We start from the raw sequence: 57,671 nt of genomic DNA on the forward strand, positions 1-57,671 counted from the left end.
GCGTGGCTCGGCGCCGACGTGGTGAAACTGGAGGCCCCCAGTGGTGACATCACCCGCAAGCAACTGCGGGACCTCCCCGACGTCGACTCGCTGTACTTCACGATGCTCAACTGCAACAAGCGGTCCATCACACTGAACACCAAGACGGAGCGCGGCAAGGAGATCCTGACCGAACTGATCCGCCGCTCTGATGTGATGGTGGAGAACTTCGGCCCGGGTGCGGTGGACCGGATGGGCTTCACCTGGGAGCGCATCAGGGAGATCAACCCGAGGATCATCTACGCCTCGATCAAGGGTTTCGGCGAGGGCCCGTACACGAACTTCAAGGCCTACGAGGTCGTCGCACAGGCGATGGGCGGCTCGATGGCCACCACCGGTTTCGCGGACGGTCCGCCCACCGCGACGGGCGCGCAGATCGGCGACTCGGGCACCGGTGTGCACGCGGTGGCCGGCATTCTCGCGGCGCTGTACCAGCGCGAGTCCACCGGCCGCGGCCAGCGGGTGAACGTCGCCATGCAACACGCCGTCCTCAATCTGTGCCGGGTCAAACTCCGTGACCAGCAGCGCCTCGCGCACGGCGCCCTGCGGGAGTACCCAAACCGGGACTTCGGCGACGAGGTGCCCCGCAGTGGCAACGCGAGCGGCGGTGGGCAGCCCGGCTGGGCGGTGCGGTGTGCGCCCGGCGGACCGAACGACTACGTGTACGTGATCGTGCAGCCGGTGGGGTGGGCGCCGATCACCGAACTCATCGGCAGGCCCGAGCTGGCGAACGACCCCGACTGGGCGACCCCCGAGGTGCGGCTGCCCAAGCTGGACAAGATGTTCCAGCTGATCGAGGAGTGGTCCGCGGGGCTGCCCAAGTGGGAGGTGCTGGAGAAGCTCAACGCCCACAACATCCCGTGCGGCCCGATCCTGTCCACGAAGGAGATCATCGAGGACGCCTCGCTGGCCGCGAACGACATGGTCGTGCGGGTCGAGCACCCCACCAGGGGCAGCTTCACCACCGTGGGCAACCCGCTCAAACTGTCGGACTCTCCCGTCACCGTCACGACGTCGCCCCTGCTGGGCGAGCACAACACCGAGGTCTACGGCGAACTCGGCCTCGACGACGAGGAACTGGGCGCCCTGAAGACGAACGGAGTCATCTAGTGTCCGCAAACGGGACCGCCCGGTCGGCCGTACGGGCCGTACTGGACACGGCGCTGGCCGAGGGCCGCACCGCGCTGACCGCCCCCGAGGGGAAGGCGATCAGCGACGCCTACGGCATACCGACGCCGGCCGAGGCACTCGCCGAGTGCTCCGACGACGCGGTCCGGCTCGCGGACCGGATCGGCTTCCCCGTGGCGATGAAGATCGTCTCACCCGACATCCTGCACAAGACCGACGCGGGCGGCGTACGGATCGGCCTGAAGTCGGCGGCCGAGGTGCGCGGCGCGTTCACCTCGATCGTCTCCAACGCCAGGGCGTACGCGCCGGACGCCCGGATCCTCGGGGTGCAGGTCCAGCAGATGGTGCCGGAGGGCACCGAGGTGCTCGTGGGCACGGTCACCGACCCGACGTTCGGCAAGATCGTGGCGTTCGGGCTCGGCGGTGTGCTGGTCGAGGTCCTGGGGGACGTGACCTTCCGGCTCGCACCCGCCACCGAGGACGACGCGCTCTCCATGCTCGACGGCATCCGCGCCGCGGAGGTCCTGCGCGGGGTGCGCGGCGGCAAGGCCGTGGACCGGGACGCGCTGGCCGGCCTGATCGTACGGGTCTCGACGCTCGCGGCGGACTTCCCGGAGATCGCCGAGATCGACCTCAATCCGGTCTTCGCGACCGAGTCGGGCGTGATGGCCGCCGACGTGCGGGTCATCCTCACCACGGAAGCGCCCGCGGCACGCAGGACGTTCACCCGGGAGGAGATCCTCAACTCGATGGGCCGGCTGATGAAGCCGGACTCGGTCGCGGTGATCGGCGCCTCCAACGAGCCGGGCAAGATCGGCAATTCGGTCATGCGGAACCTGATCGACGGCGGTTTCCACGGTGAGATCCACCCGGTGAACCCGAAGGCCGACGACATCCTCGGCCGCAAGGCGTACCGGAGTGTCACGGACGTACCGGGCGAGGTGGACGTCGCGGTGTTCGCCATCCCGGCCGCGTTCGTGCCGGCCGCGCTGGAGGAGGTGGGCCGCAAGGGCATACCCAACGCGGTGCTGATCCCGTCCGGGTTCGCCGAGACCGGCGAGCACGAACTCCAGGACAGGATCGTGCGGATCGCCGAGGAGCAGGGGATCCGGCTGCTCGGGCCGAACATCTACGGCTACTACTCGACGTGGCACGACCTGTGTGCCACGTTCTGCACCCCGTACGACGTGAAGGGCGGTGTGGCCCTCACCTCGCAGTCGGGTGGCATCGGCATGGCGATCCTCGGCTTCGCGCGCACGACGAAGACCGGTGTGTCCGCGATCGTCGGGCTCGGCAACAAGTCGGACCTGGACGAGGACGACCTCCTGACCTGGTTCGGCGAGGACCCGCACACCGAGTGCATCGCGATGCACCTGGAGGATCTCAAGGACGGCCGCGCGTTCGTCGAGGCGGCCCGGGCGACCGTGCCGAAGAAACCGGTGGTGGTGCTGAAGGCGGGGCGCACGGCGGCGGGTGCGAAGGCGGCCGGCTCGCACACCGGGGCGCTCGCGGGCGACGACGCGGTCTACGACGACATCCTGCGGCAGGCCGGCGTGATCAGGGCCCCGGGACTGGCCGACATGCTGGAGTACGCGCGGGCGCTGCCCGTGCTGCCCACCCCGAAGGGCGACAACGTCGTGATCATCACCGGGGCCGGCGGGTCGGGGGTGCTGCTGTCCGACGCGATCGTCGACAACGGCCTGCGGCTGATGGAGATCCCCGACGACCTGGACGCGGCCTTCCGGAAGTTCATCCCGCCGTTCGGCGCGGCGGGCAACCCCGTGGACATCACGGGCGGCGAGCCCCCGTCCACGTACGAGAAGACGATCCGCCTGGGCCTTGAGGACCCGCGCATCCACGCGCTGGTGCTGGGCTACTGGCACACGATCGTCACTCCCCCGATGGTCTTCGCCGAGCTGACGGCACGTGTCGTCGCGGAGTTCAGGGAGCGGGGCATCGAGAAGCCCGTCGTCGCGTCGCTGGCGGGTGACACCGAGGTGGAGGAGGCCTGCGCCTACCTCTACGCACGCGGCGTGGTCGCGTACCCGTACACCACCGAGAAGCCGGTGGAGGCGCTCGGCGCCAAGTACCGGTGGGCCCGGGCCGCGGGGCTGCTCACCACATAAACCGGCTCCTGAAGCGCGAAGAGTCCGGACAGGGGGCGCTGGCCAGGTTCTTTGGAAGCCGAAGGAGACGATGCGCAATGAGTAGCGACGTAGGGCGGGAGCCGGCGCCGGCCGCTTACCGCGAGGTCACGGACAGCAGGGGCCGGATCTATCGGGTGGGTGAGACCGACCGCGAGATACTCGGCCATTCGCGCAGGTTGATGATGTGGCTGCCGTGGGCCGCCATGTTCTCGATCAGTGTGTTCGAGTACGCCTACGGTTCGGCCGAGGACGTGCTCTCGGACGCCCACGGCTGGAGCCAGAGCAACACCTTCTGGATCCTCAGCGTGTGGACGTTCTTCCAAGCGGGCGTGTCGTTCCCGACCGGATGGCTGCGGGAGAAGGGCTATCTCAAGCCGAAGGCCGCGATCCTGCTGGGCTCGGTACTGGCCCTGCTGGGATTCCTCGCGATCTCCCACTTCCACAACGTGTTCCTGGCCGTCCTCGGGTTCGGTGTTTTCGGTGGAGTGGGCTCCGGTCTGGTGTACTCCACGTGCATCAACATGACCGGCAAGTGGTTCCCGGAGCGGCGGGGCAGCACGACCGGATTCGTCAACGGCGGGTTCGCGTACGGCGCGGTGCCGTTCATCTTCATCTTCAACTTCGCCTTCGACACCAGCAACTACCACGTGGTTCTCGACCTCGTCGGTGTCTACGTGATGGTCGTGCTGTTCGCCGTCGCCTGGTTCTTCAAGGACCCGCCGAAGAACTGGTGGCCGGCGCACGTGGACCCGCTCAGGCGGGGACAGGGCAACGCGAAGACCGCCCGGGCCCTGGCGAAGAACCCGCCCGCCATCAAGCAGTACACGCCGATGGAGGCGCTTCGGACCGGTCAGCTGCCGCTCATCTGGGTGCTGCTGGTGATCACCGCGGGAGTCTCCATATTCGGTGTGTCCTTCCAGGTCCCGTTCGCCAAGGAGGTCGGGTTCGGTCCGCTCGTCGCGGCCAACTCGGCGGGCGTCCTCTCCGTCGTCAACGGCGTCGGACGGGCGATCGTCGGCTGGATGTCCGACGTGGTGGGCCGCAAGGCGGCCCTGATCCTGGTGATCCTCGTACTGGGGCTCTCGCAGTTCGGCGTGATGTGGGCGGGCAACATCCACAGTGAGTGGCTGTTCCTGGTGTTCGCGTTCTTCTCCGGGTTCGGCGGCGGCGCGTTCTACCCGATGTTCGCCACCCTGGTGCCGGACTACTTCGGCGAGAACAACAACGCCACGAACTACGGGATCGCCTACAGCGGCAAGGTGATCAGCGGCCTGTTCGGCTCGGGCCTCGGGTCGATGGTCATCGACAAGTGGGGCTACAACGGCGCCTACACCACGGCCGGTGTGATCTCACTGGTGGCGGCGGGGCTCGCCCTGCTGCTGCGGCATCCCGGGGCGCCACGCCGAGGGGAGTCGCCCAATCCCCGGCCCGTCAGCCGCGAGGCGGCGTGAGCGTCATCTGACGGGCGCGGCAGCGGGTCCCCGGCGGCCTCTCTGCGGTGACCGACGGGCCCGGCGAACCCGACAGACACGGCCGGTTCGACAACCAGCGGCGGGCGATGCCTTCTCGGCACCGCCCGCCGTGGTGTGTGCGGCCGGGGAACGGCCGGCCGCCGGGGTCAGCCCTTCGTCTTCTCCGTCAGGGCGTGCAGGTGGTCCGCCGACTTGCGGGCGAACTCCAGTGAGTCCACGGGCTGGTCGTGCTCCACCTGCCAGTGGTGCGACGTGCGGCCCTTGTTGGTGGCGTTGACCTTCTGGATGAACGTCTTGTAGTCGATGTCCCCGTCACCGACGTCGACCATGTCGTATCCGTCGCCCGCTTCGGGGTCGTGGACGCCGTCCTTGACGTGGAAGAGCGGATAGCGGTGGGGCTGCTCGACCACGTAGTCGATCGGCTCGAAGGGCCGCGGCTTGCCCTGGGGCGTGACACTGAAGCGGAACTGCGCCGTGAAGGCCCAGTAGATATCCATCTCCAGGAACACGAACTTCGGGTCGGTCTCCGCCAGCAGCACGTCGTACAGGCGCACGTCCGGGTTGTCGGACGCGAAGGCGAACTCGTCGCCGTGGTTGTGCTGGTAGAACTTCATGCCCCGCGCCTTGGCGGCCTCCCCGTACGTGTTGAACTCAGCGGCGGCCCGCTTCCACGCGTCGACCGTGTTGCCGTACCGGTTGGGGCTGGAGGCGGTTCCGATGTGTTCGAGGCCGAGGGTCTCGGCGTCGTCCAGCACCTTGCCGAGGCTGGTGGCGAAGCTGTAGCCGTTCGGGTCGCTGGTGAAGTAGCCGACGTGGCTGCCGATGCCGTTGAGACCGTAGCTCGTGGCGAGCCGCGCCACCTGCTTCACCGAGATGGACCCGATGCCCTGGGTGTATCCGGCGTACTCGATCTCGTCGTAACCGAACTCCGAGAGCTCCTTGAAGACGGAGGCGAAGCCGATCTGCTGGACCTTGTCGCGCAGCGAGTACAGCTGGATGCCGAGACGTCCCGGCGGCAGTACGGGCCGGGTCGGCGCGGGCTTCTTGCCGGCGGCGGCCGTCGGGGCGGCGCCCGCGGTGCCCGCCGTCAGGCCGAGCAGCGCGGCGGCCCCCGCGCCCGCGGTGACACCGAGCATGCCGCGTCTGCTCAGCCGGTGGGCGAGCTCGGCGTCGACGGTCTTGTTGCGGATCATGAGCGGGACTCCTTGTGTGGTCGGTGCGGGTCTGCCAGCCCGAGGAGCAGGGATTTCACATCGGTCGCCGCGACGCGGCCACCGACGACTCCGGGGGTGGAGCACAACAGGACGGGGCCCTCCTCGTCGCTCGCCGGAAGGCGGCCGTGGCTGCCGCGGATCGGCGAGGCGTCCAGCGGGACGACCGCCATCCGGTAGCGCAGGCCCGCCTTCTTGCGGGCGAGCGCCGCGGCGGCCCTGAGCCGGACATAGGGGTCGTGCGGATCCATGAACAGCTCGACCGGGTCGTAGCCGGGCTTGCGGTGGATCTCGACCAGCTGCGCGAAGTCGGGGGCGCGCGCGTCGTCCAGCCAGTAGTAGTACGTGAACCAGGCGTCCGGCTCCGCGACGGCGACCAGTTCGCCCGCGCGCGGGTGGTCGAGGCCGTGGCGCTTCTTGCCCGCGTCATCGAGCAGTTCGGCGATGCCGTCGAGTCCGGCCAGTGCTTCCCGGACGGCCGCTGTCTCGCCGGGCCTCTCAGGTTTCGCGATGTAGACGTGGGCGATCTGGTGGTCGGCGACGGCGAAGGCGCGGGAGGCCATCGGGTCGAGGTACTCCATGCCGTCCTGGGTGTGCACCTCCAACAGCCCGGCCCTGCGCAGGGCCCGGTTGATGTCGACGGACCGGGAGACCTTCGTGATGCCGTACTCGGAGAGCGCGACGACAGTGCGCCCGGCCGCCCGCGCGTCGTCGAGCAGTGGCGCGAGGGCCGTGTCGAGGTCGGCGGCGGCGCGCAGGGAGCGCGGGTCGTCGGGGCCGTAGCGCTGGAGGTCGTAGTCGAGGTGCGGCACATAGCACAGCGCGAGGTCAGGGGCGCGGGTGCGCAGGATGTGCCGGGTCGCATCGATGATCCACTGCGAGGAGACCAGGTCAGCGCCGGGGCCCCAGAAGTGGAACAGCGGGAACGTGCCCAGTTTCGCGGTGAGTTCGTCGTGCAGGGCGGGCGGCCGGGTGTAGCAGTCCGGCTCCTTGCGGCCGTCGGCGTAGTAGACGGGGCGTGGTGTGACGGTCCAGTCGGTGTCGGCACCCATCGCGTACCACCAGCAGATGTTGGCGACGCTGTAGCCGGGGAACGTGCGCCGGGCGGCGTCCCACAACCGGTCGCCCCGCACGAGGCCGTTGTGCTGGCGCCACAGCAGGACGTCACCGAGTTCGCGGAAGTACCAGCCGTTGCCGACGATGCCGTGCTCGGCGGGAAGGGTGCCGGTGAGGAACGTGGACTGGGCGCTGCAGGTCACGGCGGGCAGGACCGTCTCCAGAGTGGCCCGCGACCCGCCCCGCGCCATCCGTTCCAGGTGCGGCATGTGCTCCAGCAGACGCGGGGTGAGGCCGACGACGTCGAGGACCAGGAGCGGCACGGGGCGGTCGGGAGACGGTTCGGTCATGGCAGCTCCTTGAGGCCGAGGTCGGTCAGCAGGTCCCGGGCGAGGACGAGTTCGGCGGCGATGCCGTCGGCTAGCCGGCCCCGGGTGCGCGGTCGCAGCTCGGCGGGGAGCGCCTGCCAGGTGTAGGTCTCGACCTCCAGGTGGCGGGTGCGCGGCTCGGCGACGCCGACCAGCCCGGCGAGCACGACGCGCAGCACATCGAGCGTCGAGGAGAGCGGCGGCGCGGGCGGCGCGTGCAGCGGTACGTGGAAGTGGGCGCGCCAGGGCGACCCGTCGGGCAGCGCGTCACCGACCAGGGCTTCGTCCAGGTCGTCGGTGCCGCGCAGGCCCGCCGCCGTTCGCGTGCGGGTCTGGTGCAGGAAGCGGGGTTCCGCGAACGCCCCGAGCGCGGCGCGGACCTCCGGCAGGTGCGGGTGTTCGGCGTGCAGGGCCGCGGACAGCTGCGTCTTGGGGACGGTGACGCCGGCGGCGGCCAGCGCGGCGAGGGCGGCGAGCGGGTCCTCGAAGGAGGTGGCCAGATGGCAGGTGTCGACGCACACCCCGATCCGGTCGGAGGCGACGGCGACGACCGGCGCGATGGCGTCCGCGGTGGTTTCCACGGTGCAGCCGGGCTCGGGCTCCAGGGCGATCCGGATGGACTTGCCGGTCAGTTCCTCCAGCGCGTCGAGCCGCCGGGCGAGGGTGACGAGCGCGCGGTGCGCGGTGCGGGCCGCCTCCGCGTCGTAGGCGGTGCGCCAGGCGAGCGGCAGGGTGGAGATGGTGCCCTCGGTGACATCGTCCGGCAGGAGCGCGGCGAGGAGCCTGGCGAGGTCGGTGGTGTACGCCAGGCGTTCCGGGTCCGCCCAGTCGGGCTTGTACACGCGGTACTTGACCTGGTCCGAGCCGAAACCGTCGTAGGGGAAGCCGTTCAGGGTCACGACCTCCAGACCGCGCCGGTCGAGTTCGGAACGCAGAGCGCGCAGCCGCGCGGGGTCGTCCACGAGGGTGCGGGCGGCGGGCCTCGCGAGCCAGAGGCCGATACCGAGGCGGTCGCGGCCGAGGCGCCTGCGGACGGGTTCGCAGTGGTCGCGCAGCTGGGCGAGCACTCCGTCGAGGCTCTCGGCCGGGTGGACGTTCGTGCAGTACGCGAGGTGGACGGTGGAGCCGTCGGGGTGGCGGAAGCGCATGGCCTCACTCCCCGCCGCGCAGGATGGAGTTGCCCTCGTGCTGCGCCCCCCGCTCGCCGGCCGGGGCCGGGACGTCGAGCTGGAGCCGGCCGCTCTGGCCGTAGAACGCCACGGGGTTGGCCCACAGCACCTGTTCGACGTCGTCGTCGGTGAACCCGGCGGCGAGCATGGCGTCGGCGACCTTGCGGGTCTTGAGCGGATCACTCCTGCCCCAGTCCGCGGCGGAGTTGACGAGGACCCTCTCGGTCCCGTGGTCCTTGAGGACGGCGACCATGCGGTCCTCGTCCATCTTGGTGTCGGGGTAGATGGAGAAGCCGAGCCAGCAGCCGCTGTCGGCGGCGTCCTTGACGGTGGTCTCGTTGAGGTGGTCGAGCAGTACCCGTTCGGGTGCGAGTGCCGACTCGCGTACGGCGTCGACGGTGCGGCGCAGCCCGGTGAGCTTGTCGCGGTGCGGGGTGTGCACCAGGGCGGGCAGGCCGTGGTCGGCGGCGAGTTGGAGCTGTGCGGCGAGGGCGTGGTCCTCGGCCGGGGTCATCGAGTCGTAGCCGATCTCGCCGACGGCGACCACACCGTCCTTGACGAGGTAGCGCGGCAGCGCGTCGAGGACGGGGGCGCAGCGCGGGTCGCCCGCCTCCTTCGGGTTGAGGGCGAGGGTGCAGTGGTGGGCTATGCCGTACTGGGCCGCGCGGAACGGCTCCCAGCCGAGCAGCGCGTCGAAGTAGTCGTAGAAGCTGGCCGGCGAGGTGCGGGGCTGGCCGAGCCAGAACGACGGCTCCACGAGGGCGCGCACACCGCTGTCGTACATGGCCCGGTAGTCGTCCGTGGTGCGGGAGGTCATGTGGATGTGGGGGTCGAAGATGCGCATCAGGACTCCAGTCCCGTGAGGGCGAGTACGCGGTGGAGGCCGGCCGGCACGGTGCGGCCGGCGGCGCTGCGTTCAGCGGCGAAGTCGGCGAGCATGCGGGCGAGTTCGCTGTCACCCGCGGCGCGCCGGGCCAGTGCGGCGACGTGCTCGACCGGAACCCCGGTGAACAGGCACTTCAGTACGGCGTGCCGCCATGCATGCGGGTCCAGGTGGTCGGCCGCGTAGGGCCCCACGGCGGCGGCCACGAGCCGTGTGTCGTTGGCACGCAGGGCGTCCTCGATGAGCGGCACGGCCCCCGGACCCGGTACGCGTGCGGGCAGGGCGAGCAGTACGGCCCGCCGCTCGGCGCCGCTGCCCTGCCGGTAGAGGCGGGTCAGTGTCGCGAGGTCCGCGCCGGCACGGTCGAGGAGCAGGACGCGGACGTCGTCGGCGTTGTCCTGTCCGCAGTACCGACCGGCGGCGGCGAACCTGAGTTCCCAGGCGCCCTCCCCCGGTGCGGCGGCCTCGGTGAGCGCGGCGTCGAGCCAGGCCAGGCCCGCGCCGTCGAGGCGGGGGACGAGCGCGGCGCGGGTGGGGGTCATGCGGCAGCTCCCTTCGCACGGTCGGTGGCTGATCGCAGGAATTCGAGGGAGCGACGGGCGAGTTCGGGGCCCGCGTGGGAGTGGCGGGGCAGTTCCACGACGGTGAGTCCCTGGTAGCCGGCGGCGTCGAGGGCGTCGAGTACGGGCGGGAAGTCGATCTCGCCGTCGCCGAACGGCAGGTGTTCGTGGATACCGCGCCGCATGTCCTCGATCTGCACATGGCGCAGCCATGGAGCGGCGTCGCGTACGCAGGCGGCGGGCGTCGCCGCCTCCAGGCACTGGCAGTGGCCGATGTCGAGCGTGAGGCCGAGGGAGGGGGGATCGCCGAGGCGGCGCCGCAGTTCGTGGAAGGCCGCGAGGTCGCCGACGAGGTGCCCGGGCTCGGGTTCGACGGCGAGCGGGACCCCGGCGCGGTCCGCCGCGTCGAGCAGGGGTGCGAAGCCCTCTTCGAGCCGTGCCCAGCCGAGGGCCGGGTCCTCGCCCCCGGCGGGCACGCCGCTGAAACAGTGGACCGCGTGTGCGCCGAGGTCGGCGGCGACGCGTACGGCACTCAGCAGGAGCGCCACCCGAGCGGCGCGCGCCTCGGGGTCGGGGTCGAGGAGTGTGGGCCCGTGCTTGCGGCGGGAGTCGAGGACGTAGCGCGCGCCGGTCTCCACGGTGACGCCGAGCCCGAGCGCCGCCAGCCGTGCGGCGACGGCGCGGGTGCGGGCCCCGAGGTCCGGGGCGAGCGGGTCGAGGTGCATGTGGTCGAGGGTCAGGCCGACGCCGTCGTAGCCGAGGTCGGCGAGCAGCGCGAGGGCGTCGGTCAGGCGCAGGTCGGTGAGGCCGTTGGTGCCGTAGCCGAGGCGGAGGCTCATGTGGGGCTCACCTTCCGGGCGAGCAGCCGGGCGAGGGGGGCCAGCGCGGCGACGGCGAGGGCGGTCAGCGGGTCACCGGCGCGGGCGGCGAGGGCGGACTGGAGGGGGATCATGGCGCGGATGCCGCCGCCGACGGCACGCTGGGTGAGTGGCGGCGAAGGATTGAGCAGAGCATGCCAAGCAGGACGCCCGGTGGTGGCGAGGTACGCGGCGGCGAGCCCCGCGACGACCAGGCGCCCGGCCGGATCCACCCGACCGCTCCCGGTACGGGCCTGCGTCAGGTCCCCGGACCCACCGCAGACAGGTGCGATGAGCTCCGCGGCGCGCACTCCGGCGGGGCCGGCTGCGGATCGCGTCGGGACCCGTACTCCGGGCCGCGGCGGGGCACCCGGGCGGTGCGGTGGGCGGATCAACGCCGCCGACAGCGTTGTCGCGGTCGCCAGCGCCGCCAGGGGCGCGGCCAGGGCACCGCCCTGGGTCTCCCCGCGCGAGACGGTGGTGACGGCAGCGGTGTGCGCTCCGAGCGCGAGGGCGGCGGGCAGCACGGCGCCCGGCCCCCGGGCCTCCGGGGTCGCCGACGCGCCCAGCAGGACATCCAGCGAACGGGCCGCGCCCATGGCGACCGGACCCGCGACGGTGTGCTTCAGCCTCAGGTCGTACGCCCACACGGTGGCGGCGATCGCCGCCGACACCGCCAGCGGGCGGCGTCCCGCCACAGCCGCCAGGGCCAGACCGGCCGCCGTCAGGGCGCCCGCCGCCGCGAGCGCGGCGCGCGGTGCGATCCGGCCGGAGGGGATCGGCCGGTGCGGCCGGTCCACCGCGTCCTCCGCCCGGTCCGCCCAGTCGTTGAGCGCCATGCCTGCCTCGTACAGGCACAGCGAGGAACCGATCACCAGGGCCGTGCCGCGCCCGGGCCGGGCACCGGCCGCCGCGACACCGGCGAGGGCGTCGCCGGGAACGGTGAACAGAGCCGAGACACGCAGTAGTTCGGCCCAGTCGCGGGCCCGTCGCAGCAGGCTCACGCGCCCGCCCCCAGCCGGCCCGCGAAGGCCAGCAGTTCCTCGAACTGCTCGGCGAGGGCGACGGACCGTCCGTCCGGATCCTTGAAGTAGAAGCCCAGTTGCGGCAGCGCCCCGCCGATCCCCGCCTCGTGTGCGCGGGCGACGAGCCGGGCGAGGTCGAGCACGAGGGGCGCGGCCAGCGCCGAGTCGCACCCCTGCCAGGTGGTCTGGAGGATCATCCGCGAGCCGAGGAAACCGTCGAAGGCGATGTGGTCCCAGGCCGTCTTCCAGTCGCCGAGTGCCGGCACGTCGTCGATGTGCACCTCGCCCTCGGGAGCGGCGCCGAGCGCGTCGGCGAGGACGCGCTCCTTGCCCGCGTTCTTGGCCGCCGCCGCGGCCGGGTCCGCGAGGGCGGCGCCGTCGCCGCCGCCGAGCAGGTTCGTACCGGACCAGGCCCGTACGTTCAGCGCGCGCTGCACGAACATCGGGGCGAGCACGGACCGCAGCAGGGTCTGGCCCGTCTTGCCGTCGCGGCCAGCGTGGGGAAGCCCGCTCGCGGCGACGGCGGCGGCCAGGACGGGGGTGCGCAGGCCGGTGGACGGGGTGAAGTTGACGTATCCGCACCCCGCGCGGACCGCCGCGGCCGCGTACAGGGAACTCGCGGGCAGCCGGGGATCACCGGGCGCGGGCAGCGGCTCCGTGGACGACACGTTGACGACGACCGTACGGGCGACCCCCATGCGGCGGGTGAAGCCCGCGATGTCGGCGGCGAAGCCCGCGATGATCTCCTCGTCGTCGCGGGTGTCGCCGGGTCCCGGGCCGCCGGTCCTGATCTCCGCGTCGGCGGCGGCCAGTTCCGCCGTGATCGCGCCGACGAGCCCATGGGGCAGCACGCCCGCCTCGGTGAGCGCCTCGGCACGTTTGGGCAGCGGGCAGCTCGCGGTGTCGTGCCCGCCGAACACGAGCGAGGACAGCGCGGGCAGTCCGGCCCCCGCGAAGGGCGGCGTCTCCGTGACCATCCCGGTCGGGGCGTGCAGGCCCGCGGTCACCGCCGCGCACCCCGCGACCGCGGTGGTCGCGACGGAGCCGCGTGCCCCGACGAACCAGACTCCGGTGCGCGCTGTGGCCGATTCGCTGCTGGTCGTCGTCACGGTCTGCCTCCTGCCGCCGATGTGCCGGTGTGCTGTGTGCGGATGTGTTCGAGTGCTGAGTGCGAGGGTGTGCGGTGTGTGCGTGCGCGGAGCGGATGCGCCTGGCCGGCCCTACGAGTGACGCGGTGCGGGTGCGGGTGCGCGCGGTCTTACGGGTGACGCGGTACGGGTGCGGGTGTGTTCCGGTGCGGATCGGGTGTCTTCCGGTGCGGAGGCCGCATGTTCCGCTCCCTGTGCAGGCGTTCGGTCATTCCGGTGCGCCGTTCCGTGTGCGGAGGTACCGATGGATCGGTACGCCGGATCCGCTGCCCCGGGGCCGGGCCGGTGCGGCACCGGGCGCCCAGGGTGGGCCCGGCGCGCGGCCGGGCGGCCCGCAGGGACTACGGGCCGTACGGCCGGCGCCGGTCCGAGGCGGTGGGCGGGGGGTACGGCGCCTCCCCGCCCACCGCCGGCTCGGTGGGACCGGTATCGGGACCTCAGCCGGTCGGCGCGGGCAGTTCCTTGATCTGGATGTTGCGGAACGCCGCCTGATCGTCGGGCCCGTGGTTCTGGATCCCGATGTAGCCGTCCTTCAGGCTGCGCGCGGGGTCCTTGTTGGTGAAGTCGTTGATCTTCACGCCGTTCAGGAAGACCTGGAGACGTTCGCCCTGGACCTTGATCTCGTAGCTGTTCCACTGGCCGGGCGGGCGCAGCACGCGGTCGCGCGCCTTGATGTCCGCCGCTTTGAAGGTGTAGATCGAGCCGGTGGTGCGGTCCGGCGCGTCGGTCGCGTCGATCTGCACCTCGTACCCGTTGTCGACCGCCGACCAGGGGTCGTCCGACTCGGGGAAGCCCACGAATACGCCGGAGTTGTCGTCGCCGTCGAGCTTCCAGTCCAGCTTCAGCGAGTAGTCCGAGAACTGCTTCGCCTGGTACCACAGGAGGCCGAGGCCGCCCGCCGAGTGCAGTTCGCCGCCGCCGATGTCGAACGCTCCGGGACCCGCGTGCTTCCAGCCCTCCAGCGTCTGGCCGTTGAAGAGGTCCCGGTATCCGCTCTGGGGCTTGCAGTCGGCCTTGACCTGGCCCGTCGTGTACTTCAGGCCGCCGAGCAGCATGCCGCGGAAGTCCGCGTCCGCGTAGGACTCCTTGGTGTGTCCGAGACCGGTGTAGAAGGACCGGCCGCCCTGGTAGTCCTGGCACCAGCTGATCGGGTGGTCGCCGCGCATCGTGCCGCCCTGGTAGGTGGTCTCGTCCAGGGTGGCGAGGACGTGAACGCTGCCGCGCGGGTTGGTGCGGTAGTTGTACAGCTCGTCGTTCCAGCTCCAGGCCTTCGGCAGGTGCGCCGTCGCCGGGTTCTTCTGGTCCTCGACCCGTACGGTCACGGGCTGGGGCGTCGGGTGGCCCTGGAAGTAGGCGCCGACCAGGCCGCCGTAGAAGGACCAGTCGTACTCGGTGTCGGCCGCCGCGTGGACGCCCATGTAGCCGCCGCCGGTGGAGATGAAGTACTCGAACGCCTTCTGCTGCTCGGGGTTGAGCACGTCACCGGTGGTGGAGAGGAAGACGACCGCGTCGTACCGGGCGAGGTTGTTCGTGGTGAACTGGGCGGCCGTCTCCGTGGTGTCGACGGTGATGTTGTTCTGCGCGCCGAGTTCCTTCAGCGCGGCGATGCCCTCGGGGATGGCGTCGTGCCGGAACGCGGCGGTCTTGGAGAAGACGAGGATCCGCTTCTCGGTCTTCCCTGGCGCCTGGTCGCTGATGCGGAAGTCGTCGATGTCGTAGAGCGCACCCTCGCCGCCCTTGAAGACGAGGAACAGCTTCGTGGACTTCGTGGGCACACCGCGCAGGGGCACGTCGATGTCCTGGAAGGTGTCCCAGCTGCCGGTGACGGGGATCGGTGCGGAGCCGAGGATCTTCCCGTCCGCCGAGCCGGTGCGCACTTCGAGGAAACCGCCCGCGCCGGCGGAGGAGATCCGCGCGGTCAGGGTCTTCGCGCCGGTCAGGTTGTAGGGCGTGAAGGAGATCCAGTCGCCGTCGTTGATGTCGCCGACGGTCTTGCCGCCGTTCGCGCTGGTCTTGGCCTGCTGGGTGATGCCCGAGGAGTCGGTGTAGTGCTCGGCCTGCCGGTGGCGGGGCTGGAGCTGCACCTCGTCGTGGGTGGTCAGCGGGGCCTGACCGCCGCCACCGCCGTCAGTGTATTCGGCGTCCAGTACACCGAAGATGTTGGCGTTGGGGTCGTGGTCGGCGTCGGCCGGCGCCGTGATGGTGCCCTCGCAGCCGTTGGCGGAGGTGAGCGGATGGCCGTGGTTGTCGTGCCCGAGCACGTAGTGGACGGTCACCTTCGCGCAGTCGACCGGTCCGTCCTCCGGATCGGTGACGGTGACCTTGAAGGGCAGTGTGTCACCGAAGTCGAACAGGGCGCCGTCGGACGGCACGGTCAGTTCGACCTTCGGCGCGGTGTTGCCGACGACCACCTGGACGGAGGCGGTGGCGGTGTGGCCGTCGGGGTCGGAGGCGGTGAGCGTCGCCGTGTAGGTGCCGTTCTTCTTGTACGGGTGCGTCGGGTCCGCCTCGGTCGAGCGGGCCCCGTCGCCGAAGTCCCACGCGTAGGAGACGGTGTCGCCGTCGGGGTCCGTGGTGCCCGCGGAGGAGAACGCGACCCGCAGCGGGGCGGCGCCCGACGTCTTGTTGGCGACAGCCTTGGCGACGGGCGCCCGCCCGCCGGTGACGTTCTCGATGCGGTAGACGCCCGAGTTGTCGTCCCCGCCGAACCAGGAGAGCCCGTAGTCGAGGACGTAGAGGGCGCCGTCGGGGCCGAACTCCATGTCCATGACCTGGGTGCCGGTCCACGGGAAGTCGTTGATCTTCTGGACGGTGCCATCGCCGTCCTGCTCGATCCGCTTGATCCACTGACGGCCGAACTCACCGGCGAAGAAGTTCCCGTCGTACTCCTCGGGGAACTTCACGGGCGAGGTGGAGGTGGGGTCGTAGCGGTAGACGGGGCCGCCCATCGGCGACTCGGAGCCGCTGCCGAACTCGGGGACGCTGCCACCGTCGTACGGGATCCAGGCCGGCTGTGCGGGCGGCAGATCGACCAGGCCGGTGTTGTGCGGCGAGTCGTTCTTCGGCGCGGCGCAGTCGAAGGCCGCGCCCGACGTCCCGGTCGCGAAGTCGTAGTCGATGAACGGGTCGTTGTTCCCCGTGCAGAACGGCCAGCCGAAGTTGCCCGCCCGGGTGACCCTGGCGAACTCCACTTGGCCGCCTGGGCCCCGGGTCGGGGACGCGGCGCCCGCGTCGGGGCCGTAGTCGCCCACGTAGACGATGCCGGTCTTCTTGTCGACGGACATCCGGAACGGATTGCGGAAGCCCATCGCGTAGATCTCGGGACGCGTCTTCGCGGTGCCGGGGGCGAAGAGGTTGCCGTCGGGCACGGTGTACGACCCGTCGGCGGCGACCTTGACGCGCAGGATCTTGCCGCGCAGGTCGTTGGTGTTGCCCGCGCTGCGCCGGGCGTCGAACGCCGGGTTGCGGTCGGGGCGTTCGTCGATGGGTGCGTAGCCGTCGGAGGCGAACGGGTTGGAGTCGTCGCCGGTCGACAGGTAGAGGTTGCCCTCGCCGTCGAAGGCGATGTCACCGCCGACGTGGCAGCAGATGCCGCGCGAGGTCGCGACGTCGAGGACCTTCTTCTCGCTGGCCTTGTCGAGGGTGCCGTCCGCTTCGAGGGTGAACCGGGAGAGCCGGTTGTAGCCGTCGAAGGGAGCGAAGTCGGCGGCCGAGCCGGTCTCGGGCGCGTCGGTGGCCGGGGTGTCGAGCTTCGGCGCGTAGTAGAGGTAGATCGCCCTGTTGTGCGCGAAGTCCGGGTCCACGCCGACGCCTTGCAGGCCCTCCTCGTCGTGGTTGTACACGTCGAGGGTGCCGGCGACCTTGGTGGTGCCGTTCGCATCGGTGATCCGCAGGACCCCGTCGCGCGAGGTGTGCAGCACCTCGCGGTCCGGCAGGACGGCCAGCGACATGGGCTCGCCGACCTCGGCTGCGCCCTTGGCGAGCGTCACCTGCTGGAAGACCGGGTCGGCGGCCGCGGGTGCGGCTGCCACCACGGCGGCGGACGCGGTGTTCGCCGCGGCGGTGGGTACGGCGCCGAGGCTCGCGCCGGCGAGCAGGACGCCTGTCAGCGCGGCGAGGAGCGATCTTGCTCCGGGACGTTTTCTGTGCACGAAAGTCCTCCGGGGAGTGGGCTGTTCGTACGCTTCCGGTGCTCGTCCGGCACCGGATCGTGAAAGGGCGGCAGTGGTGTGCGCCGTCACACCTGCCCCGCCAGGGCCTGTGCGGCCCGCTGTCCTGTGCAACCTCTGTGGACGGTAGCGGGGTTCGTCCCGTACCGAAAGACCTTGCGCACGGATGCGCCGCAACTTTTCCCCGCATCAGGACAAAGCCGCCTTCGGGCATGCCGGGCCGCCCGGTGGCGCACTCGCCACCGGGCGGCCCGGTCCCCGGCGGCCTCGCCCGCCGCGTGCCGGGACCGGGTCCCGGGCTGCCGCAGCCGCTACCGGCCGCCGCCGAAGGCCGCGTCGAACGACGCGCTCGGCGGGTCGAAGTCGAACCTCTTCAGGTCGCGCAGCGCCTCGGGCGCCCCGGCGAGCCGGTCCATACCCGCGTCCTCCCACTCCACCGAAACGGGGCCCTCGTAGCCGATGGAGCGCAGCATCCGGAAGACGTCCTCCCACGGCACGTCGCCGTGGCCGGCCGAGACGAAGTCCCAGCCGCGCCGCGGGTCGCCCCACGGCAGGTGGGAGCCGAGCCGGCCGTTGCGCCCGTCGAGCCGCTTGCGGGCCTCCTTGCAGTCGACGTGGTAGATCCGGTCCCGGAAGTCGTAGAGGAAGGCGACCGGGTCCAGGTCCTGCCACACGAAGTGGCTCGGGTCGAAGTTCAGCCCGAACGCGGGGCGGTGGCCGACCGCTTCGAGCGCACGGTGCGTGGTCCAGTAGTCGTACGCGATCTCGCCCGGGTGCACCTCGTGGGCGAAGCGGACACCCTCCGCGTCGAACACGTCGAGGATCGGGTTCCACCGCTCGGCGAAGTCCTCGTACCCGCGCTCGATCATGCGGGGCGGGACCGGCGGGAACATCGCCACCAGGTGCCAGATCGCCGAGCCGGTGAAGCCGATGACGGTGTCCACACCGAAGGCCGCCGCGGCCCGCGCGGTGTCCTTGATCTCGGCCGCGGCGCGCTGCCGGACCCCCTCCGGGTCCCCGTCCCCCCAGACGCGGCCGGGCAGGATGTCCTGGTGGCGTTCGTCGATGATCGCGTCGCAGACGGCCTGCCCGACGAGGTGGTTGGAGACCGCCCAGCACTTCAGGCCGTACTTCTCCAGCAGCTGGTGCCTGCCGGCCAGGTAACCCGGGTCGGCGAGGGCCTTGTCGACCTCGAAGTGGTCGCCCCAGCAGGCGAGTTCGAGACCGTCGTAACCGAAGTCCCGGGCGAGCCGGCACACCTCCTCCAGCGGCAGGTCGGCCCACTGCCCGGTGAACAGGGCGAACGGACGTGACATGCGGGCTTCCTCCTAGGCTTGGCCGGTCGTGGCGGCCACGGCCGCGCCGACGGGCGCGGCGGGCGCGGGCGCGGGCGGGGCCGGTACGGGCGTGTAGAGCGCGTTGTTCGCGGCGCTCCGCTCGACGGCCGCGAGCACGCGCTGGACCTGGAGGCCGTCGGCGAACGACGGGGCCGGGTCGGTCCCGTTCGCGACGGCCTCCACCAGGTCGCGCACCTGGTGGATGAACGTGTGCTCGTAGCCGAGGGCGTGCCCCGGTGGCCACCAGGCCTCCAGGTACGGGTGCTGCGGCTCGGTGACGAGGATGCGGCGGAAGCCCGCGGTGGTGGCCGGCTCTGTGTGGTCGTGGAAGGACAGCTCGTTGAGCCGCTCCAGGTCGAAGGCGAGCGACCCGGCGGAGCCGTTGATCTCCAGCTTCAGCGCGTTCTTGCGGCCGGCCGCGAACCGGGTGGCCTCGAAGGAGGCCAGTGCCCCCGAGGCCAGCCGGCCCGTGAACACCGCCGCGTCGTCGACGGTCACCGGTCCCAGGGTGGCGCCCCCGCCCCCGGTCAGTCCCGAGGAGGCCCCGCTGAGCACGGGACGCTCCTTGACGAAGGTCTCCGACAGTGCGGAGACGCCCGCGATCGGCTCGCCCGCCAGGTACTGCACCAGGTCGACGATGTGGGCTCCGAGGTCGCCGAGGGCGCCGGAGCCCGCGTACTCGCGGCTGAGCCGCCAGGTCAGCGGGAAGTCCGGGTCGACCAGCCAGTCCTGGAGATAGGTGACCCGCACGTGCCGCAGCAGGCCGAGCCTGCCCTGCCCGATCAGGGTCCGGGCGTACGCCACCGCGGGCACCCTGCGGTAGTTGAAGCCGACCATCGCCAACTGACCGCGCGCACGTGCCTCTTCGGCGGCCCTGGTCATCTCCTCAGCCTCGGCCACCGAGTTGGCGAGCGGCTTCTCGCACAGCACGTGCTTGCCCGCCTCCAGCGCCGCGATCGCGATCTCGGCGTGGCTGTCCCCCGGTGTACACACGTCCACCAACTGGACGTCGTCACGGGCGATCAGCGCGCGCCAGTCGGTCTCCACCGCCGCCCAGCCGAGCCGCGCCGCCGCGTCGCGCACGGCGGCCTCGTCCCGGCCGCACACCGCGGCGAGCCGGGGCCGCAGCGGCAGGTCGAACACATGGCCCGCGGTGCGCCACCCCTGGGAGTGGGCGGCGCCCATGAACGCGTATCCGACCATGCCGACGCCCAGTGTCGGCGGCGCACCGGCCTGTGACTCCGGTGCTCGTGTGCGGGCCATAGGGGACACTCCTCGTCTGTATCGGTCAGCGGTGGTACAGCAGTCCCGGCGGGTACGTCCCACCCGCCTGTGCGGGTCAGTTGAAGCCGGTGGGCAGGTACTGGTCAATGTTGGTCTTGTCGACGACGGCCGAGAAGACCGCGACCTGCGTGGGGATCTCCGCCTCGGAGATGCCGCTGATGCCCTTCGCCTGGCCGAGCGCCCTCGCCAGGTCGATGGCGGAGGCCGCCATGCTCGGCGGGTAGAGGACCGTCGCCTTCAGGACGCCGTCGTCCGCCTTGATGTGGTCCATGGCCGACTTGGCGCCGGCGCCGCCCACCATCAAGAAGCCGTCACGGCCCGCCTGGTCGATGGCCCGCAGGGCGCCCACGCCCTGGTCGTCGTCGTGGTTCCACACCGCGTCGAACTGCTTCTGCGCCTGCAGCAGCTGGGCCATCTTGGCCTGCCCGGACTCGACGGTGAAGTCGGCCGCCTGGCGGGCCACCTTCCTGATGTTGGGGTACGTCTTCAGCGCGTCGTCGAACCCCTGGGTGCGCTGCCTGGTCAGTTCCAGGTTGTCGATGCCGGCCAGCTCGATGACCTTGGCGTCCGGCTTGCCCTTCAGCTTCTCGCCGATGTAGTGGCCGGCGTTGAGGCCCATGCCGTAGTTGTCGCCGCCGATCCAGCACCGGTACGCCTGCGGGGTGTCGAAGACGCGGTCCAGGTTGATCACCGGGATGCCGGCGCGCATCGCCTTCAGACCCGCCTGGGTGAGCGCCTTGCCGTCGCCCGGCAGGACCACGAGGACGTCGACCTTCTTGTTGATCAGTGTGTCGATCTGGCCGATCTGCACGGCCGTGTCGTTGGAGCCCTCCGTCGGCACGAAGGTGACGTCGGAGTAGGACTGCGCGCGCTGCTTGGCCTGCACGTTGATGGCGTTGAGCCAGCCGTGGTCGGCCTGCGGCCCGGCGAATCCGATGGTGACGTGCTTGCCGGGCTTGTCGTCGGCGGCGGGCTGCTTCGCCGTCGTCGACGCCTTCGCCTCGGGCTCGTTGCTGGTGCATGCGGTGAGGAGGGCACCCGCGCCGATCGCTGCGGTGCCGAACAGCAGTCCTCTGCGGCTCGTCTCAGACATGAGGGTAATGGCCTTTCGGATAGGGGAACGGCGGGTGTGGGGGTCGGCGGGTGTACTGCGGTGCGGTGGTGTCGCGGTAGGGCGGGAGATGCGGATACGGGGGCGTGCGGCAGGCAGCGGTGCGCTACGGGTGCGTGCCGTACGCGGAGGTGCGCTGCGGGGCCCGCGGTGCCGGGGACGGGCCGTCATGCCTCGCCTGGGCGCGCGCTCCTGCGCTGGACCAGTACGGCGGCGACGATGATCACACCCTTGGCGATCTGCTGCACGTCCGTCTGGAGGTTGTTCAGGGCGAAGATGTTGGTGATGGTGGTGAACACCAGCACCCCGAGGACGGAGCCGACGATGGTGCCGCGTCCCCCGCTGAGCAGGGTGCCGCCGATGATGGCCGCGGCGATCGAGTCGAGTTCGTACAGGTTGCCGTTGGTGTTCTGGCCCGATCCGGAGAGCACGACCAGCAGGAAGGCCGCGATGCCGCAGCACAGCCCGGACAGCAGGTAGAGGTAGAGCCGCTGCCTGCGCACGTCGAGGCCGGCGAGCCGCGCCGCCTCGGGGTTCCCGCCGACCGCGACGCTGCGCCGCCCGAAGGTGGTCCGGTTCAGGACCAGCCACCCCACGACGGTGACGCCCGCGAAGACCAGCACGAGCGGCGGGACGCCGAGCACGTAGGAGTCCCGGGAGCCGAGGTCCAGTACGGACTGGACGTTCACCACCTGGGTCTTGCCGTCGGTCAGCTGGAGGGCGAGGCCGCGTGCGGAGGCGAGCATCGCCAGGGTGGCGATGAACGGCACCATCCGGCCGTACGCGATGAGCACACCGTTGACGAGGCCGCAGCCGAGTCCCACCAGCAGGGCGGTGAAGGCGATCCCGGCGAAGCCGTAGCTCTGGGTGGCGACGGTGGTCGCCCAGACCGACGAGAGCGCGACGATCGCGCCGACGGACAGGTCGATGCCCCCGCTGGTGATGACGAAGGTGGCACCGACGGTCACCACTCCGATCACCGATGCCTGCGTGAGGACGAGTTGGAGGTTGCTGACGGCGAGGAACTCGTCCGGCTTGGTGATGCCGCCGACCACGACGAGCGCGGCGAGCACACCGAGCAGGGACAGGCTGCGCGCGTCGAAGCGCAGGCCGAGCGCCCGCGGACCGCCCCCCGCGCCGCCACCCCTGCCGGGCGGCCGTGGTGCGGTGGCCACCCGCGCGGGCGGCGGATCGGTGGCGGGTACGGCGTCGGCCCCGCCCTGCTGTGCCTCGGAGGCAGGCTGTGTCATGGCGTCGGGCTCCCTTCCATCACAAGGTCGAGTACGCGGTGCTCGTCCAGCTCTCCGGCCGGCGCCCGGTGCACGACGCGGCCCTCGCGCAGCACCAGCACCCGGTCCGCGAGACCCAGCACTTCCGGCACCTCGCTGGAGACGAGCAGAACGGCGAGGCCCTCGTCGGCCAGCCGGCGGATCACGGCGTAGAGCTCGGCACGCGCGCCGACGTCCACGCCACGGGTCGGTTCGTCGAGCAGCAGGACGCGGCAGCCGCGCAGCAGCCAGCGGGCGAGGACCGCCTTTTGCTGGTTGCCCCCGGAAAGGGTGCGCACCGCCGCGTCGGGATTGTCGGGGCGCAGGGACAGTTCCCTGGTGGCGGTGTGTGCCGCGGCGCGTTCGGCGGACCGGTCGAGCCAGCCGCCCCGCGAGAAGCGGGACAGCGTCGACACCGTCACGTTGCCGGTGACGGATTCGAGCATCAGCAGGCCCTGTGCCTTGCGCTCCTCGGGCGCGAGGCCGAGCCCGGCGCGCACGGCGGAGCGCACACTCCCGGGGCGCAGCGGCTTCCCGTCCACGAGGACGCGGCCCGTGGTGGGTCTGCGCGCCCCGTAGACCGTCTCCAGGATCTCCGAGCGTCCCGAGCCGACCAGACCGGCCAGCCCCACGATCTCCCCGGTCCGCAGTTCGAGATCCAGCGGTGCGAACTCGCCCTGCCTGCTGAGGCCTTCGACCCGCAGCAGCGGCTCGGCGTGGACCGGCCGGGCGGCCGTCGGCCGGTCGGGGAAGGTGTTCTCCACGGCGCGGCCGGTCATCAGGGTGACGACCTCGGCGGTGGGCGTCCGCTTGGCGGGCAGGCCCACGGCGACGGTCCTGCCGTCCTTGAGGACGGTGACACGGTCGCCGATGCGCCGGATCTCCTCCAGGCGGTGGGAGATGTACACGACGGCGACGCCGTCCGCCACGAGGGTCGCCACGACCCGGAAGAGGTTGTCGACCTCGTCGGGGTCGAGCGCGGCGGACGGCTCGTCCATGACGATCAGCCGGACGTCGTGGGAGAGCGCGCGGGCCATGGAGACGATCTGACGCTGCGCCGCCGACAGGTCGCCCACCGGCCGGCCCGGCGGGATCTCCGGATGGCCGAGCCGCTTCAGCAGGGCGGTGGCCCGGCGCCGGGCCTCGCGTCCCCTGACCACGAAGCCGGCGGTGGTGGGTTCATGGCCGAGGAAGACGTTCTCGGCCACCGACAGGCCCTCGACCAGGTCGAGTTCCTGGTAGATGGTCGCGATGCCGAGGCGCATGGCCGCGGTCGGCGACTTGAGGGTGACCTGCTCGCCCTGCCAGGTGATCACACCGTCGTCCGGCTGGTGGGCCCCGGCCAGGACCTTGATCAGGGTGGATTTCCCGGCGCCGTTCTGGCCGAGGAGGCAGTGGACCTCGCCCGGGAGGACGGAGAGTTCCACACCGTCCAGGGCGCGGACACCGGGGAAGGTCTTGGTGATACCGGACATCGTGAGCAGAGCTGGGTCGGGTGGCGCTGGCGCCATGGCATGTCCCCTCGGCAGATGCGGTCGGGTCGGAGCCGCGGGACGGCCGCGGTGCGGCCGGCGGTGTCGATACGGGTGTGACGGGGTGTGCGTCCTGCGGGTCGTGCCCGGTGAGCCGGTGTCGCGTGTGCCGCGCGCGTGCGGTGAAGCGTCGTGTGCGCAAGGCCCGAAGCGGCGGTGCGGCGGTGCGGTCGAGACCGTGAGGACCCTGCCCGTACGCACGGTGCCCGCACAGGCGGACCGGTACGGACAGGGCTGGTACGGAATGCGCTCGTTCAGTACGTGACCGGGCAGTCGGGAGCGGCGGCTCGGTGGTGCGGCAGTGGTGCGGCGAGCGGCGCCGGATGACGCCGGTCGTACGGTGGTGCCGGTGGTGCGCGTGCTGCCGTGGCGCGGGCGATGCCGGTGGTACGTGGTGCGGGGTCGCGCCCGTCGTACGTGGTGCCGGTCGTGCCGGTGGAGATCACACGGTGCGGTGGGACTCGGGTGGCGTCGTACGCGGTGTCGCGCCGGTGCCGCGGGACACGGCGTCCGGCCCGTGCTCCGGTCCGTCGGTGTGTCCGGGCCGCCGGGAGGGCGGCCGCGGGCTCACGCCGGCGAGAACAGGTGGTCGCTGATCAGCCGGGCCGCGCCGGTGACTCCGGCGTTCTGGCCCAACTCGCCCAGGACGATGGGGAGATTTCCGGTGGCCAGCGGCAGGGACTGCCGGTAGACCTGAGTACGGATCGAGGCGAGCAGGGTGTGCCCGAGGCCGGTCACACCGCCGCCGATCACCACGAGGCCCGGGTTGAAGAAACTGACGAGCCCGGCGATGACCTGGCCGACGCGGTTGCCGCCCTCGCGGATCAGGTCGAGCGCGGTCGGGTCACCGGCAGCCGCGGCGGCGGCCACGTCGACGGCGCTCAGCGCGCCCCCGGCGGCCAGCCGGGCGGCCAGTTCGGGGGAGGCGCCGGTGCGGGCCGCCTCCTCGGCGTCGCGGGCGAGCGCCGCCCCGCTGAAGTGCGCCTCCAGGCAGCCCTTGTTGCCGCACGCGCAGGCCCGGCCCTCGGGCTCCACCTGGATGTGGCCGATGTCGCCCGCGCTGCCCGTCGTCCCGCGGTAGACCTCACCGCCGACGACGATCCCGCAGCCGATGCCCGTACCGATCTTGACGCAGAGGAAGTCGTCCACGGAGCGGGCGACACCCGCGTGCTGCTCCCCCATAGCCATCAGGTTCACGTCGTTGTCGACCATGACCGGGCAGCCGAGTTCCTGGCTGAGGGCCTCGCGGACGGGGAACCCGTCCCAGCCCGGCATGATCGGCGGCGCGACCGGCACGCCCTCGGGGAAGCGGACCGGGCCCGGCACGCCGATACCCGCACCGTCGAACCCGTCCGCGAGGCCGGATTCCCTGAGCTTGGCCGCCATCGCGAGCACCTGCTCGAAGACGGCGACCGGGCCCTCCCGGACGTCCATCGGATGGTTGAGGTGGCCGAGTACCTCCAGTTCGGCGTTGGTGACGGCGACGTCGACGGACGTGGCGCCGATGTCGACCCCGAGGAAGCGGAGGCCCGGCGTGAGCCGGATGTTGTGCGACCGCCGGCCGCCGCGGGAGGCGGCGAGGCCGTCGGCGACGACAAGGCCGGTCTCCAGCAGCCGGTCGACCTCGACCGCCAGCTTGGAACGGGACAGGTCGACCTGATCGCCCAGTTGTGCGCGTGAGTTGGGCCCACCGTCCCGCAACAGCCTGAGCAGTCGCGCCTGATGGGCGTTCGCGGGTCGTGCCGTCATCCGTCTCACGCGCCCCTCCCCGCCATGTCGGCCGTATGACCCGTCGCTTCGGGTGCTTTCGAGTGGAACGTAGCAGCGGTTGCCCGCAGGGGGAAGAAGTTGCGCGTAAATCAGTAGCAACTTTCTCCACAGTGAAGACAAAGCGAGGGGCGGCCGGGACGCGCCCGGCGGCGCGGAACGCCCGTTCCCGGGCAGCGCACGGGAGTTCGGCGCACCACGAGGGTCAGCTCACGCGGCCGTTCGGCACACGCGGCCGTTCGGCACGGGCGGGCGTTCGGCACGGGCGGCCGTTCGGCACGGGCGGGCGGTCAGCACGGGCGGGCGGTCAGCACGGGCGGGCGGGCGGTCAGCCAGCGCGGGCGTGCCGCATACCCGGGCGCTCCGCGCACGCGGAAGTCCGGGCACCCGGACGGCCGGCACACGTGGCCGCGCCACACACCCCGGGCGCTCCGCGCACGCGGAAGTCCGCGCACCCGGACGGACGGCCCCGAAACAGCCGGCGGCGGCTGCCAGACCCGTGGTGCCGCCCGGCGCCGGCACGATCCGGTCCGGCGGGGCGGACCGACCGGCGGACGGGGTCAGTCGTGGTCGCGGTGGTGGTACGTCGACCGGGTGTGCTCGGTGTGGGCGCGCATCACGGCCGCGGCGGCACTCTCGTCGCCGGACGCGATCGCGTCGATCAGCTCGCGGTGCTCGATCCACGACTGCTTGCCGCGCTGCCGGGCGACCGGCGTGTAGTACCAGCGGACCCTGCGGTCCACCTGCCCGGCCAGTTCGGCGAGGACGACGTTGCTCGCCATCGCCATCACCCGCGCGTGGAAGGCCGCGTTGGTCGTGACGGCCAGCTCGACGTCGTCGTCCTTCACCGCCCGCTCCCCCTGCGCGCACAGCCTCTCCAGGTCCGCGATCCCGGCCGGGTCGGAGTCGGCCGCCGCGAGCCGGGCCGCCTCGGCCTCCAGCAGCGTGCGGACGGAGAGGAGCTGATCGGCCTCGTCCTCGGTCGGCTCGTGGACGAACGCGCCCTGCGCGGGGCGCAGATCGACCCATCCCTCGGTGTTCAGCCGCTGGAGCGCCTCGCGTACGGGCTGCCGCGACACGCCGAGGTGGCCGGCGAGCTCGCTCTCCACGAGGTGCTGACCCGGGGTCAGGGCACGGGTGGTGATGAGTTCGAGCAGTGCCTCGTACACCCGCTCGCGCAGCGGCCCCGGCCGCTCCAGCTTCGGTACCGTGCCGTGCGGCAGTCCTGCGGACAACATGGGATCTCCCTCTCCGGCCGACCGTGACAGATTGGCTATCGTCTACAGTCTACTGACTGGCCGGAGCGTCACGGGCAGCGGATCACCTGGCCCGCGTACGACAGGTTGCCGCCGAAGCCGAACAGCAGGGCCGGCGCACCCGAGGCCACCTCGCCCTTGGCGACGAGTTTGGACAGCGCCATCGGGATCGAGGCGGCGGAGGTGTTGCCGGATTCGACGACGTCCCGCGCGATGACCGCGTTGACCGCGCCGATCTTCCGGGCGACCGGCTCGATGATCCGCAGGTTCGCCTGGTGCAGGACGACCGCGCCCAGTTCCTCCGGCGCGACACCGGCGCGCTCGCACACCCGGCGGGCAATGGGCGGCAGTTCGGTGACGGCCCACCGGTAGACGGACTGGCCGTCCTGGGCGAACCGGGACGGCACGCCCTCGATCCGTACGGCGGTGCTCATCTCGGGGACGGACCCCCACAGGACCGGGCCGATGCCGGGGCTCTCGCCGGGAGCGACGGCCTCCACCACGGCCGCGCCCGCGCCGTCGCCCATCAGGACGCAGGTGGAGCGGTCCGTCCAGTCGGCGATGGCCGTCATCTCGTCGGCGCCGATCACCAGGGCGCGGGACGCCGCCCCCGCCCGGACGGTGTGGTCGGCCATGGCGAGCGCGTGGGTGAAGCCCGCACACACGACGTTGATGTCGAGGACGGCCGGCGACGCCATGGAGAGCCGGGCCGCCACTCGGGCCGCCATGTTCGGCGACCTGTCGACAGCGGTGGACGTGGCGACGAGGACCAGGTCGATGTCCGCCGGGACGAGGCCGGCCGCCGCCAGCGCCTTGGCGCCGGCGTGTGCGGCCAGCTCGTCCACGGGTTCGTCGGGCCCCGCGATGGCCCGGGTCTTGATGCCGACACGACTGGTGATCCACTCGTCGCTGGTGTCGACCATGCCCGCCAGGTCGTCGTTGGTGAGCATCTTGGCGGGCTGATAGTGCCCGAGCGCGGCGATACGCGTGCCTGTCACGCGGGACCCCCTTAGCTGTCGAGGCTGGATCTTCCAGTCTCGTCAGCGACTCACCAGTACGAAGACAGGTGAATCGACAGGATTCCTCCTCGCCGCTTGGAGAGACCGCATCATCCTTGGCACAACCGGGATCAACCCGTGAACAGCTGTTTGGCTTTGAGTACGAGTTCGTACAATCCGTACGCGAGGGGCGCGCCCACCCACACGTAGGCGAGAGCGATCAGTCCGCCGCGCCTCGGCCCGGCCTCAGACTCCGGGTTCCGCGGTGACGTGGTCATCGGACTCCCCCTTGTGTGTCGCGATGTGGTGGCGCGGATGCACCGGCCGGACGAACTCGTTGGCGACGAGGCCGACGACGAGCAGGCAGATCATGATGACGAAGGAGAGGCCGTACAGCTGCGGCCCGGACTTGCCGGTGTCCGCCTGAGCGTCCGCGACCCGGTTCACGATGAGCGGCCCGAGGACGCCCGCGACGGACCAGGCGGTCAGCAGACGGCCGTGGATGGCACCGACCTGGTAGGTGCCGAAGAGGTCCTTGAGGTAGGCGGGGAGCGTCGCGAACCCGCCGCCGTAGAACGACAGGATCACCATCGCGCACACGACGAACAGCGGTTTGGCCGAGTCCCCGGCCAGGAAGATCACCAGGTACATGGCGATGCCGACCACCAGGTACATCCGGTAGATGTTCTTCCTGCCGATCACGTCGGACAGCGACGACCAGCCGATCCGGCCGGCCATGTTGGCGGCCGACAGGAGCGCCACGAATCCGGCGGCCGCGGACGCGGACACGGCGGCCGAGGTGTTCGCGAAGAAGTCGGTGATCATCGGCGCGGCCCGCTCCAGGATGCCGATGCCGGCCGTGACGTTCATGCACAGCACGATCCACAGACACCAGAACTGCGGCGTCCTCAGGGCCGACTTGGCCGACACCTGGACGGACCCGATGAGCACGACCGTGCCGGGCTCCGCGCCCGCGACGGTCGGCGCGCCGGGCTTCGGGCGCGGGACCCGGATGAGGAACACGCCGAGCGACATGAACAGCGCGTAGACCAGGCCGTGCACGAGGAAGGCCGCGGCGATGCCGCCGCTGTCGCTGCCGAAGTGGTCCAGCATCGCCTGGGACCAGGGGGACGCGATGAGGGCGCCGCCGCCGAAGCCCATGATGGCGATGCCCGTGGCGGTCCCGGGCCGGTCGGGGAACCACTTGATGAGCGTCGAGACCGGCGAGATGTAGCCGATGCCGAGGCCGATGCCGCCGACGAATCCGTAGCCGAAGACGATCAGCCAGTACTGCCGGGTCTCCGCGCCGAGGGCGGACAGCAGGAACCCGGAGGAGAAGAAGATCAGGGCGACGGTCATCGCCCAGCGCGGGCCCTTGCGCTCCACGAGCGTTCCGCCGAAGGCGGCGGAGAGGCCGAGCATCACGATGCCGAGTTGGAACGGGAGCGCGCTCTGCGTTCCCGAGAGGTTGAGCGCGGATTCGAGTGGCGGCTTGAACACGCTCCAGGCATAGGCCTGGCCGATGGAGAGGTGCACGGCCAGTGCCGCGGGCGGCACCAGCCATCGGCTCCAGCCCGCCGGCGCGATGGGGGGTTTCATGGCAGCGAACTCTAAGAAGCGGAACGGGAATTGGGAAGATCTTTTCCACGGCGTGTTCATGACGTTCCGGGGACGGTGCCGCCACGCCCCGGTCACGGCGGCCCCGCGGGCACGCGCGGCGCGCGGCCGGCCCGGCGGACCCTTCCGCGGTCAACAGCGCGCAAACAACGGGCGCGGGGACGGATCGGGTCTTCCCGGAGGCTTGTCGAGGTCAAGTCCATACTGTAGACAATATATCGTCGACGCTTTGTCGACGTGGACTCGGAGTGACGCTTCCCTCGGTCTCCCTCACCGAATGGAGAGCCCCACGTGAAAGTCGCCATTGTGGGCGCCGGAGCCATCGGCGCCTACGTCGGAGCCGCGCTCGACAGAGCCGGTGCCGACGTCCATCTGATCGCCCGTGGACCGCACCTCGCGGCCATGAGGCAGCACGGAGTGCGCGTGCTCAGCCCGCGCGGTGACTTCACCGCGCACGTCCACGCCACCGACACGCCCGCGGACGTGGGCCCCGTCGACCATGTGTTCCTCGGGCTGAAGGCGAACTCCTACGCGGCGTGCGGGCCGCTGGTCACGCCGTTGCTCAAGGACTCGACGGCGGTGGTCGCCGCCCAGAACGGCATCCCCTGGTGGTACTTCCACGGGCACGGCGGTCCGCACGACGGCCTGCGGATCGAGAGTGTCGACCCCCGGGGCGCGGTCAGCGCCGTCCTCCCACCGGAGCGCGCCGTCGGGTGCGTCGTCTACGCCGCGACGGAACTCGCGGCGCCCGGCGTCGTGCGGCACCTGGAGGGAACGAGGTTCTCGATCGGCGAACCGGACCGGACGACGTCACGGCGCTGCCTCGACTTCAGCGACGCCATGCGGGCGGGCGGGCTCAAGTGCCCGGTCGAGCGCGAGTTGCGTGACGATATCTGGATCAAGCTCCTCGGCAACATCTCCTTCAACCCGATCAGCGCCCTGACCCGCGCGACCATGCGGGAGATGTGCCGGCACAGCTCCACGCGCGGGGTCATCGAACTGATGATGACCGAGACGCTGGCGGTCGCGGAGTCGCTGGGCTGCCGCCCCGACATCTCCGTCGAACGCCGGCTCGCGGGGGCGGAACGCGTCGGCGACCACCGCACCTCCACCCTGCAGGACCTGGAGAAGGGAAAGCCGCTCGAACTCGACGTGCTGCTCGCCGCCGTGGTGGAACTCGCCGGGGTGAGAGGGGTCGCGGTGCCGACGCTGCGTACGGTCGCCGCCATCTCCGATCTGCTCGCCCGCGGTACGGCGCTCCCCACCGCCGCCTGATCCGAGGATCCACCCCGATCGATGGCCGACGGCCGCCACCGCGTACGAGAGAAAGCCGTCACGAATCCGGTCCACAGGGTTCCGCCGGGAGACCACCCGGCGAATACTGTATGCAATGGGGCGGACCGTCGGCCATCGTTCCAGAAACCCGCGACGACGGGCGCGCCCTCCCCGGCCGGCGACACGGGGGCGAGGGGCCCGCGCGGACGGGGAAGCGGACGGAGAAGGCGGCCGACTGCGCCTACTGTGGGGTGAGGTGCGACCTCACGCCGTGCGTACGGGGCGACGCGAGGGCGGGACCCCGCGTTCGCGGGCCGCGCTCCCGCAGCCGAGCGGGTCCCCCACCGGGGCCGGCGCGGTTGTCCCCGGGTACGGCGGCGCTGACAGAACTCTGGCGGCGCGGGACGGATACGAGTAGGACTGATCACATGGGACGGGTCACCGAACGGCGGCGGACGATACGCATCCGGGACGGCGCGGTCAGCGCGCGCCCCGACACCCTGGTGGCGGAGGAGCCGCTGGAAATCCGGCTGAACGGCAAGGCGCTCGCCATCACCATGCGCACGCCCGGCGACGACTTCGCGCTGGCCGCGGGCTTCCTGGTGAGCGAGGGCGTGCTGGCCTCGGCGGCGGACGTGCAGTCCATCGTCTACTGCGCGGGCGCCAAGGACGACGGACAGAACACGTACAACGTCGTCGACGTGCGGCTCGCCCCCGGGGTCCCGGTCCCGGACATCACGCTGGAGCGGAACGTCTACACGACGTCGTCCTGCGGACTGTGCGGCAAGGCCAGTCTGGACGCCGTCCGCACGACCGCTCGCTTCAAGATCGCCGATACTCCCCCGGTCCTCGTCGAGCCGGAACTGCTCACCGTCCTCCCCGACCGGTTGCGCGCGGCACAGCAGGTCTTCGACAAGACCGGTGGTCTGCACGCGGCGGCGCTCTTCTCGGAGTCCGGCGAACTGCTGGACGTACGGGAGGACGTCGGCCGGCACAACGCCGTGGACAAGCTCGTCGGGCGGGCCCTGCGCCAGGATCTGCTGCCGCTGTCGCGGGCGATCCTGCTGGTGTCGGGGCGCGCGTCGTTCGAACTGGCGCAGAAGGCCGTCATGGCGGGCATCCCGGTGCTCGCGGCGGTCTCGGCGCCGTCGTCGCTCGCCGTGGACCTGGCCGCGGAGGCGGGCCTGACGCTGGTGGGATTCCTGCGCGGCGCCTCCATGAACGTGTACGCGGGCGACGAACGGATCGCCCTGCACACCGGGGTGTGACGCGCCTCGCGTCACGGGATGAGGCCCGGCCGGCGGGGAGCGCCCCCTGCGCCGGCCGGGCCGGTCCGTGCCTCTTCAGGCCGTCCCCTTCAGGCCGCAGCCCCGGCCCGCGGCCCGCCGCTGATGCCACACCGCCGGCCGGTACGTGCACACCGGCGGGACGTACGCCCGCGCCTCGACGCGAGCGCGTCCACACCCGGAGAGCCCGGCGTGAACCACGACGAACCGGACCCACGGACCTCCCGTCCGTGCGCCCGGTCGTCCCGACGGAGGCGGTCGTCCCGGCGGAAGGGCTTGTCCCGGCGGAGGGGCTCGTCCCGGCGGGGCCGCCTTCGCTCAGCCCGCCTCGACGGCGTCCTTGATGCGGTGCGCGAAGGCGTCGGCGTCCTTACGGGCGGCGCTCAGCGCGATTCCGGCGAGGAGCTTGCCGACGCCGTGGCCCTCCAGGCTGTTGTGGAGGCGCAGGTGCGTCGTGCCGTCCGCGGCGGCTTCCAGGTCGTAACCGCCCTCCGGGGCCGTCACGAGGTTCTTGGAGGTCTCCGTCCACCGGATCCGGCGCGGCGGGTCGAACTCGCTGATACGGAAGACGCGGCGGGTGGTCATCCCCGCGTCCTTGACCGTGCTCGCATAGACCGTGCCCACCTCGGTGGGCCCCGGCGTGGTCCGCTGCATCTCGACGACGCGCGGACTGAACTTGGGATCGTTCTCCCCGTCCGCGAGGAAGGCGAAGACCTCCTCGACGGGGCGGTCGATGTCAACGGTGGCCTCGAACTGACCGGCCATGTTTCCTCCCGTGCTCGCTCTCCCCCCAGGCTGGCACACCGGTACATCATCCCAAAGGACCCGCCGGCACGCAGCGCGGAACGGCCCCGGGCGGAGCGCGACGCACCGGGGTCACCCACCGTCCGCTTCCCGCGTACGTCGGCCGCCTCAGCCCCCCGCCCGTGACGTCTCCGGCTCGGTCGCGGCCCGCGCGGACCCGCCGACCACCAGGGTGTGCTGCTCCGGCTCCCGTGCTTCGGCGTCCCGCGAGCGGCGCTTCGCGATCACGGCGCACACCATGAGCTGCATCTGGTGGAAGAGCATCAGCGGCAGCACGGCGAGGCTCGCCTGCGGCCCGAAGAGCACGCTCGCCATCGGCAGCCCCGAGGTCAGGCTCTTCTTCGACCCGGCGAACTGGATCGCGATCCGGTCGTCCCTGCCGAAGCCGAGGCGCCGGGCGCCCTGCCAGGTGAAGGCGAGCATCACGGCGAGGATGACCGCCTCGACGGCCAGCAGCTCCAGCAGGCGTACGACCGTCACCTGGTGCCAGATGCCGGCGACCATGCCCTCGCTGAACGCGGTGTAGACGACCAGCAGGATGGAGCCCCGGTCGACGAACTTCAGCACCTTCTTGTGCCGGCCCATGAACCCGGAGATCCAGCGCCGCACCAACTGGCCCGCGACGAAGGGGGCGAGGAGCTGGAGCAGGATCTGGATCAGCGAGTCCGTGGAGAAGCCGACCGAGCCGCCGCCGAGCAGTCCGGCCGCGAGCAGGGGCGTGATGACGATGCCGGCGAGGCTGGAGAAGGACCCGGCGACGATCGCGGCGGGGACGTTGCCCCGGGCGATGGAGGTGAAGGCGATGGAGGACTGGATGGTCGACGGCACGAGGCACAGGAACAGCAGGCCGTTGTAGAGCTGCGGCGTCAAAAGGAACGGCACGAGGAATCTGGCCGCCAGGCCGAGCAGCGGGAACGCGACGAAGGTGCAGCCGAGCACGGTGAGGTGGAGTCGCCAGTTCTTGAAGCCGTCGAGCGCCTCGCGGGTCGACAGCCGCGCCCCGTACAGGAAGAACAGGAGCGCCACCGCCCCCGTGGAGACCCCGCTCGCGACGTGGGCGGCGCCGCCGGAGGCCGGGAGGAGCGCCGCCACGGCCACCGTCCCGATGAGCGCCAGGATGTACGGGTCGATCGGCAGCCAGGACGGCATCTTCAGCGTGCTGCGGTTCATGTGCTCCACTCTCGGTACAGGGCGCGCCTCCCCATGATCCGCTCCAGGGCCATGATCGGGAATCCGGTGCACCGCTCTGACTGCCATCACGAGACGTGATGGCCGGGCGGGAGGCCGTCTAACCTGGTCCTTGTGTACGACCCCGTTCAGCTGCGCACGTTCCTGACCGTCGCCCAGACGCTGAGTTTCACCCAGGCGGCCCGGCGTCTGGGCCTGCGCCAGTCCACCGTGAGCCAGCACGTGCGGCGTCTGGAGGACGCGACGGGCCGGCAGCTGTTCACCCGTGACACGCACAGCGTCGAGCTGACGGAGGACGGCGAGGCGATGCTCGGCTTCGCCGGCACGATCCTCGCGGCGCACGAGCGGGCGTCGGCGTACTTCACCGGGGCCCGGCTGCGCGGCCGCCTCCGGGTCGGCGTCTCGGAGGACTTCGTCCTGACGCGGCTGCCGGAGATCCTGGAGGCCTTCCGCGCCGACAACCCGGAGGTCGACCTGGAGCTGACCGTCGAGCTGTCCGGGATCCTGCACGAGCGGCTGGCCGGCGGCCGGCTCGATCTGGTGCTGGCCAAGCGGCGGACCGGCGACACGCACGGCGACCTGGTCTGGCGTTCGGCACTGGCCTGGATCGGCGCGCCCCGGGTACGCGTCGACCCGGACCGTCCGGTGCCGCTGATCCTCTTTCCCGCGCCCGGCATCACCCGGGCGCGGGCGCTCCAGGCCCTGGAGCGGGAGGGCCGCCCCTGGCGCGCCGCGTGTACGAGTTCGAGCCTGAGCGCTCTGATCGCCGCGGCGCGCGCCGGGCTCGGCGTGATGGCGCACACGCGCGGGCTGATCCCGCCGGGGCTGGTCCCGGTGTCCGCCCGGGCCGCTCTGCCGGATCTGGGTGACGTCGACTTCGTCCTGCTGCGGCCGCGGGACGCCCGCCCGTCCCCCGCGCGGGACGCGGCGGACGCGCTGGCCAAGGCGATCCTGACGGGCGGCGACCGGCTGCACCGCGCGGCGGACGGCATCTGAGTCCCGGATCCCGGCGGCGGTACGCGCCCGAGCGGCGCCCGGTGCTGACCTGTGTGCGCTCACCCGCGGTGTACGCGTGGCGATGTCCCGCGCTCACGCGTCGGGCCGCGCGGGACGAAGGCCCGGCTCAGCCGCCGGGGCGGCGGCGCCCGCCGTCCTCGTAGACCAGTTGCTTGATTCGGCGCAGCACCGGTGAGACCTCGACGCGCTGGACGCCGTCGAGCCGGCCGACGGCCCCGTTCAGATAGCGGTAGAGCTCCGCGGCGCCCCGGCAGATGGCGACGGCCGTCAGGTTGCTCTCGCCCGTCGTGGCGAACACGGCGGCGACCTCCGGCTGCCTGGCCAGGGCCCGTCCGACCGTGTCGAGGGAGCGGGGTTCGGCGGTCACCCACAGGATGGCGTGGGTGGTGTAGCCGATGGCGTCGGTGGAGAACTCCGTGTCGATGTAGACGCCGCCGGAGCGCAGCAGGTGGTCGAGCCTGCGGCGGACCGCGGACTCGGAGAGCCCGCAGACCCTGGCGAGTTCGGCGTGCGGCGCGCGGCCGTCCCGCTCCAGCGTCCGCAGGAGCGCCTCGCCCGCCGCGTCGAGCGAGTCCCGGGTGAGCGGCTGCGCCGGCTCCCCCGCGGCCGCCCACTCGGGGGTCAGCTCCGCGACCAGCTCCGCGTCCGGCGCGGTGTCCTTGCCGAACCAGCTGTTGGGGCCGCGGAAAAACCGGTGCAGCAGCTGGTGCGCGCGGATGTCCGTGATGCTCGGCGTGCGCGGCAGCTTGCCGAGGATCAGTTCCTCGTGTTCCCCCGCACTGGAGAACGACGTCGTGCAGACGATCTCGGTACCCGCCGAGGTGAGCCCGATCCAGCTGGTGTCGGGGCGCCGCGCCAGGGCACGGGCGACGGCTTCGGCCGCGTCGGGCTTGACCCGGAGGCAGAGCATCCAGCTGTCCTGGCCGAGGAGTTCCGCGTCGCGCACGCCCACGATCCGCAGCTCCATGGCGGAGCTGAGGCGCCGGAAGCGGCGGGCGATCGTCTGGTCGGAGACGCCGAGGACGGCGGCGATCCTGCTGAAGGAGGCGCGGCCGTCGATCTGCAGCGCGTGCAGCAGCCGGAAGTCCAGCGTGTCGAAGGTGTGGGTTTCCGCCACTGCTCAGCCCCTGGATGTCGAGTATCTGCGCGAGGACGCCACAAACCACCGGAAGCCGCCCCCCGGTACCGATCGTAGGGCCGACGGGACCTGCCGTTGACCGAGCGAGAGTACGGAGAGATCCATGGGTAAGTGGGGGCCGCTGGTCGCGGTCTGTCTCGGCACGTTCATGCTGCTGGTGGACGTGTCGATCGTCGTCGTGGCGCTGCCCGCGATGGCCGGCGGGCTGGGGGCGTCGCTGAGCGACCTCCAGTGGGTGATGGACATCTACGCCCTGGTGCTGGCGGCGCTGCTGCTGGCCGCGGGTGCGGCGGCCGACGTCGTGGGCGGCCGGCGCATATACGCGGCGGGCATGACACTGTTCGCGCTGGCGTCGCTGGGCTGCGGCCTGTCGACGAGCGCGCCGGAGCTGATCGCGCTGCGCGCGGTGCAGGGACTGGGCGCGGCGGCGATGTTCGCGACGACCCTGTCGCTGCTGGCCGCCGCGTACCAGGGCAAGGACAGGTCGATCGCGCTGGGCGTCTGGGGCGCCGTCAACGGCGCCGCGGCGGCGATCGGCCCGGTACTGGGCGGGATCCTGACGCAGGGGCTCGGCTGGCGGTGGATCTTCTTCATCAACCTGCCGGTGAGCGTCGTCGCGATCTGGCTGACCCTGCGCGTGGTGCGCGAGGTCGAGCGGGATCCGGCCCGGCGCGTCGACTGGGCCGGTACGGCGTGCTTCGCGCTGTTCGCGGCGGCGGTGACGTACGGGGCGGTGCGTGCGGGTGCTGACGGCTGGGTGTCGGCGGCGACGGGCATCACGGGCGCGGTCGCGCTGCTCGCGCTGGTGGCGTTCGTCCTGGTGGAGCGGCGGGTGGCGCAGCCGCTGATGGACCTGGCGCTGTTTCGCAGGGCGTCCTTCGTGACGGTGATGGGGACGGCGCTGGTCTTCAGCGCGTCGTCGTTCACGATCCTCGCGTACGTCTCGGTGTGGCTGCAGACGCTGCTCGGGATGAGCCCGATCACGGGCGGTCTCGCGCTGCTGCCGCTGGCGGCGTCCTCGTTCCTGGTGTCGGCGATCACCGGGCGGCTGCTGCACGGGGTGCCCGCGCGCTACCCGGTCGGGATCGGCACGGTGCTGGTGGGCGCGGGCGAGTTCGCGCAGGCGGTGCTGGGCGCGGACTCCTCGTGGCTGACTCTGACCGCCGGGCTCGTGGTGACGGGCATCGGCGTGGGCCTGGTCTCGCCGGCGCTGTCGGGGGCGGCGCTGGCGTCGGTCCCGCAGCGCGAGGCTGGCATGGCGGGCGGCGCGCTGAACACGTTCCGCCAGCTCGGCTACGCGCTGGGCATCGCGGTGTTCGGCACGGTGGTGACGTCCCGCATGACGTCGTCGCTGCACGGATCGACGGCGCACCCGGCGGACGTGGCGCGGGCGCTGGCCGGCGGCGGTGCGGCGGGGCTGCGCGGGATCGTGCCGCGGGAGGCGCTGCGCTCGGCGTTCGCGTCAGGGCTGAACACCGCGATGATGATCGCGGGGGCGCTCGCGGTGGTCGCGGGTATCGCGGTGATGATCTGGGTACGCAGTGACCGGGGCACCGCGACGCCCGCTCCCCGGGAGAGGGAGACGGCCGTCGTCCCGTCGTAACCGACGCGTACGGATTCGGTGGAGATTCCCTCGCGCGGTACTTACTCTTCAGTCAGATGTCTGTCCGGGCACTGCCGGAATGGGCGATTTTCGGCCGCGCACCTGCGGTGGTTTCGCCCGTTCCGGCCGCCCGGAGGGCCTCTTTTCCCGTTCCGGGGTGGGGTAGCGTCGCGGCGCTGTGCGGAGCGCGACAAGGAGCAAGTCATTGCGCGAGTTCACCGTTCCTCCCCTCGTGGCTGCCGCTTCGTCCGGCGGCCTCGCCGACACCATATTTGATCATGCCCGCGACAACCCGGGCCACATCGCGCTCGGCCGCAAGGACGACGCCGGGACCTGGCACGACGTCACCTCCGCGGAGTTCCGCGACGAGGTGGCGGCCGTCGCCAAGGGCCTGCTCGCCGACGGCGTGCGCTTCGGCGACCGGGTGGGGATCATGTGCCGCACCCGCTTCGAATGGACCATCGTCGACTTCGCGCTGTGGACGATCGGTGCCCAGTCGGTGCCGATGTACCCGACGTCCTCGGCCGAGCAGGTGCTGTGGATGCTCTACGACTCGGAGGCGACCGCCTGCCTGGTCGAGCACGAGGACCACGCCATGACGATCGGATCGGTCATCGACCGGCTGCCCGAACTCAAACAGATGTGGCAACTGGACAAGGGCGCCATGGACCACCTGCGCACCGCGGGCGCCCACATCGGCGACGACGTGCTGGAGCGCCACCGCGGGGCGGTGACGCCGGATTCGTGCGCCTCCATCATCTACACCTCGGGCACCACCGGCCGCCCGAAGGGCTGCGTCCTCACCCACGGCAACTTCATGTACGAGACGGACACGATGGTGGAGCGCTACGAGGGCGTCTTCCACTCGAAGCCCGGCGACCAGGCGTCCACCCTCCTCTTCCTCCCGCTCAGCCATGTCTTCGGCCGCATGGTGGAGATCGCGGCGGTGCGCGGCGGAGTCAAACTCGGCCACCAGCCGGAACTGCGGGCGAGCGCCCTGCTGCCGGACCTCGCCGCGTTCCAGCCGTCGTTCATCCTGGCCGTGCCGTACATCTTCGAGAAGGTGTACGGCGCCGCGCGGCGCAAGGCCGAGCGCAGCGGGAAGGCGGGCCCGTTCGACAAGGCGGTGGACGTGGCCGTGCGCTACGCGGAGGCCATCGAGAACAAGGCGTTCGGCACGGGCCCCGGGCCTTCCCCGGCCCTGCGGATACAGCACCAGTTCTTCGACAAGGCCGTCTACGGCAAGGTACGCACCGCGATGGGCGGGCGGGTGCGGCACGCGATGTCGGGCGGCTCGGGGATGGACCGCAGGCTCGGACTGTTCTTCGAGGGCGCCGGCGTCACCGTCTACGAGGGCTACGGGCTCACCGAGTCCTGCGCCGCGGCCACCGCCAACCCGCCCGAACGCACCCGCTACGGCACAGTCGGCGTGCCCATCCCCGGCATGACCGTGCACATCGCCCACGACAGCGAGGTCTGGCTCAAGGGGCCGAACATCTTCACGGGCTACCTGGGCGACCAGAAGAACACCGACGCGACGCTGCATGACGGCTGGCTCGCCACCGGCGACCTCGGCTCCCTCGACGACGACGGCTACCTCACCATCACCGGCCGCAAGAAGGAGATCCTGGTCACCTCCGGCGGCAAGAGCGTCTCGCCCACCGCCCTGGAGGAACGGGTGCGCGCCCACCCGCTGGTGGGCCAGTGCATCGTGGTCGGCAACGACAGACCGTACGTCGCCGCCCTGGTGACCCTCGACCAGGAGTCCGTCGAGCACTGGCTGTCCGTACAGGGCAAGCCGCCTCTCGGGCCCATGGAGCTGGTACGCGACGCGGACCTGGAGACGGAGATCCGGCGGGCCGTGGTCGCCGCGAACACCGCCGTCTCGCAGGCGGAGTCGATCCGTACGTTCCGGATCCTGGCGCATCCCTTCAGCGAGGAGCACGGCATGCTCACTCCCTCGCTCAAACTGAAGCGGAAGGCGATCGAGGCCGCGTACACCGCGGAGGTCGACGCGCTCTACCGGTGAGGCGTCGGCCACACCACCGGCGGTGGGGAATTCCAACGGGGGTGGTGATCGTTCAGCACCGCGGGGCAGGCGGACCCTGCCCCCGTTCGCGTGCCGGGCACCCCGGCACCCGGACGACCCCGACGAAAAGGATCGACACCGCGTGAGCAGCAAGGTCCCCTCCCTCACACTCAACAACGGCATCGAGATGCCGCAGCTCGGCTTCGGCGTATGGCAGGTCCCGGACGACGAGGCCGCCGCCGCGGTCGGCACCGCCATCGAGGCGGGCTACCGCAGCATCGACACGGCCGCGATCTACGGCAACGAAGAGGGCACGGGCAAGGCCATCGCGGCCTCCGGGATCGCCCGTGACGAGCTGTTCGTCACCACGAAGCTGTGGAACTCCGAGCAGGGTCACGACACCACGTTGAAGGCGTTCGACGCCTCGCTGGAGCGACTCGGCCTCGACTACGTCGACCTCTACCTGATCCACTGGCCGGCACCCGCCCAGGGCCGCTACGTCGAGACGTACAAGGCGTTCGAGAAGATCCTCGCGGACGGCCGGGCCCGCGCCATCGGCGTGTCGAACTTCCTGCCCGAGCACCTGGAGGTGCTGGCGGCCGAGTCGTCCGTGGTCCCCGCCGTCAACCAGATCGAACTGCACCCGCAGTTCCAGCAGGCCGAGTCGCGGGCGGTGCACGCGAGCCGCGGCATCGTGACCGAGGCCTGGTCCCCGCTGGGCCAGGGCAAGGGCCTGCTGGAGGTCCCGACCGTGGCCGCGATCGCCCACAAGCACGGCAGGACCCCGGCCCAGGCCGTGCTGCGCTGGCACCTCCAGCTGGGCAACGTGGTCATCCCGAAGTCGGTCACGCCCTCGCGCATCCGCGAGAACATCGACGTCTTCGGCTTCGAGCTGGACGACGACGACCTGGCCGCCTTCGCCGCCCTGGACGAGGGCCGGCGCCTGGGCGGCCACCCCGCGAAGTCCGGCTGAGCCGGCGGCGCCGGCCGCGAGCGCCGGGCACTTCGACCGTACGGGCCTGTCCCGGAGCGCCCCGCGCTTTCGGACAGGCCCGGGGCGTTCCCGGCGCGTAGGGTGACGAACGTCCTGACCACGTACGAAGGGAGACCGCCATGGCGGCGGAAGCACTCGCGCCGGACGCCGTGCGGGACCGGCTGCGGGACCTGCCCGGCTGGTCCCTGACGGACGGCGGCATCACCCGTACCTACAAGCTCACCTCCCACTTCGCGGCCACCGCCATGGTCGTGCACATCGCGCAACTGCAGGAGGAGCTGGGCCACCACTCGCAACTCACCCTCGGCTACAACACCGTCTCGCTCACCGTGAATACGCACGACGCGGGCGGCGCGGTCACGGGCAAGGACATCGAACTGGCCCGCAGGGTCGAGGCGACGGCCGCAGGGCACGCCGCGGAGTGAGACCGCGTCACCACGCGCCGCGTGGCGGCCACCGCACCCGCCGCGCACCGCAGCACCGGAGGACCGCGGGACCCGGGGGGGGAACATGACCGCGCTCGTCCAGGACGCCGGTGTCGGGGGCCTGCTGCGCGACTGGCGTCGCAGGCGCCGGATCAGCCAGCTGGAACTGGCCATGCGCGCCCACTCCTCGGCGCGCCACATCAGCTTCGTCGAAACGGGCCGCGCCCGGCCGAGTGAGGAGATGGTGCTGCGGCTCGCCGAGCACCTGCAGGTACCGGTGCGCGAGCGCAACGCCCTGCTCCTCGCGGCGGGATACGCGCCCCGCTTCACCGAGACCGCACTGGACGACCCGGCCATGGCGGCGCTGCGCGACGGCCTGGAGCGGCTGCTTCGCGGGTACGAGCCGTACCCGGCGGTCGTCGTGGACGGCACGTACACGATGGTGGCGGCGAACAGCGGCGTCACGATGCTGGCGCAGGGGGTGGCGCGGCACCTGCTCGCGCCGCCGGTGAACACGATGCGCCTGGCGCTCCACCCCGAGGGCCTCGCGCCGCGCATCCGCAACCTGCCGCAGTGGCGCGGCCACCTGCTGGAACAGATGCGACGGCAGCTCGCGCTGACCCGGTCCGCCGCGCTGCGGGAGCTGTACGAGGAGGTCGACGCGTACCCCGTGCCGGCCGGCGGCCACGATCCGGCCGCGCCCGCCGCGGTTCCCGGTTTCGCGCTCCCGATGGTGATCGAGCACGCCGGCGCGGTGCTGTCCTTCGTGTCGTCCATCGCGACCTTCAACACCCCCATGGACATCACGGTGGCGGAGCTGGCGATCGAGACCTTCCTGCCGGCGGACCCGGCCACCGTCGCGTTCCTGAGGACCCGGGACAGCCAGTGAGCGGCGCGGGCAGGCCCGGCGCGCGTCGGCGGGCCCGACGGCGGCCCCCGGGCGGGCGGGCCGGCCGAACCGGGCCCTCGGGCCGGTCCCTCCGGCCCCGCTCGACGGCACGGTGCCCGGACACGCGGAACGGGCCCCGCGGGCGGCGCCTTCCGCTCCCCCCCTCGCGTACCCCCCCGGTCGCCGGGGGAGTACGCGGCCGGCTCCCCGGGACCCGTCGCGGGTGGGGCGACGCGGGGTCCCGGCGGCCCTGTCGTCCCGCCACGGGAGAAATACCTCTTTCCGCTCGTCCTGTTGACCGGCCGGCGGGGTCCGGCGTCCGCCGAGGTCAGCAGCTCGCCGGCGCGCGCGGCGGACAAGGGCGCGCTGCCTGCCACCACTTGTGGATCAGGAGATTCCGGCTGCGGGGACATGACCCGTTCGGCCCTGGGCAGAAGGGCCCCTGGACGATCCACCGCTGAGAGGTGACATACATGGCCACCAGCACCCCCCTGGCGTCCGGCGAGGAAACGACGACCGCGGCCGGGCTGCCGCTGATCGCGGACCCGAGCAGGGTTGCCCCGCGGGACGCACGTGAGCTGTCGAAACTGTTCTTCGACCGGCTCCAGCTCCTCGAAGAGGGCACTCACGAGTACCAGTACGCGCGCAACACCCTGATCGAGATGAACCAGACCCTGGTCCGGTTCGCCGCGGGACGCTTCCGCAACCGCGGCGGCGGCGAGATGGAGGACATCTTCCAGGTCGGCACGATCGGGCTCATCAAGGCCATCGACCGGTTCGACCTCTCCCGCGAGGTCGAGTTCACCTCGTTCGCGGTTCCCTACATCGTGGGGGAGATCAAGCGGTTCTTCCGGGACACGAGCTGGGCGGTGCACGTGCCCCGCAGGCTCCAGGAACTGCGCGTGGAACTCGCCAAGGCCAAGGAACTGCTCGCCACACGGCTCGACCGGGACCCCACGGTCCGGGAGATCGCGGAGCTGCTGGACCTCTCCGAGGACGAGGTCGTGGAAGGCCTGGTCGCGACCAACGGCTACACGGCGGGTTCGCTGGACCTGCCCGCCGGCGACGACAGCAGGACCAAGGGCACGGGCCGGACCTTCGCGGACGTGATCGGCGAGGACGACCCGGACATGGAGAAGGTCGAGAACCTGCACGCTCTCGCCCCGCTGCTGGAGAGGCTGGACGACCGGGAGCGCAGGATCGTGCAGATGCGCTTCGGGGGCGAGATGACGCAGTCGCAGATCGGCGCGGAGCTCGGGGTCTCCCAGATGCACGTGTCGCGGCTGCTGAACCGCATCATCGCCCGGCTGCGGGACGGGATGCTCGTCGAGGAGTGAGCCCGGGTGGCCGGGGCGGACCCACCTGCCGCGCGCGGGGGCGCCGTCGCGGGCCGAAGGCCTGTGTCAGACCCGTGGTGAAGACTTGAGAGTCCGACAGATTCTCAACGTCACGACACCAGGGGGCTCGGGATGACCGACAGGAGCATGGGAGCGACGGCGGTGGCCGGCACGGTCGCCGGGGAGCGGACGGCGGCGCGGGCGTACCTGCGGCTGCTGGCCGCGGTCCGGGCCGTCCTCGGCGAGCGGCCGGAGGCGAGCCTGCCGGAGGCGGGGCCGTTGCTCGCCCTTCCTCTCAAGGAGGCGGACGCGGCGCTGGGCGCCGTCGGTCTGGCCGGCAACGAGAGCGCGTTCCTGCGCCTGATCGCCCGCCAGGCCGTGGATGACGATCCCCGGTGTACGGGACGGACCCAGGGCCCGGCGGCCTGACGGCCTGACGGCCCGTGGGCCCGCCCCGGCCGTCCGAGGGGCCGCCCGCTGCGTCCCGGCCGCGCCGGCTCAGACGGGTTCGGTGCCCGGGGTCCTGTCCGCCGCGGCGCCGGGGACCGGTCCCTCGACGGCCGCCCGCTCCCGGTCCGCACGCTCGGCGGTGGCCCGTTCGGCCGCCACCGGCCTGGTGTGGACGTACAGCGCCCGCCGGTTGCCGATCTCCGCCGTCGCGGCCGGGGGCAGCGGCAGTTCGTAGCGCACGCCGCGCCGGTGGTCGGCCAGTTGCCGGGCGGGGTTGTAGACGCGGTTGAACTTCCACAGCATGCGGGCGAAGTTCGTCTGGCCGCGCGCCAGGTTTCCGCCGAGGACGCGCATCGCGCCGAAAGCCGTGCGCAGGCCGAGGTGCTTGCGGTTGATGACGGCCTGGGTGCGGACCAGTTCGCGGTAGAAGACGTCGAGTGGCAGTGTCGTCGGCACGACCGCGTGCTGGATGTCGAACAGGCGGTAGTCCCGGGTGGTCAGGCGGCGGGCCTCGGTGTGCCAGATCTCCGTACCGGGGTAGGGAGTCATGACGGTGAGGTGCACGATCTCCGGTACGGACAACGCGAATTCGCGGATGACCCGGAAGCGCTCCTCGTCCCAGGCCGGGTCGACGATGAGATTGATGGCGACGTTGATACCGAGCTTGCGGGCCTGCTCCAGGGCCCGGAAGTTGTCGTCGGGGCTGACCCGCTTGCGGTAGAGGTCGAGCCCCTCGGCGTCGATGGCCTCCATCCCGAGGAACATGTAGCTCAGGCCGAGCCGTGCCCAGCGCTGGAAGACCTCCTCGTTGCGCAGGAGGACATCACTGCGGGTCTCCAGGTAGTAATGCTTCCTGATCCGGCGCCGCTCCAGTTCGGCCGCGATGGCGTGACCGTGCTCGGGGCGGATGAAGGCCACGTCGTCCACGATGAAGACGTTCGGCTCCTTGATGCTCGCCATCTCGTGGCCGGCCGCCTCCGGGGACGCCTTGCGGTAGCTGCGGCCGTAGAACGTCCAGGCGGAGCAGAACGAGCAGTCCCAGGGGCAGCCGCGGGTGAACTCGATGGAGGCGCAGGGGTCGAGTTCGCCGATGAAGTACTTGCGGCGGTGGCGCATCAGGTCGCGGGCGGGCGCCGGGCTGTCGATGGAGTGCATCATGACGGGCGCGGGACCGCGGCCGTTCACGGTGACGACGCCCGGCACACCCTCGACGCCGTCCCCGTCCCGTACGGCCTGCAGCAGGGAGACCACGGCGGGCTCACCCTCACCGCGGACGACGGCGTCCACCGCCCCGCGCGCCTGCTCCAGCACGTCGCCCGCGACGAAGGACACGCTGTGGCCGCCGAGGAAGACGAAGCAGCCCGGCACCTCGCGCTTGACGGCGCGGGAGATGTCGATCGCCTCGGGGATGTTGGCCAGGTAGTTCAGGGAGATGCCCAGCGCCTCGGGGCGGAAGGAGCGGACCTCCGCCGCGAGCGCGCGCGGGGTGAGGACCTGCAGGTCGACCACGCGGACCTCGTGCCCGGCGGCGCGGGCGGCACCCGCCACGCGCTCCAGGCCGAGCGGTTCGAGCCGCAGGAAGATCTCGGAGTACAGCAGGGCACTCGGATGGACGAGAAGCAGACGCATGGTCACCTCGGGGATCGGCAGCGAACCCGATATACCACCCTCAAAACAACCTAAACGGACTTTTCACCTCACCGGTGCGATCGGCCCCGGAACGGGCCGGGGTATGACGCGCCGGGGAAGGGGGCCGGACGGCGCCCGCTCCGCCCGGTGCGGGTTGCTCCGTACGGGCCTCACGGCCTCCCCGGGATGCGGCGCCAGGGGCCCGGGGCCGGGACCGGGACGGGTGCCCCGGAAAGGCCGGGACGCGGACGTGCCGTCCCGCCCGGGCTGCTCAGCCGGGGCGGGACGGCACGGACACGATCGCGGGGCCGGGGATCAGCCGCGCGTGAGCCGCAGCGTGACCAGCTCGAACGGCCGGAGCGCGAGAAGGAATCCGCCGTCGACCGGAGCCGGAGCTTCCGAGTCCGCGAGCGGGCGCTCCAGCAGGTCGGTCCGTACCGCCGAGCCGACCGGGAAGCCGGGCACCGAGACCGTGGCCCGCGCCCTGCCGCCGTGCGCCTCGTAGACCCGCACGACCAGGTCGCCGCTGCGGTCGTCGGCCAGCTTCACCGCGCTCACCACCACCGCGTCGTCATCGACGGTCACCAGCGGGGCGACCTCCGTGCTTCCGGTGACGTGGCGCTCGGGCAGGTTCGCGCGGTAGCCCTCGCGCACCGCGTCCCCGATCGTGGCGCCGGGCACCAGCGCGTGGTGGAAGCGGTGCACGCCCTGGTCGGTCTCCGGGTCGGGATAGCGCGGGGCGCGCAGCAGCGAGGCCCGAACGGTCGTCGTGGTGCCCGCGTCGGCGCCGGTGCGCACCTGCCGGGTCACGTCGTGGCCGTACGTGGAGTCGTTGACGAGCGCGACGCCCCAGCCGGGCTCCTCCAGATGGACGAAGCGGTGGTTGCAGGCCTCGAACTTGGCCCACTCCCAGCTGGTGTTCTGATGGGTGGGCCGGTGGACATGGCCGAACTGTGTCTCCGAGGCGTACCGGTCGGCCTTCACATCGAGCGGGAAGGCCAGCTTGAGGAACTTCTCCTTCTCGTGCCAGTCGACCTCGGTGTCGATGTCGAGCCGCTTCGTACCCGCGCGCAGCGAGAGCAGCTGGACGGCCCGGGAGTCGCCGAAGCCGCGCACGATCCGCACCGCCCCGGCGTCGGCGGTGAGTTCGTCCAGTGCGCTCAGGTCGGTCCCGACGTTGCGGTAGAACCGGTCGACGTCCCAGGCGTCCCACTGGTTGGGGAAGTCGGGGTGCAGCTGGAGCAGGTTCGCGGCCTGCCCCGGCGCGACGGTCTCGCGTCGCGCCGCGATGTCGTAGGCGGAGACGACCAGGCCGCGTGCGTCGATCTCCACCCGCAGCAGGCCGTTGTCGAGGACGAAACCGCCGCCCTCGCGCGGCGCCGGCACGGCGGGCGTGTCCGGCGCGGCCGGACCGGCGGCACCCGCCGCGACCCCGCCCCTGGCGTGCGGCGCCCCGTTGAAGACCAGCATGGTGCCACCGGAGAGCTCACCGGCGAGGGCGCGCTGGGCGGCGTCGATGATGCCGTTCAGCTCGCCCGCGACCTTCGCGTAGGTCGCGCGGGCCTCGCGGTGCACCCAGGCGATGGACGAGCCCGGCAGGATGTCGTGGAACTGGTGCAGCAGCACCGTCTTCCAGATCCGGTCCAGCTCCTCGTACGGATACGGGAAGGAGGCCCGCACCGCCGCCGTGGCCGCCCACAGCTCCGCCTCCCGCAACAGGTGCTCACTGCGCCGGTTGCCCTGCTTCGTCCCCGCCTGGCTCGTCAGCGTCGCCCGGTGCAGCTCCAGATACAGCTCACCCACCCACACCGGCGGATCGGGATACTCCGCCTCCGCCTTCGCGAAGAAGTCGGCGGGTGACTCCCATTGGACCGTCGCGGAGCCTTCGAGGTTGCGCAGCCGCTTGGCCTTGGCGACCATCTCGCGCGTCGTCCCGCCGCCGCCGTCCCCGAACCCGGTCGGGGCGAGCGAGTGCCGCGCCACACCCTTGTCCTTGAAGTTCCGCTCGGCGTGGGCGATCTCGCTGCCCTTCATCGAGCAGTTGTAGGTGTCGACGGGCGGGAAGTGCGTGAAGATCCGCGTCCCGTCGATGCCCTCCCAGTTGAACGTGTGGTGCGGGAACGTGTTCGTGGCCGACCACGAGATCTTCTGCGTGAGCAGCCACTTCGACCCGGCGGCCTTGATGATCTGCGGCAGACCCGCCGCGAAACCGAACGTGTCCGGCAGCCACGCCTCGTCGTTCTCCACCCCGAACTCGTCCAGGAAGAACCGCTTCCCGTGCACGAACTGCCGGGCCATCGCCTCCGACCCCGGCATGTTCGTGTCCGACTCCACCCACATCCCGCCCGCCGGCACGAACCGCCCGTCGGCCACCGCCTTCTTGACCCGGGCGTACACCTCGGGCCGGTGCTCCTTGATCCAGGCGAACTGCTGTGCCTGCGACATCGTGTAGACGAAGTCGGGCTCGTCCTCCAGCAGAGCCGTCATGTTGGCGCTCGTACGGGCCACCTTGCGGACCGTTTCGCGCAGCGGCCACAGCCAGGCGGAGTCGATGTGCGCGTGGCCGACGGCGCTGATGCGGTGCGCGGCGGCGGTGGCGGGGGCGGCGAGCACACCGGCCAGCTCCTCCCTGGCCGCTGCCGCGGTGCCGTTCACGTCCTGCAGGTCGACCGCGTCCAGCGCCCGCTCCACGGCCCGCAGGATCTCCCACCGGCGGCTGCCCTCGACCGGCAGCTCGGCCATGAGCTCGCCGAGGACCTCCAGGTCGAGCACGAGGTTCCACACGGTCTCGTCCAGGACGGCGAGGTCCATCCGGCCGAGCACGTACTGCGGGCTGCGGCCCGCGGTCCGCTTGTCGCCGAGGTCGGTGGGTTCGAAGGGGTGCCCGCCGTCCTGCACGTCGGGGTTGGAGGCCGCCTCGATGTGCCAGAGGACCTCCTCGCCGCCCCGGGCGGGTTTGCCCACCCGCACGGAGGAGCTGCGCGGGTGGAGGCCCTTCACCGGGCTGCCGTCGGGCCGGTAGACGAGGCCCTCGCACTGGAAGCCCGGGGTGGCCTTCGTGAAGCCGAGGTCGAGCACGGCCTCCACGGTGCGGCCCGCCCACGCGGCGGGCACCGTGCCGCTGACCTTGAACCAGCTGGTGCCCCAGGGGGCGCCCCAGGGTGTGCCCGGCGCGATCGGTTCGGTGGGGGCGGCAAGTCCCTCGGCCACCGGTACGGGCTCGTCCGGCGCGGACCAGATCTCGACGGTGAGCGGTATCGACTGGGGGTGGACGGCGGGCCGGATGCGCTCCCTGAGGACGCGCGTCAGGCGTGCTTCGACCAGGCTGCGGTCGTCGTGCATGAGGAATGACTCCCGAATGACGGACGTGTGCGGTCGGTGGTGGCCGCTCGGTGACGGCCGCTTGGTAGTGGCCTGGAAACGCTGGTGATCCCTCTCCCGCGCGGATGGCCCCGAAACACGGACGCGGCGGCGGGCAGGCTCCGGACGGCACCGCGCCGAGCGCGACAGGGGTGGGACACGGGTGCCGGGCGGGGACGGGGAGAGGGCGCGGGCCGCCGTGCCCACGCCCTCTCCCCCGCTGATTACTGCCCCGCGGCGCGCTCGTTCTCTCCTCGCGCCGGTGTCCCGGTCGTCACACGGTGCGCATGCCGTCGCCGCTGTCCTCTGTCACCTCGGACACCTCGGTCACCGCGGACACCCCGGACACCGCGGGTGCTTCGGGCACCGCGGGTACCTCGGGCACCTCGCCGCCGGCGCCCGGGGCGCCCGCCGGGTGACCGGGGCCCTCGCCGCCCGCCGGGCGGCCCGCCCCCGCAGGCCCCCGCTCGCCGCCCGTCCTCGGGGCCGGGACACCGGCGGGGGGCAGCGGGACCTGCGGGCCCGAACACTCGCGCAGCCAGCGCCGCAGCACTCGGTGCACCTGCTCGGCGCCCACGAGTTCGACGCGGTCCACCTCCTGCGCGCCGGCGCCGTGCCCCTCGCTTTCGCGCGCAACGCCGCCGGCGGCGTCCGCCTCGTCGGCGAGGGCCGGGGACAGCGCGCGGGGCGACATCAGGAAGGCGTGCGACTGCTCGCCGCCGAGCCCGCCGTGCGAGCCGATCTGCTCCTCGAAGGCGTGCACCCGGCCGGTCCCCGGCTCGTACATCGAATTGATCATGATGTCCGCGACATGCGGGAAGCCGTCGGTGCGGCGGATCGCGGCCGCGGCTCCCGGCGGAAAACCGGTGAGCGGGCCCTCGCCGTCGACGAGTTCGGCCATCGGCACCTCGGCGCCGCCCCGGCCGAGCACCAGTGACCCGCCCCCTTCGCCCGCGACGAGCAGGAAGCCGATCCCGGGGTGGTGCGCGAGGGTGCTCAGCAGCGCGGGGTGGCGCCGGTCGATCTGCTCACGGCTCATCCGACCGGGTACATCGGGGAAGGAGACAAGGCCGAGGTTTCCCGAGGCGAGGACGACCGGCTGCGAACCGGTGACGGCGCCTTCCTCCGTCGTGCCCTCGTGGACCGGCCGGTGCAGGGCCGCGCGGACCGCGTGCCGCGCCGCGAAGCGGGCCTCGGCGCCGCTCCTGGTGCGTTCGGCCCGGCGCGGTACGGGCAGCCCGCAGCCGGCCCGTACGAGGTCCTTCAACGTCAGGCCGTAGGCGCCCTCGAAGGTCTCACCGGCGCTCTGCCCGTGGTCGGAGAGCAGGACGAGGTGGTACGAGCGGGGCGCGTACGCGATGGCCCGCTCGATCGCGCCGACGCACCGGTCGAGCCGGGCGAGGACCCGCAGGGCGTCCCGGCTGCGCGGCCCCGAGTGGTGGGCCACCTCGTCGTACGCGACGAAGTCGGCGTAGACCGCGGAGCGCCCGGAGAGGATGTCGGCCATCACCGCCGCGACCACCACGTCGCGCTCGACGACGGTCGCGAAGGCGCGGATCAGGGGGTAGAGGCCGCCCCGGCCGACCCGGGGGCGCTCGTGGCGCAGCCGGGCGGCGGTGGACTGGGCCATCTCGCGGACGACCTCGACGGCGAAGGACACGGCCGTGCGGACCGCGTTCGCCGGGTCGCGGAAGTACGCGAAGTACCCGGCGCGGGAACGGTTGGACCGGCCGCGTCGCGCCGCCATCGACAGCACCAGCGCCAACTGGTCCGCGCCGCCGCTGAAGAGGTTGCCGCGGCTCGCGCCGTCGAGGGTGAGCAGGCCGCCGTCGCCGGTCCGTCCGACGGCGCGGCGCTGGAGTTCCGCGGCGCTGGCCGGCCGGTTGCTGACCATGGTGCGGCCGGAGTCCTTCTCGTACCAGCGAAAGGCGGGGACGTCGTGGTTGGTGCCGTGCAGGATCGCCAGCTGGCTCGCGCCGGTCTGGCTCGACCAGTCGGTTCGCCAGTGGGTGAGCCGGTGCGTGCCGTCGGGGCCGAGCCGTTGTGCGAGGTGCGGGAGCAGCCCGGCCGCGAGTGACTCCACGAGGATTCGGTGGCCCACGCCGTCGAGTTGCACGAAGACGGTGCCGGGCGGGCCGCCCTCCCCGCCGTCCTCGCCGCTTCTGCGGCGGCGGCGGCCGGCGACCCGGGAGAGCCTGCGCGGATAGGCGCCCTCGTCGCCCGCGGCGAGCGCGGTCGAGGTCGCCGACGCGACGGCCGACATCACGGCGGCCACGGCGACGGCCGTCTCAGGACCGGCGTCACCGCGCCCGTCGGGGATCAGCCGGAGCGCGAGCAGCAGCAGCGACCCGTTCAAAAAGAACACCAGCAGACCGAGCAGCAACGCCGGCACCAGCAGCAGCGCCCGCACCAGCAAGGGCCACACCAGCGCACTGAGCAGGCCGAAGGCGCCCGCGCCCCACGCGGCGGTGAGCGCCGTCCTCGTGGCACTGTCGCCGTCGGGTGACTGGAGACTGAAGTCGGGCAGGAGCCCGGCGAGCGCGAGCATCGTCAGCGTGGAGACCGCCCACACCGTGAGCACGCGGAGCAACGCCCTCCCCGCCGTCCGCCATCGGCCTCGCTGCGCCACGGCCCGTTCCTCCGTCCCGGCCCGCGGCTGGTCCCGCGGGCACCGGACCAGGGTGACACAGCGGGCTCGGCCACGTGCCTGCCCGGGCGCGCGCGGGACGGCGGACGTGCTGGTCAGCGGCCGTCGTAGCCGGCTGTAGGCATCGACAGTCTGCGGTGGACGCCCGCCTTCATCCCCGCGTTGTACGACGGTTCGTCGAGCCGCGCGGTCTCCAGGGGCACGCCCCGGCTCTCGCAGACGGCGGCGAACGCCTCCGCCGAGGTGAACGCGCGCGCGAGAACACGTTCGTTGGGTGCGACGAACAAGTCGACGACTCCGGCCTCGATGTCCACCCACAGCCCCGGGTGGTCCGGCCGCACCCCGTAGAGCAGCAGGTGCCGGGTGACGGCGAAGCCCCGCTCCTCGGCCCAGCGCGCGCACATGGCGTGCTGGCTGCGGGTGTCCACGAGAAAGGGTTCGCGCTCCAGCTCAGCGAGGGGAGTCAGGCTGGCGATCGCCGCCACCCGCACACCGGCCTCTGCCATGTCAGTCCCCCGGCTGTCCCGAAAGTCCTTTGTGCAGGCGACACTACCGCGCTCCCGCGGCCCCCGGGGAAGTGGTGTGCGGGCCTTCGCGGGCGCGCGACGGGGCACGCCGGGGGCGGCCGGCCGGGGCCCGCGCCCACAGCTCCGCGTGGCAGTGCCCGCCCGGCCGTGCGGAGGCATCCGTTCCGCCACCACCGCGCCCGAGAACGCCCTGGACGGGCCTGGTCACGCCCCCCGACGTGCATCCCCGGGCGTGCCCGGACGCGTTCACGGCCCCCGCGGTGGGCACCCGTCCCCCCGGGCGCCCCTGTGGCCTCGTGCTCCGCCCCCGTAGGCTGAGCACCGTGTCCAGCCGAGCCCGCACCCCGGGTTCGAGGAAGCCGAGGTCGCCGTGGGAGCCGTCATCACCTGGTGGGGTCATGCCACCTGCACGGTCGAGGACTCCGGCGTCCGGCTGCTGACCGACCCGCTGTTCGTGCGCCGCTTCGCGCACCTGCGGCGCAGGAAGGGCGCCCTGCCGACCGCGCGGGCGGCGGTGGCGGACGCGGTACTCATCTCCCACCTGCACTCCGACCATCTGCACGTGGGTTCGCTCGCGCGCCTCGCGCCCGGCACGCTGCTCGTCGTGCCGCGCGGCGCGGCCCGCTCGGTGCCCTCCCTGCGGCGGCTCGACGCGCGGCGCAACCCGCGGGGGCTGCGGGTGCGCGAGGTGGTGCCGGGGGACGAGCTGTCGGTCGGTCCTGTGCGGGTACGGGTCGTGCCCGCGCACCACGACGGGCGGCGACTGCCCATCGGGCCGCGCCTGTCCCCCGCGCTCGGCTACGTGATCAGCGGTGAGTCCCGTACGTACTTCGCGGGCGACACCGGGCTGTTCGAGGGGATGGCCGAGGCGGTCGGGCCGGTGGACACGGCACTGCTGCCGGTCGGCGGCTGGGGCCCGAACCTCGGACCCGAGCACCTCGATCCGGAGCGGGCCGCGCGGGCGGCGGCTCTCCTCGCGCCCGCGTCCGCGGTGCCGGTGCACTACGGCACGTACTGGCCGATCGGCTTCGACGGGGTGCGGCCGCACGAGTTCCACACGCCGGGAACGGAGTTCGTCGCCCAGGCGGAGCGGCTCGCCCCCGGTGTCACGGTGCGTCTGCTGCACCACGGTGAGAGCACCCGGGCCCAGGTGGCGCCGTGACGGGCGGACCGCTGCTCGCGCACGTGCTCGCGACCCCGCTCCCCCGGCTGCCGGCGGAGTCGGCGCAGCAGGCAGTCGGCTACCCCTCGGTGTTCCTGCTGGTGGTGCTGGGAGCCCTGGTGCCGGTGGTCCCGACGGGGGCGGTGGTCAGTTCGGCGGCGGTGGTGGCGTTCCACCAGTCCGACCCGCTCTCGATGCTGTACACGTTCCTGGTGGCGTCGGCCGCCGCGTTCCTCGGAGACATGGCGCTGTACTGGCTGGGCCGGCGTGGCGTCGAGTCGAAGAACGGGTCCCGGTGGCTGGAGAAGCTGCGCGAGCACGCGCCGCCCGAACGGCTCGCGGGGGCCCAGGAGAAGCTGGCCGACCACGGCATCGCGGTCCTCGTCCTCTCCCGCCTGGTTCCGGCGGGACGGGTGCCGGTGATGCTCGCGTGCCTGCTGGCGAAGTGGCCGATGCGGTCCTTCGCGCGCGGTGACGTCTGGGCCTGCCTCGCCTGGGCCGCGACCTACCAGCTGATCGGGGTACTGGGCGGCTCGCTGTTCCCCCGGCCCTGGCAGGGCGTGGCGACGGCGATCGGCCTGACAGTGCTGGTCGCTGTCGTTCCCGTCGTGTGGCGCAAGGTACGCGCGCCGGAGGACGCCGGTGACGGCGGCGGTGCGGCGGACGGCGGGAGCCAGCGGATCTGAGGGCGGGCACCTCGGCCCGCTGGACGGGCAGCACGGCACTCCTCGGGCCACCTTCGAAACAGGCGGATCGGGCAGGCCGGGCACGTCGGACGCGTCAGGCGGGCCGCAGGATCCGGGACGTGCCGACCGGGAGGTCCCACAGCTGGTCGCGGGGGCGGCCCGTCCGCTCCCAGGCGGCCCGTACCCGGGTGAGGGGTTCCAGCACGGGTTCCGAGGAGAGCACGAAGGTCCCCCAGTGCATGGGCGCCATCCGCGCGGCGCCGAGGTCGCGGCAGGCCTGGACGGCCTCCTCGGGGTCCATGTGTTCCGCGCGCAGCCACCAGCGCGGCTCGTACGCGCCGATCGGCAGCATCGTCATGTCGATGCCGGGGTGGCGGCGGCCGATCTGCGGGAACCAGTCGCCGTATCCGGAGTCGCCCGCGAAGTGGACCGTGCCGCCGTGCGAGTCGCTCATCACCCAGCCTCCCCAAAGGCTGCGGCAGGTGTCGGTGAGGGAACGCTTGGACCAGTGGTGGGCGGGCACGAAGTCGAACCGTACGGTCCTGCCGTCGGCGCCCGGCAGTTCCGCGCCCTCCCACCAGTCGAGTTCGGTGACGCGCACGAACCCGCGGCGCCTGCACCAGCGGGCGAGCCCGGCGGGCACGAACAGCGGGGTGTGGCGCGGGAGTCGCCTGAGGGTGGGCGCGTCGAGGTGGTCGTAGTGGTTGTGGCTGATGACGACCGCGTCGACGGGCGGCAGATCCTCCCAGCGCACGCCCACGGGGGTGATGCGCGCGGGTGTCCCGAGGATGCGGCGCGCCCAGACGGGGTCGGTGAGGACGGTGAGCCCGGCTATGCGCACGATCCAGCTGGCGTGGCCGACCCAGGTCAGGCAGATGTCCGTGGTGCGCACCCGGGGCAGCGGCGCCGGGGCGAAGGGCAGTTGGGGAATGTCGCGGAGGCCGTCGGGGCCGGGGCGTACGGCGCCGTCCTTGACGAAGCGCGCGAACTCGACGACCCCGGGCAGCGGCGCGGTGAGCCGGTCGGCGAAGGATCTGGGCCAGTGGCGGCGGTGTTCGCCGACCGGGCGGGGCGCCGGAGACCGTCTCGTCGGGTCGACCGCGGTTCCCCGGCCGGCGCCGGCCGGTTCCTGGTCCGGCTCGCCGTACTGCGTCGATTCCCTCACAACGGCTCCGTCCCGTGCGTTCCAGGCGTTCCAGGCGTTCCAGGCGGTTCGGGCAGGGCGTGCGGTGTCGCGGGCCGCCGTGTAACGTCGAGAGCGGCGGCCAGGGTGCTCAACGCCTGTGCCACGTGCGGCAGTTTGAGCGGTGTTCCCGTGGTGACGGACTCCAGGCGATGACTCGGGGTTGCTCCGAGCAGCGGGCTGGTGGTCAGCCGTACGCGCAGCGCGCCGAGTTCGTCGCCGAAGCGGTGCCCGCCGAAGACCGGCGTGCCGAGACGGGCTTCGAGGTACTCCTCCAGGTCCATCGAGTCGGTGACGTCTGCGCCCGCGAGCCGGGCACGCAGCGGGCCGAGGTCGGCGTAGAGGTGGCGGCCTGCCACCGGGGGCCGCGCGAGGGCGCCGGCGGCGAGCAGCGCGCGGTGCGCGGCGGCGGCGACCTGGGCGTGGGCGGCCGCGGCGGCGCGGGACCTGGCGCGTACGGCGTCGGGTTCGGTGAGGGCGTGTGCCACGGCGGCCGCGACCGGGGCGGGCACCAGGGCGCCGAGCGCGGTGAGGATGTCGATGGTGGTGGCGCGCCGGGCCAGGCCGCGCGCGGTGTGCGGGAAGCGGGCGACGGCGGCGGGCCACGCGGCGGGGGCGAGCGCGCCGACGGCGTCGCAGATCACGGTGGTGTCGCCGGGCCACATCTCGGCCGGGCTGAGCAGCACGGTGGTGGCGCGGTGCAGGGTGTCGCGCCAGGTCTCGTCGCTGACGAGGTGCAGCCCCTCGCCGACCGCGGCCTCGCACGCGGCGTGCAGCAGGTCGGGAGCGGCGACGGTGCCGGTGGGGTCGTCGGCGGGGCACAGCAGCAGGACGCGGGGGCGCCCTCCCTCCGAGCGGACCCTGCGGATGGTTTCGAGCAGGGCGTACGGGTCGGGCACGCCGCCGCACTCGGCGGGGGTGGGCACGTGGTACGCGGGCCGGCCGAGCAGCCGGATCTGGGGGGTCCACCAGGCCGGGCAGGGCCGGGGCAGCAGCACGTCCCCGCCGATGGCGCTGAGCAGCGCGAACAGCAGGGGCGGGGCGCCGGGCGCGGCGGTGATCTGTCCGGGGCTCGTACGCAGGCCGCGCCGGGACCAGTAGCCGCAGGCGGCCTCGCGCAGTGCGGGTCCGCCGCCCGGGGGTTCGGGTTCCGGCCGGCTCGCGGCGGCCTGGCACGCCGCGATCAGCTCCGGCAGCGCGGGCAGCCCCGGGTCCGGCGCCGACGGGCCGAAGCGGACGCGACCGCGGTCCTCGTGGACCGTTCGCCGTGGTTCTGCGCCTCTCGGGTGAGGCCCGTGACCGCCTGCCGTGGTCCCGACAGATGGAGTCATAAGCCCTTTATATAGAGATTTGATATTACTTGCCCCCTCAGGTGCGCCACCGGGTTCCGCCCCGCACCCCTGCTACCCACGCCGGGCTCACCCTGCACGCGGGGCCGCCCCGGCCCCGCCGGGTACCGGCCGGGCGGGCCCGGCTAGCACCCGGCCGACGGGGTAGGCGGATGCGCATGGCAGACGATTCAAGGCTTGCGGGCCTGCTCAGCGACGTGGACAAGCGGGTCTTCAGATTCGCCGCGACCCGGCACTGGCCGGGCGCCGAGCCGGTGCTGCCGCGGCTGAGCCGCGCGGCCAACCACGGCCTCCTGTGGTTCGGCGCCGCGGCGGGCATAGCGGTCCTGGGCCGCGGGGCGCGCTCCCGCCGGGCCGCAACGCGCGGGATCGCCTCGCTGGCGCTCGCCTCGGCCACCGTCAACACCGTGGTCAAGCACGCGGCCCGGCGCGAACGGCCGGTACTCGACGCCGTGCCCCTGGTGCGGCAGCTGAAGCGGCAGCCCGTCACGACGTCGTTCCCCTCGGGGCACGCGGCGTCGGCGGCGGCCTTCGCGGCCGGCGTGGCCCTCGAATCCTCCGGATGGGGCGCCGTGGTGGCTCCGCTGGCCGCCTCCGTGGCGTTCTCCCGGGTCTATACGGGAGTGCACTACCCGAGTGACGTGCTGGCCGGCGCCGCGCTCGGCGTCGGCGCGGCGCTCGCGGTCCGGGGGATCGTGCCGACGCGCTCACAGATGCCCTCGCCGGGCAGACCGTTCGCCGAGGCGCCTCGGCTGCCGGGCGGCGAGGGTGTGGTGATCGTGGTCAACCGGGCGTCGGGCTCGGCGGAGCTGGCGACGCTGGTGGCCGACGCGCTGCCCCGTGCGGAGATCGTGGAGTGCGGGCCCGGCGAGGTGACGGCCGCCCTGGACAAGGCGGCGGCCCGCTGCCGCGCACTCGGCGTGGTCGGCGGCGACGGGACCGTCAACCGGGCCGCGGCGGCCGCGGTGCGCCACCGGGTGCCGCTCGCCGTCTTCCCCGGCGGAACGCTCAACCACTTCGCGTACGACCTGGGAATCGAATCGGTGCACGACACGTGCCGGGCCCTGGCGGAGGGCGAGGCCGTCCGGGTGGATCTCGGGCGGTTCACGCCGGGCCCGGAGGGCGCCGCGCACGGCTACTTCCTCAACACGTTCAGCCTCGGCGTCTACCCGGAGCTCGTCACCGTGCGCGAGCGATGGGCGCCCCGCCTCGGCGGCTGGCCGGCCGGGGTGCTCGCCGCTCTGGAGACCCTGCGCCGGGGGCACCGGCTGGAGGCGGAGTTCGAGGGCAC

Annotated in this window: 44 protein-coding genes (2 of these 44 running past the window's edge); 16 read left to right on the forward strand and 28 right to left on the reverse strand. The window is 72.3% G+C overall.

Annotated features, from left to right (window positions below):
• The 3 genes from frc to OG310_RS05285 all read left to right on the forward strand — a co-directional run.
• Nucleotides 1–1,149 carry the 3' portion of a formyl-CoA transferase gene (gene frc, locus OG310_RS05275; protein ID WP_329454696.1) on the forward strand. The gene continues 105 nt to the left of window position 1, outside the view, so only the last 1,149 of its 1,254 coding nucleotides appear in the window; the start codon falls outside the window, past its left edge; the stop codon is at nt 1,147–1,149.
• The gene (locus tag OG310_RS05280) at nt 1,149–3,293 is read left to right on the forward strand and encodes an acetate--CoA ligase family protein (RefSeq protein WP_329454697.1); all 2,145 of its coding nucleotides are present in this window, start codon (nt 1,149–1,151) and stop codon (nt 3,291–3,293) included. The genes frc and OG310_RS05280 overlap by 1 nt, the downstream gene beginning before the upstream one ends.
• A 77-nt stretch (nt 3,294–3,370) precedes the next feature.
• Complete coding sequence (locus tag OG310_RS05285) at nt 3,371–4,765, forward strand: OFA family MFS transporter (RefSeq protein WP_329454698.1); 1,395 nt, start codon at nt 3,371–3,373, stop codon at nt 4,763–4,765.
• A 167-nt stretch (nt 4,766–4,932) separates the two neighbouring features.
• On the opposite strand, the gene OG310_RS05290 is transcribed toward OG310_RS05285, so the two are convergent.
• From OG310_RS05290 to OG310_RS05375, 19 genes are all read right to left on the reverse strand, one after another.
• Nucleotides 4,933–5,979 (reverse strand): sugar phosphate isomerase/epimerase family protein, encoded by a 1,047-nt coding sequence (locus OG310_RS05290; protein WP_329454699.1) that lies wholly within the window; start codon nt 5,977–5,979, stop codon nt 4,933–4,935.
• Nucleotides 5,976–7,403, reverse strand: coding sequence for a nucleotide pyrophosphatase/phosphodiesterase family protein (locus OG310_RS05295; protein ID WP_329454700.1), 1,428 nt, complete (start codon nt 7,401–7,403; stop codon nt 5,976–5,978). The genes OG310_RS05290 and OG310_RS05295 overlap by 4 nt, the downstream gene beginning before the upstream one ends.
• Complete coding sequence (eboE, locus tag OG310_RS05300; RefSeq protein WP_329454701.1) at nt 7,400–8,569, reverse strand: metabolite traffic protein EboE; 1,170 nt, start codon at nt 8,567–8,569, stop codon at nt 7,400–7,402. The genes OG310_RS05295 and eboE overlap by 4 nt, the downstream gene beginning before the upstream one ends.
• A gap of 4 nt (nt 8,570–8,573) precedes the next feature.
• On the reverse strand, nt 8,574–9,434 hold the full coding sequence (locus tag OG310_RS05305) for a TatD family hydrolase (protein ID WP_329454702.1): 861 nt from the start codon (nt 9,432–9,434) through the stop codon (nt 8,574–8,576).
• Complete coding sequence (locus OG310_RS05310) at nt 9,434–10,015, reverse strand: EboA domain-containing protein (RefSeq protein ID WP_329454703.1); 582 nt, start codon at nt 10,013–10,015, stop codon at nt 9,434–9,436. Before OG310_RS05310 ends, OG310_RS05305 begins: the two co-directional genes overlap by 1 nt.
• Entirely contained in the window at nt 10,012–10,872 is an 861-nt protein-coding gene (locus tag OG310_RS05315; RefSeq protein ID WP_329454704.1) for a sugar phosphate isomerase/epimerase family protein, read from the reverse strand. The genes OG310_RS05310 and OG310_RS05315 overlap by 4 nt, the downstream gene beginning before the upstream one ends.
• Nucleotides 10,869–11,894 (reverse strand): SCO3242 family prenyltransferase, encoded by a 1,026-nt coding sequence (locus OG310_RS05320; protein WP_329454705.1) that lies wholly within the window; start codon nt 11,892–11,894, stop codon nt 10,869–10,871. The genes OG310_RS05315 and OG310_RS05320 overlap by 4 nt, the downstream gene beginning before the upstream one ends.
• On the reverse strand, nt 11,891–13,024 hold the full coding sequence (locus OG310_RS05325) for an inositol-3-phosphate synthase (RefSeq protein WP_329454706.1): 1,134 nt from the start codon (nt 13,022–13,024) through the stop codon (nt 11,891–11,893). The genes OG310_RS05320 and OG310_RS05325 overlap by 4 nt, the downstream gene beginning before the upstream one ends.
• A gap of 476 nt (nt 13,025–13,500) precedes the next feature.
• Nucleotides 13,501–17,214: a ThuA domain-containing protein gene (locus OG310_RS05330; RefSeq protein ID WP_329454707.1), complete on the reverse strand. Its 3,714-nt coding sequence runs from the start codon at nt 17,212–17,214 to the stop codon at nt 13,501–13,503.
• A 329-nt stretch (nt 17,215–17,543) separates the two neighbouring features.
• Nucleotides 17,544–18,548: a sugar phosphate isomerase/epimerase family protein gene (locus OG310_RS05335; protein WP_329454708.1), complete on the reverse strand. Its 1,005-nt coding sequence runs from the start codon at nt 18,546–18,548 to the stop codon at nt 17,544–17,546.
• Between the two features lie 12 nt (nt 18,549–18,560).
• The gene (locus OG310_RS05340) at nt 18,561–19,832 is read right to left on the reverse strand and encodes a Gfo/Idh/MocA family protein (protein ID WP_329454709.1); all 1,272 of its coding nucleotides are present in this window, start codon (nt 19,830–19,832) and stop codon (nt 18,561–18,563) included.
• 76 nt (nt 19,833–19,908) lie between these two features.
• On the reverse strand, nt 19,909–20,946 hold the full coding sequence (locus OG310_RS05345; RefSeq protein WP_329454710.1) for a substrate-binding domain-containing protein: 1,038 nt from the start codon (nt 20,944–20,946) through the stop codon (nt 19,909–19,911).
• A gap of 185 nt (nt 20,947–21,131) precedes the next feature.
• Nucleotides 21,132–22,214 (reverse strand): ABC transporter permease, encoded by a 1,083-nt coding sequence (locus tag OG310_RS05350; RefSeq protein WP_329454711.1) that lies wholly within the window; start codon nt 22,212–22,214, stop codon nt 21,132–21,134.
• Nucleotides 22,211–23,743 (reverse strand): sugar ABC transporter ATP-binding protein, encoded by a 1,533-nt coding sequence (locus OG310_RS05355; RefSeq protein ID WP_329454712.1) that lies wholly within the window; start codon nt 23,741–23,743, stop codon nt 22,211–22,213. The genes OG310_RS05350 and OG310_RS05355 overlap by 4 nt, the downstream gene beginning before the upstream one ends.
• A 588-nt stretch (nt 23,744–24,331) precedes the next feature.
• Nucleotides 24,332–25,513 (reverse strand): ROK family transcriptional regulator, encoded by a 1,182-nt coding sequence (locus tag OG310_RS05360; RefSeq protein ID WP_329454713.1) that lies wholly within the window; start codon nt 25,511–25,513, stop codon nt 24,332–24,334.
• 578 nt (nt 25,514–26,091) lie between these two features.
• Nucleotides 26,092–26,769: a GntR family transcriptional regulator gene (locus OG310_RS05365; protein WP_329454714.1), complete on the reverse strand. Its 678-nt coding sequence runs from the start codon at nt 26,767–26,769 to the stop codon at nt 26,092–26,094.
• A gap of 68 nt (nt 26,770–26,837) precedes the next feature.
• The gene (locus tag OG310_RS05370) at nt 26,838–27,785 is read right to left on the reverse strand and encodes a beta-ketoacyl-ACP synthase 3 (protein WP_329454715.1); all 948 of its coding nucleotides are present in this window, start codon (nt 27,783–27,785) and stop codon (nt 26,838–26,840) included.
• A gap of 131 nt (nt 27,786–27,916) precedes the next feature.
• Nucleotides 27,917–28,063 (reverse strand): MFS transporter small subunit, encoded by a 147-nt coding sequence (locus tag OG310_RS38495; protein WP_443078559.1) that lies wholly within the window; start codon nt 28,061–28,063, stop codon nt 27,917–27,919.
• Complete coding sequence (locus tag OG310_RS05375) at nt 28,032–29,384, reverse strand: OFA family MFS transporter (RefSeq protein WP_329454716.1); 1,353 nt, start codon at nt 29,382–29,384, stop codon at nt 28,032–28,034. Before OG310_RS05375 ends, OG310_RS38495 begins: the two co-directional genes overlap by 32 nt.
• 309 nt (nt 29,385–29,693) lie before the next feature.
• Here OG310_RS05375 and OG310_RS05380 point away from each other — a divergent pair, with 309 nt between their 5' ends.
• A complete protein-coding gene (locus OG310_RS05380; RefSeq protein ID WP_329454717.1) occupies nt 29,694–30,677 on the forward strand; it encodes a 2-dehydropantoate 2-reductase in 984 nt (327 codons plus the stop codon).
• Nucleotides 30,678–31,105: 428 nt separating this feature from the next.
• Nucleotides 31,106–31,945: a formate dehydrogenase accessory sulfurtransferase FdhD gene (gene fdhD / locus OG310_RS05385; protein ID WP_329454718.1), complete on the forward strand. Its 840-nt coding sequence runs from the start codon at nt 31,106–31,108 to the stop codon at nt 31,943–31,945.
• 336 nt (nt 31,946–32,281) lie between these two features.
• Here fdhD and OG310_RS05390 read toward each other — a convergent pair whose 3' ends face one another.
• Both OG310_RS05390 and OG310_RS05395 read right to left on the reverse strand, forming a co-directional pair.
• Nucleotides 32,282–32,728 carry an SRPBCC family protein gene (locus OG310_RS05390; RefSeq protein WP_329454719.1) on the reverse strand — a complete coding sequence of 149 codons (447 nt, stop codon included), beginning with the start codon at nt 32,726–32,728 and terminating at the stop codon, nt 32,282–32,284.
• Nucleotides 32,729–32,875: 147 nt separating this feature from the next.
• Nucleotides 32,876–33,937, reverse strand: a complete 1,062-nt coding sequence (locus tag OG310_RS05395; RefSeq protein WP_329454720.1) for a bile acid:sodium symporter family protein — start codon at nt 33,935–33,937, stop codon at nt 32,876–32,878.
• Between the two features lie 123 nt (nt 33,938–34,060).
• Between OG310_RS05395 and OG310_RS05400 the strand changes: the two genes are divergently transcribed.
• On the forward strand, nt 34,061–34,951 hold the full coding sequence (locus tag OG310_RS05400) for a LysR substrate-binding domain-containing protein (protein ID WP_329460034.1): 891 nt from the start codon (nt 34,061–34,063) through the stop codon (nt 34,949–34,951).
• Nucleotides 34,952–35,078: 127 nt separating this feature from the next.
• Here OG310_RS05400 and OG310_RS05405 read toward each other — a convergent pair whose 3' ends face one another.
• Nucleotides 35,079–36,089 (reverse strand): Lrp/AsnC family transcriptional regulator, encoded by a 1,011-nt coding sequence (locus OG310_RS05405; RefSeq protein ID WP_329454721.1) that lies wholly within the window; start codon nt 36,087–36,089, stop codon nt 35,079–35,081.
• A 124-nt stretch (nt 36,090–36,213) separates the two neighbouring features.
• Here OG310_RS05405 and OG310_RS05410 point away from each other — a divergent pair, with 124 nt between their 5' ends.
• From OG310_RS05410 to OG310_RS05440, 7 genes are all read left to right on the forward strand, one after another.
• On the forward strand, nt 36,214–37,713 hold the full coding sequence (locus tag OG310_RS05410) for an MFS transporter (protein WP_329454722.1): 1,500 nt from the start codon (nt 36,214–36,216) through the stop codon (nt 37,711–37,713).
• Nucleotides 37,714–37,918: 205 nt separating this feature from the next.
• Entirely contained in the window at nt 37,919–39,742 is a 1,824-nt protein-coding gene (locus tag OG310_RS05415; protein ID WP_329454723.1) for an AMP-dependent synthetase/ligase, read from the forward strand.
• A 187-nt stretch (nt 39,743–39,929) separates the two neighbouring features.
• On the forward strand, nt 39,930–40,715 hold the full coding sequence (locus tag OG310_RS05420) for an aldo/keto reductase (RefSeq protein ID WP_329460035.1): 786 nt from the start codon (nt 39,930–39,932) through the stop codon (nt 40,713–40,715).
• A 140-nt stretch (nt 40,716–40,855) separates the two neighbouring features.
• On the forward strand, nt 40,856–41,161 hold the full coding sequence (locus OG310_RS05425; RefSeq protein ID WP_329454724.1) for a 4a-hydroxytetrahydrobiopterin dehydratase: 306 nt from the start codon (nt 40,856–40,858) through the stop codon (nt 41,159–41,161).
• Nucleotides 41,162–41,246: 85 nt separating this feature from the next.
• The gene (locus tag OG310_RS05430; RefSeq protein WP_329454725.1) at nt 41,247–42,050 is read left to right on the forward strand and encodes a helix-turn-helix domain-containing protein; all 804 of its coding nucleotides are present in this window, start codon (nt 41,247–41,249) and stop codon (nt 42,048–42,050) included.
• A gap of 473 nt (nt 42,051–42,523) precedes the next feature.
• A complete protein-coding gene (locus OG310_RS05435) occupies nt 42,524–43,387 on the forward strand; it encodes an RNA polymerase sigma factor SigF (RefSeq protein WP_329454726.1) in 864 nt (287 codons plus the stop codon).
• A 132-nt stretch (nt 43,388–43,519) separates the two neighbouring features.
• Nucleotides 43,520–43,816: a hypothetical protein gene (locus tag OG310_RS05440; RefSeq protein WP_329454727.1), complete on the forward strand. Its 297-nt coding sequence runs from the start codon at nt 43,520–43,522 to the stop codon at nt 43,814–43,816.
• A gap of 69 nt (nt 43,817–43,885) precedes the next feature.
• Here the strand turns inward: OG310_RS05440 and hpnR are convergent, their stop codons facing one another.
• The 4 genes from hpnR to OG310_RS05460 form a co-directional block, all read right to left on the reverse strand.
• Nucleotides 43,886–45,466, reverse strand: coding sequence for a hopanoid C-3 methylase HpnR (gene hpnR, locus OG310_RS05445; protein ID WP_329454728.1), 1,581 nt, complete (start codon nt 45,464–45,466; stop codon nt 43,886–43,888).
• Nucleotides 45,467–45,781: 315 nt separating this feature from the next.
• Complete coding sequence (locus OG310_RS05450; protein ID WP_329454729.1) at nt 45,782–48,808, reverse strand: alpha-mannosidase; 3,027 nt, start codon at nt 48,806–48,808, stop codon at nt 45,782–45,784.
• A gap of 292 nt (nt 48,809–49,100) precedes the next feature.
• Nucleotides 49,101–51,374 (reverse strand): phage holin family protein, encoded by a 2,274-nt coding sequence (locus OG310_RS05455; RefSeq protein ID WP_443078823.1) that lies wholly within the window; start codon nt 51,372–51,374, stop codon nt 49,101–49,103.
• Between the two features lie 194 nt (nt 51,375–51,568).
• On the reverse strand, nt 51,569–51,979 hold the full coding sequence (locus tag OG310_RS05460; protein ID WP_329454731.1) for a hypothetical protein: 411 nt from the start codon (nt 51,977–51,979) through the stop codon (nt 51,569–51,571).
• Nucleotides 51,980–52,370: 391 nt separating this feature from the next.
• Here OG310_RS05460 and OG310_RS05465 point away from each other — a divergent pair, with 391 nt between their 5' ends.
• Both OG310_RS05465 and OG310_RS05470 read left to right on the forward strand, forming a co-directional pair.
• Nucleotides 52,371–53,162 carry an MBL fold metallo-hydrolase gene (locus tag OG310_RS05465; RefSeq protein ID WP_329454732.1) on the forward strand — a complete coding sequence of 264 codons (792 nt, stop codon included), beginning with the start codon at nt 52,371–52,373 and terminating at the stop codon, nt 53,160–53,162.
• A complete protein-coding gene (locus tag OG310_RS05470; RefSeq protein ID WP_329454733.1) occupies nt 53,159–53,848 on the forward strand; it encodes a DedA family protein in 690 nt (229 codons plus the stop codon). The genes OG310_RS05465 and OG310_RS05470 overlap by 4 nt, the downstream gene beginning before the upstream one ends.
• A gap of 94 nt (nt 53,849–53,942) precedes the next feature.
• Here OG310_RS05470 and OG310_RS05475 read toward each other — a convergent pair whose 3' ends face one another.
• Complete coding sequence (locus OG310_RS05475) at nt 53,943–55,013, reverse strand: MBL fold metallo-hydrolase (protein WP_329454734.1); 1,071 nt, start codon at nt 55,011–55,013, stop codon at nt 53,943–53,945.
• On the reverse strand, nt 55,010–56,362 hold the full coding sequence (locus tag OG310_RS05480) for an aminotransferase class I/II-fold pyridoxal phosphate-dependent enzyme (protein WP_329454735.1): 1,353 nt from the start codon (nt 56,360–56,362) through the stop codon (nt 55,010–55,012). The genes OG310_RS05475 and OG310_RS05480 overlap by 4 nt, the downstream gene beginning before the upstream one ends.
• A 176-nt stretch (nt 56,363–56,538) precedes the next feature.
• On the opposite strand from OG310_RS05480, the gene OG310_RS05485 reads away from it, so the two are divergent.
• A protein-coding gene (locus tag OG310_RS05485; protein ID WP_329454736.1) for a bifunctional phosphatase PAP2/diacylglycerol kinase family protein crosses the window boundary here: on the forward strand, nt 56,539–57,671 show its 5' portion. 352 nt of this gene lie beyond the right edge of the window; 1,133 of the gene's 1,485 nt are visible here — the first part of the coding sequence; the start codon lies at nt 56,539–56,541; its stop codon lies beyond the right edge, outside the window.

It is taken from the genome of Streptomyces sp. NBC_01497 (genome assembly GCF_036250695.1).
Taxonomy (GTDB): Bacteria; Actinomycetota; Actinomycetes; order Streptomycetales; family Streptomycetaceae; genus Streptomyces.

What these genes read in the sequence shown, in the direction of transcription:
- OG310_RS05315 (WP_329454704.1), bottom strand. Translation starts at nt 10,872, where the DNA reads ATGAGCCTCCGCCTCGGCTACGGCACCAACGGCCTCACCGACCTGCGC.
- OG310_RS05480 (WP_329454735.1), bottom strand. Translation starts at nt 56,362, where the DNA reads ATGACTCCATCTGTCGGGACCACGGCAGGCGGTCACGGGCCTCACCCG.
- OG310_RS38495 (WP_443078559.1), bottom strand. Translation starts at nt 28,063, where the DNA reads ATGACCACGTCACCGCGGAACCCGGAGTCTGAGGCCGGGCCGAGGCGC.
- OG310_RS05350 (WP_329454711.1), bottom strand. Translation starts at nt 22,214, where the DNA reads ATGACACAGCCTGCCTCCGAGGCACAGCAGGGCGGGGCCGACGCCGTA.
- OG310_RS05450 (WP_329454729.1), bottom strand. Translation starts at nt 48,808, where the DNA reads ATGCACGACGACCGCAGCCTGGTCGAAGCACGCCTGACGCGCGTCCTC.
- OG310_RS05335 (WP_329454708.1), bottom strand. Translation starts at nt 18,548, where the DNA reads ATGTCACGTCCGTTCGCCCTGTTCACCGGGCAGTGGGCCGACCTGCCG.
- OG310_RS05425 (WP_329454724.1), top strand. Translation starts at nt 40,856, where the DNA reads ATGGCGGCGGAAGCACTCGCGCCGGACGCCGTGCGGGACCGGCTGCGG.
- OG310_RS05285 (WP_329454698.1), top strand. Translation starts at nt 3,371, where the DNA reads ATGAGTAGCGACGTAGGGCGGGAGCCGGCGCCGGCCGCTTACCGCGAG.
- hpnR (WP_329454728.1), bottom strand. Translation starts at nt 45,466, where the DNA reads ATGCGTCTGCTTCTCGTCCATCCGAGTGCCCTGCTGTACTCCGAGATC.
- OG310_RS05295 (WP_329454700.1), bottom strand. Translation starts at nt 7,403, where the DNA reads ATGACCGAACCGTCTCCCGACCGCCCCGTGCCGCTCCTGGTCCTCGAC.
- OG310_RS05365 (WP_329454714.1), bottom strand. Translation starts at nt 26,769, where the DNA reads ATGTTGTCCGCAGGACTGCCGCACGGCACGGTACCGAAGCTGGAGCGG.
- OG310_RS05395 (WP_329454720.1), bottom strand. Translation starts at nt 33,937, where the DNA reads ATGAACCGCAGCACGCTGAAGATGCCGTCCTGGCTGCCGATCGACCCG.
- OG310_RS05390 (WP_329454719.1), bottom strand. Translation starts at nt 32,728, where the DNA reads ATGGCCGGTCAGTTCGAGGCCACCGTTGACATCGACCGCCCCGTCGAG.
- OG310_RS05340 (WP_329454709.1), bottom strand. Translation starts at nt 19,832, where the DNA reads ATGGCCCGCACACGAGCACCGGAGTCACAGGCCGGTGCGCCGCCGACA.
- OG310_RS05290 (WP_329454699.1), bottom strand. Translation starts at nt 5,979, where the DNA reads ATGATCCGCAACAAGACCGTCGACGCCGAGCTCGCCCACCGGCTGAGC.
- OG310_RS05345 (WP_329454710.1), bottom strand. Translation starts at nt 20,946, where the DNA reads ATGTCTGAGACGAGCCGCAGAGGACTGCTGTTCGGCACCGCAGCGATC.
- OG310_RS05310 (WP_329454703.1), bottom strand. Translation starts at nt 10,015, where the DNA reads ATGACCCCCACCCGCGCCGCGCTCGTCCCCCGCCTCGACGGCGCGGGC.
- OG310_RS05375 (WP_329454716.1), bottom strand. Translation starts at nt 29,384, where the DNA reads ATGAAACCCCCCATCGCGCCGGCGGGCTGGAGCCGATGGCTGGTGCCG.
- OG310_RS05460 (WP_329454731.1), bottom strand. Translation starts at nt 51,979, where the DNA reads ATGGCAGAGGCCGGTGTGCGGGTGGCGGCGATCGCCAGCCTGACTCCC.
- OG310_RS05440 (WP_329454727.1), top strand. Translation starts at nt 43,520, where the DNA reads ATGACCGACAGGAGCATGGGAGCGACGGCGGTGGCCGGCACGGTCGCC.
- OG310_RS05420 (WP_329460035.1), top strand. Translation starts at nt 39,930, where the DNA reads ATGCCGCAGCTCGGCTTCGGCGTATGGCAGGTCCCGGACGACGAGGCC.
- OG310_RS05360 (WP_329454713.1), bottom strand. Translation starts at nt 25,513, where the DNA reads ATGACGGCACGACCCGCGAACGCCCATCAGGCGCGACTGCTCAGGCTG.
- OG310_RS05435 (WP_329454726.1), top strand. Translation starts at nt 42,524, where the DNA reads ATGGCCACCAGCACCCCCCTGGCGTCCGGCGAGGAAACGACGACCGCG.
- OG310_RS05430 (WP_329454725.1), top strand. Translation starts at nt 41,247, where the DNA reads ATGACCGCGCTCGTCCAGGACGCCGGTGTCGGGGGCCTGCTGCGCGAC.
- OG310_RS05410 (WP_329454722.1), top strand. Translation starts at nt 36,214, where the DNA reads ATGGGTAAGTGGGGGCCGCTGGTCGCGGTCTGTCTCGGCACGTTCATG.
- fdhD (WP_329454718.1), top strand. Translation starts at nt 31,106, where the DNA reads ATGGGACGGGTCACCGAACGGCGGCGGACGATACGCATCCGGGACGGC.
- OG310_RS05305 (WP_329454702.1), bottom strand. Translation starts at nt 9,434, where the DNA reads ATGCGCATCTTCGACCCCCACATCCACATGACCTCCCGCACCACGGAC.
- OG310_RS05455 (WP_443078823.1), bottom strand. Translation starts at nt 51,374, where the DNA reads ATGCTCGCGCTCGCCGGGCTCCTGCCCGACTTCAGTCTCCAGTCACCC.
- eboE (WP_329454701.1), bottom strand. Translation starts at nt 8,569, where the DNA reads ATGCGCTTCCGCCACCCCGACGGCTCCACCGTCCACCTCGCGTACTGC.
- OG310_RS05355 (WP_329454712.1), bottom strand. Translation starts at nt 23,743, where the DNA reads ATGGCGCCAGCGCCACCCGACCCAGCTCTGCTCACGATGTCCGGTATC.